At 71.1% G+C, this 52,125-nt stretch carries 49 protein-coding genes, 1 tRNA gene and 2 pseudogenes; 30 read left to right on the plus strand and 22 right to left on the minus strand.

Going from position 1 to position 52,125, the window contains the following annotated elements; genetic code table 11:
- On the plus strand, window positions 1-547 hold a 547-nt coding region (locus tag I0C86_RS23995; RefSeq protein WP_230394675.1), incomplete at its 5' end, for a DUF4352 domain-containing protein.
- Here the strand turns inward: I0C86_RS23995 and I0C86_RS24000 are convergent.
- Window positions 518-1,543 carry an NAD-dependent epimerase/dehydratase family protein gene (locus I0C86_RS24000; protein WP_196203548.1) on the minus strand — a complete coding sequence of 342 codons (1,026 nt, stop codon included), beginning with the start codon at window positions 1,541-1,543 and terminating at the stop codon, window positions 518-520. The two genes, I0C86_RS23995 and I0C86_RS24000, sit on opposite strands and share 30 nt — an antisense overlap.
- Before the next feature lie 185 nt (window positions 1,544-1,728).
- Here I0C86_RS24000 and I0C86_RS24005 point away from each other — a divergent pair, with 185 nt between their 5' ends.
- From I0C86_RS24005 to I0C86_RS24015, 3 genes are all read left to right on the plus strand, one after another.
- Window positions 1,729-2,082: an STAS domain-containing protein gene (locus I0C86_RS24005; RefSeq protein ID WP_196203549.1), complete on the plus strand. Its 354-nt coding sequence runs from the start codon at window positions 1,729-1,731 to the stop codon at window positions 2,080-2,082.
- An 81-nt stretch (window positions 2,083-2,163) separates the two neighbouring features.
- Window positions 2,164-2,625 carry a large conductance mechanosensitive channel protein MscL gene (mscL, locus tag I0C86_RS24010; protein WP_196203550.1) on the plus strand — a complete coding sequence of 154 codons (462 nt, stop codon included), beginning with the start codon at window positions 2,164-2,166 and terminating at the stop codon, window positions 2,623-2,625.
- A gap of 112 nt (window positions 2,626-2,737) precedes the next feature.
- A complete protein-coding gene (locus tag I0C86_RS24015; protein WP_196203551.1) occupies window positions 2,738-2,968 on the plus strand; it encodes a hypothetical protein in 231 nt (76 codons plus the stop codon).
- Between the two features lie 24 nt (window positions 2,969-2,992).
- Here I0C86_RS24015 and I0C86_RS24020 read toward each other — a convergent pair whose 3' ends face one another.
- Window positions 2,993-3,961: a helix-turn-helix transcriptional regulator gene (locus I0C86_RS24020; protein WP_196203552.1), complete on the minus strand. Its 969-nt coding sequence runs from the start codon at window positions 3,959-3,961 to the stop codon at window positions 2,993-2,995.
- Between the two features lie 450 nt (window positions 3,962-4,411).
- On the opposite strand from I0C86_RS24020, the gene I0C86_RS24025 reads away from it, so the two are divergent.
- Window positions 4,412-5,788 (plus strand): peptidoglycan DD-metalloendopeptidase family protein, encoded by a 1,377-nt coding sequence (locus I0C86_RS24025; RefSeq protein WP_407676344.1) that lies wholly within the window; start codon window positions 4,412-4,414, stop codon window positions 5,786-5,788.
- A gap of 107 nt (window positions 5,789-5,895) precedes the next feature.
- Here I0C86_RS24025 and I0C86_RS24030 read toward each other — a convergent pair whose 3' ends face one another.
- Window positions 5,896-6,828, minus strand: a complete 933-nt coding sequence (locus I0C86_RS24030; protein ID WP_196203553.1) for an SCO2521 family protein — start codon at window positions 6,826-6,828, stop codon at window positions 5,896-5,898.
- A gap of 206 nt (window positions 6,829-7,034) precedes the next feature.
- Between I0C86_RS24030 and I0C86_RS24035 the strand changes: the two genes are divergently transcribed.
- A complete protein-coding gene (locus I0C86_RS24035) occupies window positions 7,035-11,387 on the plus strand; it encodes a HEAT repeat domain-containing protein (protein WP_196203554.1) in 4,353 nt (1,450 codons plus the stop codon).
- A gap of 31 nt (window positions 11,388-11,418) precedes the next feature.
- On the opposite strand, the gene I0C86_RS24040 is transcribed toward I0C86_RS24035, so the two are convergent.
- From I0C86_RS24040 to I0C86_RS24055, 4 genes are all read right to left on the minus strand, one after another.
- Entirely contained in the window at window positions 11,419-12,381 is a 963-nt protein-coding gene (locus tag I0C86_RS24040) for an SCO2522 family protein (protein ID WP_196203555.1), read from the minus strand.
- Complete coding sequence (locus tag I0C86_RS24045; protein WP_196203556.1) at window positions 12,381-13,298, minus strand: SCO2523 family variant P-loop protein; 918 nt, start codon at window positions 13,296-13,298, stop codon at window positions 12,381-12,383. Before I0C86_RS24045 ends, I0C86_RS24040 begins: the two co-directional genes overlap by 1 nt.
- 1 nt (window position 13,299) lies before the next feature.
- Window positions 13,300-15,132 (minus strand): SCO2524 family protein, encoded by a 1,833-nt coding sequence (locus I0C86_RS24050; protein ID WP_196203557.1) that lies wholly within the window; start codon window positions 15,130-15,132, stop codon window positions 13,300-13,302.
- Window positions 15,133-15,423: 291 nt separating this feature from the next.
- On the minus strand, window positions 15,424-16,455 hold the full coding sequence (locus I0C86_RS24055) for a helix-turn-helix domain-containing protein (RefSeq protein ID WP_196203558.1): 1,032 nt from the start codon (window positions 16,453-16,455) through the stop codon (window positions 15,424-15,426).
- 64 nt (window positions 16,456-16,519) lie between these two features.
- On the opposite strand from I0C86_RS24055, the gene I0C86_RS24060 reads away from it, so the two are divergent.
- The 6 genes from I0C86_RS24060 to I0C86_RS24085 all read left to right on the plus strand — a co-directional run bounded on the left by I0C86_RS24060 (window position 16,520) and on the right by I0C86_RS24085 (window position 23,900).
- A complete protein-coding gene (locus I0C86_RS24060; RefSeq protein WP_196203559.1) occupies window positions 16,520-17,266 on the plus strand; it encodes a PP2C family protein-serine/threonine phosphatase in 747 nt (248 codons plus the stop codon).
- Window positions 17,267-17,326: 60 nt separating this feature from the next.
- Complete coding sequence (locus I0C86_RS24065) at window positions 17,327-18,688, plus strand: outer membrane protein assembly factor BamB family protein (protein WP_196203560.1); 1,362 nt, start codon at window positions 17,327-17,329, stop codon at window positions 18,686-18,688.
- A 141-nt stretch (window positions 18,689-18,829) separates the two neighbouring features.
- Entirely contained in the window at window positions 18,830-20,188 is a 1,359-nt protein-coding gene (locus I0C86_RS24070; RefSeq protein WP_196203561.1) for an outer membrane protein assembly factor BamB family protein, read from the plus strand.
- Between the two features lie 63 nt (window positions 20,189-20,251).
- Complete coding sequence (locus I0C86_RS24075) at window positions 20,252-20,788, plus strand: 2Fe-2S iron-sulfur cluster-binding protein (RefSeq protein WP_196203562.1); 537 nt, start codon at window positions 20,252-20,254, stop codon at window positions 20,786-20,788.
- Window positions 20,785-21,798 carry an FAD binding domain-containing protein gene (locus I0C86_RS24080; protein WP_196203563.1) on the plus strand — a complete coding sequence of 338 codons (1,014 nt, stop codon included), beginning with the start codon at window positions 20,785-20,787 and terminating at the stop codon, window positions 21,796-21,798. Before I0C86_RS24075 ends, I0C86_RS24080 begins: the two co-directional genes overlap by 4 nt.
- Entirely contained in the window at window positions 21,795-23,900 is a 2,106-nt protein-coding gene (locus I0C86_RS24085; protein WP_196203564.1) for a xanthine dehydrogenase family protein molybdopterin-binding subunit, read from the plus strand. Before I0C86_RS24080 ends, I0C86_RS24085 begins: the two co-directional genes overlap by 4 nt.
- 92 nt (window positions 23,901-23,992) lie before the next feature.
- Here I0C86_RS24085 and I0C86_RS24090 read toward each other — a convergent pair whose 3' ends face one another.
- Window positions 23,993-24,577 carry a TetR/AcrR family transcriptional regulator gene (locus tag I0C86_RS24090; protein WP_196203565.1) on the minus strand — a complete coding sequence of 195 codons (585 nt, stop codon included), beginning with the start codon at window positions 24,575-24,577 and terminating at the stop codon, window positions 23,993-23,995.
- 225 nt (window positions 24,578-24,802) lie between these two features.
- On the opposite strand from I0C86_RS24090, the gene I0C86_RS24095 reads away from it, so the two are divergent.
- Window positions 24,803-25,747, plus strand: a complete 945-nt coding sequence (locus I0C86_RS24095; protein WP_196203566.1) for an SDR family NAD(P)-dependent oxidoreductase — start codon at window positions 24,803-24,805, stop codon at window positions 25,745-25,747.
- 128 nt (window positions 25,748-25,875) lie between these two features.
- A complete protein-coding gene (locus I0C86_RS24100) occupies window positions 25,876-26,046 on the plus strand; it encodes a hypothetical protein (RefSeq protein ID WP_196203567.1) in 171 nt (56 codons plus the stop codon).
- A gap of 243 nt (window positions 26,047-26,289) precedes the next feature.
- Here I0C86_RS24100 and I0C86_RS24105 read toward each other — a convergent pair whose 3' ends face one another.
- The 5 genes from I0C86_RS24105 to I0C86_RS24125 form a co-directional block, all read right to left on the minus strand.
- Window positions 26,290-26,937 (minus strand): response regulator transcription factor, encoded by a 648-nt coding sequence (locus tag I0C86_RS24105; RefSeq protein WP_196203568.1) that lies wholly within the window; start codon window positions 26,935-26,937, stop codon window positions 26,290-26,292.
- Window positions 26,928-28,508, minus strand: a complete 1,581-nt coding sequence (locus I0C86_RS45130; RefSeq protein WP_196203569.1) for a sensor histidine kinase — start codon at window positions 28,506-28,508, stop codon at window positions 26,928-26,930. Before I0C86_RS45130 ends, I0C86_RS24105 begins: the two co-directional genes overlap by 10 nt.
- Before the next feature lie 59 nt (window positions 28,509-28,567).
- On the minus strand, window positions 28,568-30,661 hold the full coding sequence (locus tag I0C86_RS24115; protein WP_196203570.1) for a hypothetical protein: 2,094 nt from the start codon (window positions 30,659-30,661) through the stop codon (window positions 28,568-28,570).
- A gap of 73 nt (window positions 30,662-30,734) precedes the next feature.
- A complete protein-coding gene (gene katG / locus I0C86_RS24120) occupies window positions 30,735-32,966 on the minus strand; it encodes a catalase/peroxidase HPI (RefSeq protein ID WP_196203571.1) in 2,232 nt (743 codons plus the stop codon).
- 34 nt (window positions 32,967-33,000) lie between these two features.
- Window positions 33,001-33,405, minus strand: a complete 405-nt coding sequence (locus tag I0C86_RS24125; protein ID WP_196203590.1) for a Fur family transcriptional regulator — start codon at window positions 33,403-33,405, stop codon at window positions 33,001-33,003.
- A 243-nt stretch (window positions 33,406-33,648) separates the two neighbouring features.
- Here I0C86_RS24125 and I0C86_RS24130 point away from each other — a divergent pair, with 243 nt between their 5' ends.
- Entirely contained in the window at window positions 33,649-34,413 is a 765-nt protein-coding gene (locus I0C86_RS24130) for an SDR family NAD(P)-dependent oxidoreductase (protein ID WP_196203572.1), read from the plus strand.
- A 39-nt stretch (window positions 34,414-34,452) separates the two neighbouring features.
- On the opposite strand, the gene I0C86_RS24135 is transcribed toward I0C86_RS24130, so the two are convergent.
- A complete protein-coding gene (locus I0C86_RS24135) occupies window positions 34,453-35,847 on the minus strand; it encodes an extracellular catalytic domain type 1 short-chain-length polyhydroxyalkanoate depolymerase (RefSeq protein WP_407676342.1) in 1,395 nt (464 codons plus the stop codon).
- Window positions 35,848-36,129: 282 nt separating this feature from the next.
- Between I0C86_RS24135 and I0C86_RS24140 the strand changes: the two genes are divergently transcribed.
- Both I0C86_RS24140 and I0C86_RS24145 read left to right on the plus strand, forming a co-directional pair.
- Complete coding sequence (locus I0C86_RS24140; protein WP_196203574.1) at window positions 36,130-36,408, plus strand: type II toxin-antitoxin system Phd/YefM family antitoxin; 279 nt, start codon at window positions 36,130-36,132, stop codon at window positions 36,406-36,408.
- Window positions 36,405-36,815, plus strand: coding sequence for a type II toxin-antitoxin system VapC family toxin (locus I0C86_RS24145; RefSeq protein WP_196203575.1), 411 nt, complete (start codon window positions 36,405-36,407; stop codon window positions 36,813-36,815). Before I0C86_RS24140 ends, I0C86_RS24145 begins: the two co-directional genes overlap by 4 nt.
- Before the next feature lie 42 nt (window positions 36,816-36,857).
- Here the strand turns inward: I0C86_RS24145 and I0C86_RS24150 are convergent, their stop codons facing one another.
- Window positions 36,858-37,085 (minus strand): alpha/beta hydrolase, encoded by a 228-nt coding sequence (locus I0C86_RS24150; protein WP_323373817.1) that lies wholly within the window; start codon window positions 37,083-37,085, stop codon window positions 36,858-36,860.
- Window positions 37,086-37,464: 379 nt separating this feature from the next.
- Between I0C86_RS24150 and I0C86_RS45520 the strand changes: the two are divergent.
- Window positions 37,465-37,584, plus strand: a pseudogene (locus I0C86_RS45520) (hypothetical protein); the annotation flags it as partial.
- A 197-nt stretch (window positions 37,585-37,781) separates the two neighbouring features.
- Here the strand turns inward: I0C86_RS45520 and I0C86_RS24160 are convergent.
- From I0C86_RS24160 to I0C86_RS24170, 3 genes and pseudogenes are all read right to left on the minus strand, one after another.
- Window positions 37,782-37,854: transfer RNA gene (locus I0C86_RS24160), tRNA-Lys, on the minus strand.
- A 117-nt stretch (window positions 37,855-37,971) separates the two neighbouring features.
- Window positions 37,972-38,403, minus strand: coding sequence for a tyrosine-type recombinase/integrase (locus tag I0C86_RS24165; RefSeq protein WP_196203576.1), 432 nt, complete (start codon window positions 38,401-38,403; stop codon window positions 37,972-37,974).
- A gap of 854 nt (window positions 38,404-39,257) precedes the next feature.
- Window positions 39,258-39,491: pseudogene (locus I0C86_RS24170) on the minus strand (integrase core domain-containing protein); the annotation flags it as partial.
- Between I0C86_RS24170 and I0C86_RS44540 the strand changes: the two are divergent.
- Window positions 39,483-39,614, plus strand: a complete 132-nt coding sequence (locus I0C86_RS44540) for a hypothetical protein (protein WP_255527808.1) — start codon at window positions 39,483-39,485, stop codon at window positions 39,612-39,614. The pseudogene I0C86_RS24170 and the gene I0C86_RS44540 overlap by 9 nt on opposite strands.
- A 61-nt stretch (window positions 39,615-39,675) precedes the next feature.
- On the opposite strand, the gene I0C86_RS24180 is transcribed toward I0C86_RS44540, so the two are convergent.
- Window positions 39,676-40,311, minus strand: coding sequence for a TetR/AcrR family transcriptional regulator (locus I0C86_RS24180; protein ID WP_323373818.1), 636 nt, complete (start codon window positions 40,309-40,311; stop codon window positions 39,676-39,678).
- Window positions 40,312-40,399: 88 nt separating this feature from the next.
- On the opposite strand from I0C86_RS24180, the gene I0C86_RS24185 reads away from it, so the two are divergent.
- The 3 genes from I0C86_RS24185 to I0C86_RS24195 are packed head-to-tail and all read left to right on the plus strand — an operon-like array spanning window position 40,400 to window position 41,894.
- Entirely contained in the window at window positions 40,400-40,669 is a 270-nt protein-coding gene (locus I0C86_RS24185) for a hypothetical protein (protein WP_196203577.1), read from the plus strand.
- Complete coding sequence (locus I0C86_RS24190; protein ID WP_196203578.1) at window positions 40,669-41,544, plus strand: methyltransferase domain-containing protein; 876 nt, start codon at window positions 40,669-40,671, stop codon at window positions 41,542-41,544. The genes I0C86_RS24185 and I0C86_RS24190 overlap by 1 nt, the downstream gene beginning before the upstream one ends.
- Window positions 41,541-41,894, plus strand: a complete 354-nt coding sequence (locus I0C86_RS24195; protein ID WP_196203579.1) for a hypothetical protein — start codon at window positions 41,541-41,543, stop codon at window positions 41,892-41,894. Before I0C86_RS24190 ends, I0C86_RS24195 begins: the two co-directional genes overlap by 4 nt.
- A 381-nt stretch (window positions 41,895-42,275) precedes the next feature.
- On the opposite strand, the gene I0C86_RS24200 is transcribed toward I0C86_RS24195, so the two are convergent.
- Window positions 42,276-43,211, minus strand: coding sequence for a LysR family transcriptional regulator (locus I0C86_RS24200; RefSeq protein ID WP_196203580.1), 936 nt, complete (start codon window positions 43,209-43,211; stop codon window positions 42,276-42,278).
- A 93-nt stretch (window positions 43,212-43,304) separates the two neighbouring features.
- Here I0C86_RS24200 and I0C86_RS24205 point away from each other — a divergent pair, with 93 nt between their 5' ends.
- From I0C86_RS24205 to I0C86_RS24215, 3 genes are read left to right on the plus strand one after another with little or no spacing between them, the layout of a single operon-like run.
- Window positions 43,305-44,285 (plus strand): DMT family transporter, encoded by a 981-nt coding sequence (locus I0C86_RS24205; RefSeq protein ID WP_196203581.1) that lies wholly within the window; start codon window positions 43,305-43,307, stop codon window positions 44,283-44,285.
- A complete protein-coding gene (locus tag I0C86_RS24210; RefSeq protein ID WP_196203582.1) occupies window positions 44,282-45,085 on the plus strand; it encodes a M17 family peptidase N-terminal domain-containing protein in 804 nt (267 codons plus the stop codon). Before I0C86_RS24205 ends, I0C86_RS24210 begins: the two co-directional genes overlap by 4 nt.
- A 20-nt stretch (window positions 45,086-45,105) precedes the next feature.
- Window positions 45,106-45,348 carry a hypothetical protein gene (locus I0C86_RS24215; RefSeq protein ID WP_196203583.1) on the plus strand — a complete coding sequence of 81 codons (243 nt, stop codon included), beginning with the start codon at window positions 45,106-45,108 and terminating at the stop codon, window positions 45,346-45,348.
- A gap of 505 nt (window positions 45,349-45,853) precedes the next feature.
- On the opposite strand, the gene I0C86_RS24220 is transcribed toward I0C86_RS24215, so the two are convergent.
- Window positions 45,854-46,726, minus strand: coding sequence for a SigB/SigF/SigG family RNA polymerase sigma factor (locus I0C86_RS24220; RefSeq protein ID WP_196203584.1), 873 nt, complete (start codon window positions 46,724-46,726; stop codon window positions 45,854-45,856).
- Between the two features lie 212 nt (window positions 46,727-46,938).
- Here I0C86_RS24220 and I0C86_RS24225 point away from each other — a divergent pair, with 212 nt between their 5' ends.
- A complete protein-coding gene (locus tag I0C86_RS24225; protein ID WP_407676343.1) occupies window positions 46,939-47,580 on the plus strand; it encodes a nucleotidyltransferase family protein in 642 nt (213 codons plus the stop codon).
- Window positions 47,581-47,674: 94 nt separating this feature from the next.
- Here I0C86_RS24225 and I0C86_RS24230 read toward each other — a convergent pair whose 3' ends face one another.
- Window positions 47,675-49,228, minus strand: a complete 1,554-nt coding sequence (locus I0C86_RS24230) for a PucR family transcriptional regulator (protein WP_196203585.1) — start codon at window positions 49,226-49,228, stop codon at window positions 47,675-47,677.
- Between the two features lie 147 nt (window positions 49,229-49,375).
- Here I0C86_RS24230 and uraD point away from each other — a divergent pair, with 147 nt between their 5' ends.
- From uraD to I0C86_RS24250, 4 genes are read left to right on the plus strand one after another with little or no spacing between them, the layout of a single operon-like run.
- Window positions 49,376-49,936, plus strand: coding sequence for a 2-oxo-4-hydroxy-4-carboxy-5-ureidoimidazoline decarboxylase (gene uraD, locus I0C86_RS24235; protein ID WP_323373819.1), 561 nt, complete (start codon window positions 49,376-49,378; stop codon window positions 49,934-49,936).
- Window positions 49,937-49,967: 31 nt separating this feature from the next.
- The gene (gene uraH, locus I0C86_RS24240; protein ID WP_323373820.1) at window positions 49,968-50,345 is read left to right on the plus strand and encodes a hydroxyisourate hydrolase; all 378 of its coding nucleotides are present in this window, start codon (window positions 49,968-49,970) and stop codon (window positions 50,343-50,345) included.
- A gap of 21 nt (window positions 50,346-50,366) precedes the next feature.
- Window positions 50,367-51,251 carry a factor-independent urate hydroxylase gene (gene pucL, locus I0C86_RS24245; RefSeq protein ID WP_196203587.1) on the plus strand — a complete coding sequence of 295 codons (885 nt, stop codon included), beginning with the start codon at window positions 50,367-50,369 and terminating at the stop codon, window positions 51,249-51,251.
- Window positions 51,251-52,123 (plus strand): FAD binding domain-containing protein, encoded by an 873-nt coding sequence (locus tag I0C86_RS24250; RefSeq protein ID WP_196203588.1) that lies wholly within the window; start codon window positions 51,251-51,253, stop codon window positions 52,121-52,123. The genes pucL and I0C86_RS24250 overlap by 1 nt, the downstream gene beginning before the upstream one ends.
- The last annotated feature ends 2 nt before the right edge of the window (window positions 52,124-52,125 follow it).

Consider the following 52,125-nt stretch of genomic DNA (forward strand, 5'->3'; position numbering starts at 1 on the left):
GAACCCCACCCGCCCGAGCGACCGACGATGGTGGTTCGTGCTCGGCATCGTCGCGGCACTGCTCTCCTGCTGCTGCGTGGCCGCCCTCGTGATCGCCCTCGCCTGGGGACCCGACTTCTACACCGGGCTGCGGGAGCGGGAGCGGCGGATCGTCGGGCTCAACCAGCCGATTCGGGACGGCGATCTCGAATTTCGGGTACGGCAACTGCGCTGCGGCCTGACCGAGGTGGGCGACCCGCTGGTCAGCCAGTTCGCGCTGGGACAGTTCTGCGTGGTCGACCTGGCGGTGCGGAACCTGGGCGCACAGCCGGTGGTCTTCCACGACAACCTGCAGATCGCGTACGGGCCGGCAGGCCAGCGGTTCGGGGTGGACAGCACGGCGGGACTGGTGGCCAATGCCGAACAGCACGCCTTCCTCAGCGAGATCAACCCCGGCAATCAGGTGACCGGTGCGATCGTCTACGACATCCCGCCGGACTCCCGGATCGTCCGGCTGCGGCTGCACGGCTCCGCGACCTCACCGGGGGTACAGGTCCGGACCGGATGAGCCATGCCAGGTCGCCAGCAGTTCGGCCTCCTCCGCCGCCGTGAGGCCGATCGACCTGCCGCCCGGGGCGGATCCGGCGTCGACCGCGGTCAACCAGGCGGCGGTGTCCCGGGCGGTCGCCGCCAGAGGCCGGGGTCGCAGTCCCGCCGCCAGGGAGGGCGTCACGTCCCGGCTCATGAAGCCGGCGTACTCCGGCACCGGCAGCCACAGCGGCAGGGAGCGGGGGCCGGACCAGGGCGCCACCTCGTACTTCGCGAGAAACTCCTGCGGTACGTAGGTCAGCGGGGCGCCCTCGCCCACCACGGCGGCCAGGAACTCCCGCCGGCTGATCGGCGCGGCGATCCCGTCGTACGTGCCGGCCAGGCCCCGCTCTACGGCCTCGACGATCCAGGCGGCGAGGTCGCGCACGTCGATGAACTGCACGGCGTCGTCCGGAGTCCCGGGGGCGAGAATCTCGCCTCCCCGGGCGGCCCGCCGGACCCAGTACTCGAAGCGCCCGCTCGGATCCTCCGGCCCCACGATCAGGCCGGCTCGACAGACGAACGCCCGACCGGCGCCGACCGCCTCCGTCACCAGCCGTTCACCGCTCACCTTGCAGGACCCGTACGACTCCGCGTCCCTGGACGGGTCCTCCGCGTCCCGGGGGGCGGGTGGCAGTACGGGGGCGGTGTCGGCCCGTTGCCCGACGGTGGCGTTGTCGGCGTACACCGAACCGGTCGAGACGAAGGTGAAGTGTCCCACCCGGCCGGCCAGCGAGGCGAGCGCGTGCCGGAGGTGGGCGGGCTGGCGGGCGACGTCCACGACCGCGTCGAACTTTCCGTCAAGGGCATCGAGGCCCGCCGGGTCGTCGCGGTCCACCCGGACGAAGCGCACGCCGTCGACGGGGTTTCCGGACGACCCACGGGCGGCGCAGGTAACGTCGTGTCGGGCCGCGAGGGCCTGCTGGGCAACGGCGCGACCGAGAAAGACCGTGCCGCCGAGAACGAGGATGCGCATCCGCCGATCGTGCCCCGCCGGTACCCGCCCGGAAAGCTTGTTCGCGTACGGCTGATCACGGTCGGTCGGGTGCCGGATGCCGGGCGACCTCGGCCGACGGCCGGCGCGGCGACTTCCGGAGGCCCGTCGGTGCGTACCGACCCGGTTGTGGAGTACGGTTCGACCGATATCCCAGGAGGTCGAGAATGTCCCTGACGGTGCAGACCGAAGAGCGTGCCGACGTCGTCGTCGTGTCGGTCGCGGGCGAGCTGGACATGGCAACCGCGCCGCAGTTGCAGGACCAGATCACGGACCTGCTGGAGAAGGGGCGCATCCGGCTGGTCTTCGACCTGTCGGAGTTGTCGTTCTGCGACTCGACCGGGCTCTCCGTGTTCGTCCGGGCCCGGAACAGCGCCGACGAGGCCGGCGGCGTGGTACGACTGGCCGCCCCGCGCCGGGGTGTGCTGCGGATCCTCGAGGTCAGCGGCCTGGTGGAGGTGCTGCAGACCCACGCCACGGTCGACGAGGCCGTGGCCGGCGGGACCGCCACGACGGGCTGAGCGACCGCCGGCGCTTTTCCTCCCGGGCCGGCCGGGGCATAGGTTGACCGTCGACAAACAGGCAACCTATCGGAGGCGCGAATGCTCAAGGGCTTCAAAGACTTCATCATGCGGGGCAACGTCGTCGACCTCGCCGTCGGTGTGGTCATCGGCGCGGCCTTCACCGGGCTGGTCACGGCGTTCACCACGTCGTTCCTGAAGCCGGTGATCAGCCTGCTCGGCGGCGGCAAGGGCGAGTTCGCGGGCACCTGGAATCTCCCCAACGGTGACAAGATCGACTGGGCCGGCTTCGTCAACGCCACCATCACCTTCTTCATGACCGCCGCCGTGCTCTACTTCCTGGTGGTCTTTCCGATGAACAAGCTCGCGGAGCGGCGCCGGCGGGGCGAGGAGCCTCCGCCTGCCGCGCCGAGCGAGGAGATCCAGCTGCTCACCGAGATCCGCGACGCGCTGGTCGCCGCCGGCCGGGCGCCGGGACAGCACCCCGAAACGCCGGACGACCGGTACGGCCAGCAGTACCCGCCGGCCCAGCGTCACCCCTGAACCAGCCCGACCAACCCGGCACCCGGTCGGAGTCCGCCCTACACCAAGGGTCCGACAGGTAGGTTCACCCGCCCGACGACCCTATCGAACACACGTTCGATAGGGTCCGGGTATGGAACAGCGAAAGCACTGGTGGAACGGCAAGTGGGGGCGCCTGGCGCGGCGCGATGTCTACCTGCGGGCCGACGCCGACCAGTGGCACGTGGAGCAGCGCGCGGGCGGGGCCGAGGGGATCTCCCGGTTCTTCGAGTTCGACAGCGAGGACGAGGCGTACGACCGGATCCGGACGCTGCTGGTCGGCCCGGACACCTGGCGGGAACTCTCGGCCCGTCCCCCCGGGTGACAGGAAGGGCCACGGGATCCGGTCCTAGGCCACCCAACCCCTGCGGGTCGCCTCCACTCCGGCCTGAAACCGGCTCACCGCTCTCAACCGCTCGGTCAGCACGGTCATCATCCGCTGCACGCTACGGGTCGACACCGCCAGCTTGCGGGCCGCGGACTCGTCGGTATGCCCGGCCGCCAGCAGCTTGAGCAGGTGCCGCTCCTGATCGGTCAGGCCGTCCCCGTCGCGGGCCGGTGCCTCGCCGAAGGGCCGGCCCGAGTCCCAGACCTGCTCGAAGAGCGCGACGAGGCCGGTGACCACGCCCGGGATGTAGATCTCCAGGGCTCCGGCTCGCGAATCGGCGGGGTCGATAGGCACCAGAGCGGTTCGGCGGTCGACGATCACCAGCCGCATCGGCAGGATCGGCACCGATCGGCAGTGACCGCCGAGTTTGGCCATCCACCGCACGTACGCCACGGTGGCCGGGTCGTTCCGGAAGCTGTCCTGGTAGACGCCCCGGATCAGCACGCCACGCCTCAGCGCGGTCTGGTTGAGCGGCTTCGCCGCTTCGATGGTGTCGGGTGCCTCCGCACCCCCGCCGCTGAACGAGCAGCACTCCCACTCGGTTTCCCAGACGAGTTCCGCGAGCCGGTCACGGACGGCCTCGATCCCCTCCAGGCGGGTGACGACGTCCGCCGAGCCGTGTCCGGAGAACTCGGCGGCGATGCTGATGATCGCCGACCTGGTCGCCTCGATCTGGCGCTGTCGGGCTGCGACCTCCGCCTCGGCGCGGGCCAGCAGCAACATCAGGCCGGCCTGCGGACGCACCGCCCGCAGGCCTGCGTCGGAGGCGCGGACCAACGACAGGTCGATGAGCCGGTCCAGTGACTGGCAGACCGCCTTCTCGTCGACCTCCAGGTAGGCGGCGAGTTCCCCCACTTCCGCGCGAGGGTGGTGAAGCATCGCCCGGTACACATTTTCATCGCATTGTGACAAACCCAGGTTGGCCAGCAACGCAACCCCTCTCCCCCGTGGATCTAGGGCAATTCTGCAACAGCCGGCGATCGATCCGCTGCCCTCGACGTGAGCATCCGGATGCGGGCGGTGGCGCCATCACGCCAGGCGGAATCGCGCCAGGTCAGAGGCCGTGACTTCGACTCACAAGATCGAAATTCTTGATACCGGGCGAGGCAGCACCGCCCGAGCGCCATCCACAGATCCATCAGGGAAGAAGTTGTTCACCTATCGGAGGGCTCATCTGGCGTCGATGTTCATGCCGTGTTCATCAACGTCGCTGCGTTGGTGACAGCACGGACGGCCGCCAACCCATCAATTCCACCATTCCCTCCGCGCCGGAACCAAGCCGCTGGCACCTTTGCGAAAGGATGACCGTTGCCTCTCTCGACATCACTGAAGGCGATACGGACAGCACTGTCCCGCAGCCGATCGGTTCTCGCCACCACGCTGGCCGCGCTCACCATGATGACCTCGGCGACCCTGGTCACGGTCGATGCGTACGAGGCGGAGGCGGCCGGCCCCCGCCCGCTGTTCCAGCTCCCGTTCCCGTGCGGTGAATCGTGGCTCCTGCAGACCTACCGGGGACACGACGACTACGACATCGACATGACCCCGACGTCCGGCAACTCGTGGGGCCGACCGATCCTCGCCGCCTACCAGGGCACGGTCGTCTCCTCCGGTATCGACGGAACCCTCGGCGGGCGGACCCCGGCGAACCCGAACGGTCCGATGGGCACCGGCGGCGGCTACTTCGTGAAGATCGACCATGGCAACGGCTGGCGAAGCCTCTACCTGCACATGCTCGAAGCGCCCATGGTGCGGGTCGGCGATACCGTGAGCCGGGGGCGGCAACTCGGCAAGGTCGGCAGTACGGGCAGCTCGTCTGGTCCGCACCTGCACTTCGAGCAGCAGCGGGACGGCGCCAAGGTCGAGTCGTGGTTCAACGGCATACCGTCGGGCATCACCACCGACGGCTATCCCGACGGCGAACCACTGTCGCCCGCGGTTACGCGTGTCAGCAACAACTGCGGCGGCCCCCAGAGCCGGACCATGGGTGACTACAACGGCGATGGGCACAGTGACCTGGCGCTGTACCGGCGGGACCCGGTTAACGGATCCACCTGGTGGGTCCGGAGCGGCGCCGCCGACGCGCAGATCCTCGCCGACCACCACTACGGCGGATCAACCGACATCCCCGCCCCCGGCGACTACAACGGCGACGGCATCACCGACCTCGCCCTGTTCCGCCGCGACTGCACCAACGGATCCACCTGGTGGATCAAGAACGGTGCCGCCGGCAACCAGATCCTCGCCGACTTCCGCTACGGCGGCTGCAACGACATCCCCGCCCCGGGCGACTACAACGGCGACGGCGTCACCGACCTCGCCCTCTACCGCCGGGACTGCACCAACGGATCAGCCTGGAACATCTACAGCCCCCACACCAACACCCACCTGCGCTCCGGACTCAAATACGGCGGCTGCAACGACATCCCCGCCCCCGGCGACTACAACGCCGACGGCGCCACCGACCTCGCCCTCTACCGCCCCGACTGCACCAACGGATCAGCCTGGAACATCTACAGCCCCCACACCAACACCCACCTGCGCTCCGGACTCAAATACGGCGGCTGCAACGACATCCCCGCCCCCGGCGACTACAACGCCGACGGCGCCACCGACCTCATCCTCTACCGCCGCGACTGCACCAACGGCTCCAACTGGAACATCTACAGCCCCCACACCAACACCCAACTCCGCTCCGGACTCAAATACGGCGGCTGCAACGACATCCCCGCAGCCAGCAACCCCGCCACCACCTGACAACCCACCAGCGCGAGTGACGCCGCCCCCCGCCGGGGTAGGCGTCACTCGCCGTCGTGGTGATACCACGGCGTCGGTCACCGACCATTCGATCGGCGTGGAGCGGCTCACCGGGAGGGCGCCTCCAGCAGGGCGATGGTGCTGAGCGTGACCTGGTCACGGATCCGGGTCACCGAGGTCTGCCACTGCCGGCTGAACCCGGGCCGATGTTCGAGATCGCGCCAGACCGGCAGCACCGACTCGTCGAGCCGGGCGGCCGGCATCCACAGGTGCAGCAGGCAGTCGATCGCCGGCCGGAGCCGGTCGATCTTCTGCGCCCGGGTGCCCGGCCCGGTCAGGCTGGCCTCCATCAGCGCCAGCAGCGTGGTGAGCAGCCAGTCGTGCAGGGCGAGGTCCTCACAGAGTTCGACCAGCGCGGGTACGTCGCGCTGCGGCGCCGTCAGTTCCAGGGTCCGCAGCGTGTCGGACTCGACCCGGAACGTGCCCCGGGCCTCCGCCGACTCCTCGTCCGACGGGACGACCGACCAGCGCAGTCGGGTCCGCTTGGTCCGGAACGGCGGTTGCCGGTCCAGCCGCGCCGAACTCTGCACGGCGTCCATCAGCCGGGCACTTATCGCGCCGAGGTTGAGTGTCTGCGGCTGGTAGGTGGGGCCGAGGAAACCCCGGGACACGTCCCGGACGTCGACCTTGCCGATCGTCTCGACCCAGCCGGGCCGGGACAGGTAGTGCGACCAGACCAGTCGGCGATTGCTGACGGCCCGGTCGAGTTGGGTGTACGTGGAGCCCTGGAGCACGTGTCCGCCGGTCATCGCGGCGTGCGAGACGACGGTGCCCACGCCCCGGGAGCCCCGGCCGGAGCCGGTCGGCAGCCGGCAGTCGACACCGGTGAGCTGGTCCGGCGACACGACGTACGCGATCGGCCGCTCGGACCGGCGGACCCGCTGGCCGACCTGGAGATCCAGCAGCTGGGTGGTGTGCTCCAGGGAGAGCGACCCGGAGTTCTGCAGGAGTCCGGTATGGACCTCACCCAAGGTCAACATGGCGGTCCTCCACAACCTCGCGCGTCGCCCTGACCGAACCGCGGCGGGGGGACGCCGATCGGCCCATCGCATTTCATCATGGTCTGATCCCGCAAGCGCCGCGCCGGGCGGATGTCGGACGCCGGACTGATCGGCTGGAGTTGTCGCCTTGGGTCCTGTTGATACGGTGACGTCACGCGCCGCTTCCGCCGCCCCAAGGAGCCGCCGTGACCAAGGTCTACGTCTCGGCCACTTTCCGGGATCTGCAGGAGTGCCGCGCAGCCGTTCAGCTTGCGCTGCGCCGGCTGCGGGTCGAGGACATGGCCATGGAGTCGTACGTGGCCGAGGACCGCCGACCTCTGGAACGCTGCCTCGCGGACGTCGCGGAGTGTGACGTCTACGTCGGGATCTTCGCCTGGCGCTACGGCTTCGTCCCTGACGGGTACGACCGGTCGATCACCGAGCTGGAATACCGGGAGGCACTCTCCGGCGGCAAGCCCTGTCTGATCTTCCTGCTGGACGAGGAGGCACCCTGGCCGCGTAGCTTCGTCGACCGTGGCCAGGCGGCGGAGAAGATCGAGGCGCTCCGGGCCGAACTCGGCGACCGGCACATGTGCAGCACGTTTCGCGATCCTGCGGACCTGGCCGCGATGGTCACCGCGGCGGTGGCGAACCGGCTGACCGAGGCCGGCTGGCCCGCGACCGGGATGCAGGCGTTGAGCCGGGACGTCCTCAAGCAGTACTGCCTCCGGCTGCGCCAGCACTACGGGGTGCTGGACCTGGACGCACTCACGCCGGAGCAGACCGAGGACTACCTGCGGATCCAGTTGATGTCGGTCTTCGTCGAGCAGTGGGTACGCGAGGACCCGCCACCGGCCGAGCTGCCCCGGGAATGGCTGCGCCGGATGCAGTCCGAGGGGCACATCGGCACCGAGGACGTACCGGAGGAGGTGGACCCGCAGGAGCTGGTGCACCTACACGAGTCGTACCGGGCGAAGCCGTTGCAGCGGCTGTTCGACGTACTCGGGGCACCGGACCAGCGGGCCATCGTGCTGCTCGGCGATCCCGGCTCCGGCAAGTCCACCGCCGCCCGGTACGTGGCACTGAGTCTCACCGGCGGCCCGACCGACGACCGGCTGGCGGTGCTCACCGACCACCTGCCGCTGCTGATCGAGCTGCGCTCCTTCATCACCCTGGCCGCCGAGGGCAAGTGCGAGAGCTTCGTCGACTACCTGGACCACCGGGCCAACACCGACGGGCTCGGCATCGAGCGGTCCGCGCTGCAACGGCACCTCGGGACGGGCGGCCGGGCCGTGATGATCCTGGACGGGTTGGACGAGGTCTTCGACCGGCACCGGCGGGAGGAGGTGGCCCGGCAGATCGCCGGATTCGCGACCACCCATCCGCAGGTACGGATGATCGTCACCTCCCGGATCATCGGTTACTCGCGGCGCATCCTGACCGGTGTCGGATTCACCCACTTCACCCTCCAGGACCTGGACGAGGACCAGACGTCGGAGTTCCTGTCGAGCTGGTACCGGCTGGCGATCCGGGACCGGGCGGAGGCCGCGCACGCTCAGCGGGCCCGGCTGCTGGACGCGATGCGGCACTCACACGCGATCCGGGAACTGGCCGGCAACCCGCTGCTGCTGACGATCCTGGCGATCATCGGCAAGCACCAGGCCCTGCCCCGGGAGCGGTGGCGGCTGTACGACCACGCGGCGACCGTCCTGGTGCAGCAGTGGGACGTCGACCGGCACCTGCGGGAGCAGTCCCAGGTCGCCGGCTTCCTCGACACCGAGGACAAGAAGGAGTTGCTCCGCCGGCTGGCGTACCGGATGCAGTCGGTCGAGCGGGGCCTGACCGTGAACTACATCGACCGGGTGGAGCTGAGCGAGGTCTTCGAGCAGTACCTGGTCGAGCGGTACCGCCGGGACGCCGCGTCCGCCCGGACCATCGCACTGGCGATGATCGACCAGTTCCGGGAGCGCAACTTCATCCTCAGCCGGTACGGCCCGCACGTCTACGGCTTCGTGCACCGCACCTTCCTGGAGTTCTTCTGCGCCGACGCGATCCTGGCGAAGTTCCAGCACGACCAGGTCCTCTCGGTCGGCGAACTCAAGGAGCTGTTCCGCCGGCACTGGGCCGACCTGTCCTGGCGGGAGGTGCTCCGGCTGCTCGCCGGTGCCCTGCACCAGAACCACACCGCGCAGCTCATCCACCTGCTCACCGCCGAGGTCAACCAGCCCTGGCCGCCGGCCGACTTCGCCCCGCCGCCGTGGAACCTGGCCCTCGCCGTGCAGTGCCTCGCCGAGGTCCGCAACCTGCACGCCGCGGTCGCCCGACCCGCCGAGGCGCTGCTGCGGCAACTCATCCTGCTGCTCGAACACTGCGTCTCGATCGACGACCGGGAGACCGCCCGGCTCATCGAGGAGGAGATCCTTCCCGCCGCGAAGGCGATCGGCCCGAACTGGCCCGGCCGCACGGTCTACCTCTCCTGGTACCGCCGCCGGGGCGTCCGGGTCGTCTGGAGTCCCGTCTCGACCCACGCCGCCCGGCTCGCCGCGATGCTCTCCACCCCGGCCGAGCGGATCGACGACCTCTTCGACGAGGTCCTCGGTGCGATGGACGACAGCCCCGCCTCGTACGCCTCGGTGGCGGGGCTGGCCGAGGTCGCCCAGCTCGCCACCTCGACCGTCGACAGCCCCGCCCACCAGGCCGCCGCCGCCCGCGCCCGGACCCGCCTGATCAAACGGGCCCGGGACGACAACCACGCCGGGGTACGTCTCGCCGCCGTGCAGGCGCTCGGCGAACGCTTCGGCACCGACCCCGAGGCCCGGGACCTGCTCATCGAGCGCGTCCGCGCCGACGGCTACGCCGGGGTACGCCTCGCCGCCGTCCAGGCCCTCGGCGAACGCTTCCGCGACGAACCCCACGTCCGCGAACTGCTCCGGGAACGCGCCCGCGCCGACGAGCACGCCAGCGTGCGCCGGACCGCCATCCAGACCCTCGGGGACCGCTACGGTGGCGACGAGGAACTCCGGGACGTCCTGATCGAGTGCCTGCGTACCGACCACGACGCCGAGGTCACCCGGACCGCCGCACACGTCCTGGTCGAACGCTTCGCCGCCACCCGGCAGGTCCGGGACCTGCTGATCGAACGCGCCCGCGACGACACCGATCCGGTCACCCGACGTACCTCGGTCCGGGTCCTCGGCGACCGGCTCACCGCCGACACCAGGGTCCGGGCCCTGCTCATCGACCGGGTCCGCGCCGACCGGGACCCCGGGGTGCTCCGGGCCGCCGCCCAGGCACTGATCGACCGGTACGGCGCGGACAGCACCATCCGGGACCTGCTGGTCAGCCGGACCAGCGGCGACACCGACGAGATCGCCCGGCGCACCGCACTCCGGATCCTCATCGACACCTTCGACCGGGATGCCGCCCTCACCGACCTGCTCGTCACCGCCGCCCTCCAGGACCGGGACGCCGACGTACGGCTGCTCGCCACGGAAGCCCTCACCGAACAGGTCGGCGCCGACCCCGCCGTCGGCACCGCGCTGGGTGAACTCGCCCTCGGCGACACCGACGCCCGGGTCCGCCTGATCGCCGCGAAGGCCCTGATCGAACAGGTCGGGATGGACGCGGCGGTCTCCGACGTGCTCGCCGGGCTCGCCCGGGACGATCCACACGCCGCCGTACGACTCGCCGCGGTCAACGCGCTCGCCGACACGGTGCGGCGTGACCCCACGATCCGGGAGGTCATCACCGAACGGGCCAGCACCGACGACGACGCCGAGATCCGGCTCGCCGCCCTGAAGGCCCTGACCCGGGATCCGCAGTTCACCGACGACGTACACCGGGTCCTGCTGGACCGGGCGCTCCACGACCCCGACGCCGCGGTCTTCGCCCTCGCCGCGACCGCCGTGATCGGCCGGAACGGGTCCCGGGACGACGTCCACGACCTGCTCGCCGGCCGGGTACGCGGTGACATCAACGCCCGGGTCCGGCTGGCCGCCGCCCGGCTGCTGATCCAGCGTTTCGGCATCGACGCCGACGTCCGGGAGGCACTGCTGGAGCGGATCCGGCTCGATCCGGACGCCGAACTGGTGCACGAGGCGGCCGTCGAACTCGCCGCCCGGCTCGGCACCGACGTCGAGCAGTGCGAGGTGCTGATGGCCCGGGCCACCGGCGAGGACCCGCAGATCCGCGCCGTGGCGGTACGCATCCTCGGCGAGTACTTCGGCACCGACCGGACCGTACGGGAGCTGCTGATCGACCGGGCCGGCAATGACCCCGACGTACAGGTCCGCCGGGAGGTGCTCCGGGTTCTCGGTGAACGCCTCGCCGAGCATCCGGAGATCCGTGCCCTGTTCATCGAACGGCTTCGCGACCAGGACTGGTCGGTACGCGCCGCCACCGTGCTGGCCCTGGGTACGCACTTCGGCGACGACGGTCAGACCCGCGCGCTGCTGGCCGAGCTCGCCCGTACCGATCCGGATCCCGGGTTCCGGCGCCGTGCCGGTCAGGCCCTCACCTGGTTGCCGGGGGCCGATCCCGACCATCTGCCGGACGTGTGAGGGGCGGGGAGTGCGCCGCCGGCCGGACCGGTCAGTCGCTGACGAACACGTACTCGGACCGCTCGACGAGGTCCTTGGGCAGGTCGATGTGCTCGTTCCGGCTGCGGGTCTGGATCTGGTCCAGTACGGCGGGGCTGATCGAGACCTGGCTGAGGATCGTCCGGACCGCGTGTTCGATGGGCAGGAAGCGGGAGCCGAGCACCGAGAAGGTGCGGTACGCGCTGAACGGCGCGGCGTGCGGGTTGAGTTTCACCACCGCCGGCATCTCGTCCCAGTTGTCCGGCCAGTCGTCGAGCTGGTAGGGGTTGGTCACCCCTTCGCCCTCGTGCCGGAGCAGGCCCATCCGCATGAGTTGCCAGACCGCCGCCAGGAACGGGCAGGACCAGCGCCGCCGCCCGTCCTCCTCGTAGTCCCACAACTCGACGTCCATGAAGATCGAGTGCCGGTTCGCCGCGTTCTGCATCGGCGGCTGCCACTCCTGGCTGGCGCTCATCGCCTGTCCGGGCCGGGAGACCGGCGAGCGCCGGCCGTTGGACAGCCAGCCGGTCTCCGAGGTCGGCGGCCGGTCTCCGGCGGTCCCCGGATCCGGGTCGGAGACGAGCTGGGTGAGCACCAGTTCCGCGAGCGGGATGTCGTCGGCCTGGGCGCAACCGGCCTCGCGGGCGAAGTAGTCGATCACCAGGCCGGTGCCCTGAGCCGCCTCCCGTACCTGCTCCATCACCACCCGGGGGGTGCTGAACCGGGTGAAGTAGTCGTCGATCAGGAAGCAGGTGCTGATCCGGGGGCGGGCGGTCGGCATCCGGTCGACGCAGGCCTGCCGGGCCGCCGCGGCCCACGGTGCGACCCGGGCGAAGTGCCGGCGGAGCTGTTCGACGCCGCCGGCGAACTCCTCGATGTAGAGGTGTCCCAGCTCGACGGAGAGATGCGCGAGCGGGACCGACTCGACGCTGCGTCTGGCCGCCGTCTCCTCGAATGTCACGTCCGGTCTTCTCATCACAGCATCTCCCAGGCCGCGTCGTCGACGATGAGCTTTGCCAGTGCCGAGAAGGCCTCCACGGTCTCCAGGTTGGCGATCCTGCGCGCGTACACGTCGTTGTCCGAGATGAGCTGCTCACGCCATTGCAGTACCGGGTCGAGCGGCACCGATCCGAGCAGCATGGTCCGACCCACCCGGTTGTTGCTGGCCAGTTCGAGCAGGTCCTGGTTGCACTCCCGGAGCCAGGCGAGCTGCGCCGGCTGCAACCCCTCCAGTTCCGGCGAGTCGGGGTCGACGACGGCGGTACGGACGAACCGGAGCCGGTTCATCATGTCGTCGCGGTCGTGCCCGGCCCGGGCGCCGGCGTCGAGGATGCCCCGGGTGCCGTACACCAGGCCCGAGGCGGCGAGCACGTGCTGCCGGGTCCACCGGTGGAACACCAGCCACCGGGACCGGACCGACCGGAGTTCCGGCATCGCGGTGGCGGCCAGCACCATCTGGGTGGCGTACGAGCGGCCGGCGCTCAGGTCGATGAGGCTGAGGTCGAACTCCTCCTCCAGCCGGAGGAAGAGCCGGGCGCAGCGTTCGACGAGTTCCCGGGAGGTCGGGAACTCACCGCCGCCGATGCTGCCGGGCAGGAGTACCAGACGTCCCGCCCCGGGTGGCCGGTTGCGCAGGCTCGGCCGGTCCGACTCGGTCCACACCTCGATCCGTTGCGGTTCGGCCAGCGCGCCGTCCAGGTACTCGTGCAGGCCGCCTCGGCGGGTGCCGTGCACCACCGAGTCGATGTTGAAGATGGCCCCGGCGGTCGGCGAGCCGAAGTCGAAGTCGAGATAGCACACGTCGGTGCCCTGCAACGCGCTCCGGTAGAGCATGTTGCTGCTGGTCACCGAGCGGCCGGTGCCACCCTTGTCGGACGCCGCGAAGATCAACATCTCAGCCTGCCTCCGAGACGTCCCGGCGGGCCGCGTTCAGTTCGTCGAGGCTCCGCAGCACCGAACTGGTGAGCGCGGCGGCGGTGCCGGGCCGTTCGTGCACGATCTCCCGGGCCCGCCGCAGGTTGACCCGGACGATCTGAAGGGTCTGCTGCATCCTCGGTCCCGCTTCCGCCGTACCGCTCAACAGTTCCATATCGTAGAGGTGCTCGGCCTCGTTGAGCAGGTCCAGCGCGTGCAGGGTGAGCCGGTCGCTGCGCAGCGGTGGTCGGCGCAGGATCTTCACGGTGGTGACCAGGGACTGCACCACCCGCTCGGTGTAGTACCAGGAGGGGGCGTCGTAGTAGTCCTCGAACTGCCCGAACGCCCGCGCCGGCTGGTCCCAGAGGCTGCGCGCGTTGCCGCGCTCCATCCGGCGCAGCACCAGGTGGTCCCAGACCCGGTCGGCCAGGTCCAGCATCCGGGCCCGCTGGTCGGCGTCGCTGAACAGACCGCCGATGTACGAGGTGCGTTGCAGCAGCAGCGCGGAGAACTCGCTCACCGTCCAGCGCAGCACCGGGCCACCCAGTTGATCACTGTTCTGCAACGTCACCTGTACGCCGGGCGCGTGCAGCGCGAGCGCGGGATCCTGGTCGAACGGCCGGCGGGTGATCCGGGCCCGGTTGGCCAGTTCCTCGAGGACCGAGCCGACCCGGCTGAGCTCGGCGTCCGCACCGCGCTCCAGCACCAGGCCCTTGACCGCCAGCGAGGTCACCAGCAGCGTGTAGTAGTCGGAGGCCTCCCGGTCGGTGGTGCGCCACGGAATGTCCTCCAGCGGCCAGCGGTGGCCGTCGCCGAAGGTGGCGACGGTGGCCCAGTAGCCGCGGGTCAGGTCCCACCGCAGTTGCAGGGCTCGGGCCAGTCGCTGCTGCTCGTCGTTGAGCAGACCCAGGATCCGGGTCCGTTCGGTGAAGAGCTCCTCGATCGCGTCGATCGCGATCACCGTGAAGTAGAGGTACGGCTCCTCCGGCGCGACCCCGGCCGGCTGGCGGCCGATCGGCTCGGTCGTCTCGACGTCCGGCGCGTCCCGGACGATGCCCCAGGACCAGCCGCACTCGAAGAGCCGGTTGGCGCTGTCCAGGTCGGCGACCTGGCCGGAACCGATCAGGACCTCGCGGAAGCTGGCGATCGTCTCCCGCAGTCTCCGGCGGAGCTGCGCCACGATCTGTCGCTGCGGCAGGTCGGACTGGTTGAGGGTGCGGCACAGCGCCTGCCCCTCGTCCGAGTCGACGTCGAAGACGTTGACCGCGAAACTGCGCAGCAGGCCGACCATGGCCGCGGTCAGCCGGATGTTCGCCATCGACTCGAGTTCGGCGATCTCCCGGAGGATCTCCTCGCGGCGCACCGCACCCCGGAAGACCCGGGCGAAACCGATGGCGGCCAGCGAGAGGGTGATCGACATGGCGAACGAGTCGACGATGTCCAGTTCGAGCTGCTGTTCGGTCGGCTCGGCGCCGCCGGTCTGGAAATACGTCCGACCGGAGAAGACCGGCGTCCCGGTCTTGTCGGTGTACCGCTGGTAATACTCGGTCAGCACCTGGATCAGTACCAGGGGAATCTGGGTCGCGTTGCCGAGCGGACGCAACACTTTGATCATTTCATCGGCGGTCTCGTCCGGACGGTCCAGCCCGAAGTCCGCCTGGGTGGCCGGAAGCAGGAGGCAGAGCAACTGCTCGGCGTCGCTGATCGAGTTCGGACCGTCCCGCCCGCCCCACTGCCACTTTCCGTCCTGCCAACTAGACCGGACGGTGGCGGCCCAGATCTCCAAGAGCTCCTGACGGGGCTGAATCCTCATCTGTCGTGCACCACCATCCGCGAATTCACCGGTTAGGTCGAACGGCACTCATGTTATGGGCCACCGGAGCTGCCTGCTTCCACGGATCATCCCGATGACAGGTACGTGATCGGACAGTTGGCGCGGCCGGACTCCGCAAACGGTCGCGAATCAGAGGAATACGCTGGTCAACGCCGGAGTGTTCGACCTTTCCACAGTGGTGCGACGTTTCATCGCGACCACCCCCTTCGCATCCCGGGCCTGTCTGTCAATGATGGCCTACGCGTCAAGCGGTGCGGAAACGCCGATCGGTCACCCGTGCCGGGCCGGGCCGGTCAACTGCTGCCGTACCGCCCACAGGGCCGCCTCGGTACGCGACGCGGAGCCGGTCTTGCGCAGCAGGTTCGACACGTGCACCGTGACGGTCCGGACCGAGATCCCGAGGGACCGGGCCACCTGCTTGTTCGACATCCCCGCGGCCAGGCAGGACAGCACCTCGATCTCCCGGCCGGTCAGCTCGGCGGTGGGCGCCGCCGACGGCTGGGCCGGAACCGGCAGCCGCAGAGGCTCGGGCGGCGGCTTCCGGGTCAGCCCGTCCGGCCCGCCGCCACCCTCCACGGCCAGCAGCTCGACCAACCGGTACGGGTTGCCGCCGGTCCGCCGCCACACCGCCTCGACGACACCCGGCGAGACGGGACGTTCCGGATAGACCTGCGCGAGGACCGCGGCCACGTCCGTCCGGGGCAGCGGGCCGAGGTGCTGGCGGATCGCGCCCGGCGCCCCGGAGAGCCGGGCCAGGGTGGCCGCGACGAGTTGGGGCGACACCGCCGTGTCGGGCGGCCGGCTGGCCACCAGGAGCAGGGCCGGCAGGCCGGGCGCCCCGGCCAGCTCGCCGACGAGGTTCAGGCTGGCCGGATCGAGCGCATGCAGATCCTCCACCACCAGCACCGCCGGGCCCGCACCCACCAGCGCCCGTACGGTGCGTACCGCCAGGCGTAACAGTGCGTCGGGGGCGTACCGCTCGCGGGGGGCGTTCGGATGCTGGGCCAGCCAGGCCAGCGCGTCGGGCGGCAGCGGCAGGTCCCGGGTGTCCCGGCCGCTCAACGCCGCCGCGAGCCAGTCGTACGGTGCCGGGCTGTGCACCCGGGCGGTCCCGGTGAGGATCATGGCCGGGCGAGGTGTCAGGCCGTCGAGCGCCGCGGCGATCAGCAGGCTCTTGCCGACCCCGGCGGCACCGGTCACCACCACTCCACCCGCCCGGGGACGCCCACCGGTCACCATGGCCCAGGCGGCGGCGAACTCGGCCAGCTCACCGGCGCGCCCGACCATGGACACCGGCATCATGCTCCTCACCCTACGCAGTACTGCGTAGAGACGTCGCCGTGGATCTCGGTGCAAGCTCGAAGGTATGAGCTTGATCCTGCGCAGCCTGGCCGTCAGCGACCCTGGTCTCGTCCGGCCGAACAACGAGGACGTGGCGTTCGCCGGTGACCGGTTGATCGCCGTCGCCGACGGAATGGGCGGCGCACCGGCCGGCGAGGTGGCCAGCGACATCGTGATCAGCACCTTGGCACCGGTGGAGGGATCCGAGCCGGACCGGGATCCCCTGGCCACCCTGCTGGACGCGATCGGGACGGCCAACCACCGGATCCGCGCGGTGGCCGACGCCGATCCGGCCAACGAGGGCATGGGCACCACGGTCACGGCGGTGCTCCTCGCCGACCAGCGACTCGTCGTGGCACACGTCGGCGACTCCCGCGGCTATCTCCTGCGCGGTGCGCAACTGCGGCAACTGACCCGGGACGACACCTTCGTCCAGGCCCTCGTCGACCAGGGCGGGCTGACGCCGGAGGAGGCCCGGCGGCATCCGCAGCGGTCGCTGGTCACCCGGGCGGTGCAGGGCGGCCCACTTCGACCGGCGACCATCACGCTGACCGCCGAGCCGGGCGACCGGCTGCTCGTCTGTAGCGACGGGCTCTCCGACGTGGTCACCGACGACGCCATCGCGCAGGCGCTGGGGACGTACCCGGACCGCGCACAGTGCGCGGAACAGCTGGTCAAGCTCGCCCACCAGGCCGGCGCCCCGGACAACGTCACCCTGGTGGTGGCCGACGTCGTCCCGGTCGCGGCCGACGAGTGCGTCGATGGCGGATAATGGTCGACATCACGCGGGTCGGGCCGGCGCCGGGCGGGACCCGGCGGGGCGGGAGGTCGGATGGACCGCACGGTGGCCGTGATCGACCTCGGTTCCGACCGGTACGACCCGATGACCGAATCCGACCCGCCCCCGGAGTCCAGGAGGCGCCAACTACGGGCGCTGGCCCTGGTGCTGGTCGGAGCGCTGGTGCTCAGCGCCGGTGGTGGCACCCGGCCGCCCTCGCCGCGCCTGGAGCCAGGGCTGACCGTCTCGCTCCGGGTCGGAACGCGCTTCCACCTGACCGAGGACCGGCTCTTCGTGACCGATCCCACCCCGGGTACGACCCGTCGGGTCGCGGCGTACGAGGTGAAGGGCGGGCGGCAGCTCTGGACCAGCTCGTACCAGACCGTGCAACGGCAGCTCGGGCTGACCCTGGCCGGTGAACTCCTGCTGATCAAGGACGGCGACCGGCGCGACGGCCCGATCGGCACCACCGCGCTGGACGCCGGCACCGGGCGATGGCGGTGGTCGGTGCCGTTCCCGCTGGAGGTACTGCCCGGCGAGCGGACGGCGCTGGTCATCGAGGACCTCTTTCCGCCCGGATCGCTGATCGACGCGGAGAACCCGCCGCCGGGCACGACGGTCATGCACATGTCGTCCACCGGCGGGGTCTACAACAGACCGTCGATCGGCTCGATCGCCCGGGCGGTCGACCTGGCCAGTGGCCGGGAACTCTGGGCCACCCCACCGCTGGTCAAGGTCGTCGCGATCCCGGCCGCCGGCGGTCGGCCCGCGGCGGTCCTCGCGTGGCCGCCGGGCGGCGGGATGGAGGTGTGGGACCTGCGCAGCGGAGCGGTCCTGCAACGCTTCGACTGGACCGGCGGCGTACCGCGCAACGGGGCCCGGATCGGCGGCGTGGTGATGGTGTGGCACTCCACCGGCGTGACCGCGTACTCGGCCGACCTTCTCCAGCCCCGGTGGAGCCGCCCGCTGGCGGAGGGAACGGACCCGCACCTCGACGTCTGCGGCCCGCTGCTGTGCCTGCGTGACACCACCGGCGTCCAGGTGCTGGATCCGGCCACCGGAGCGGTCGCGTGGCGGACGACCGAGCGGGTGTACCTGTCCTCGAGCGGCATCCACCTGGTCGAGACCGACGACCATCCCCGCCTGCACCGGCTGGTGGAGCCGGACACCGGCCATACCCTGGTCGATCTGTCGCCCTGGACCGAGACGGCCCGGCTCGACGGCGGGTCGCCGCTGCTGCTGCTCCGCCGCGACAGCGCCGCCGTCCGGACCTGGCTCGACATCATCGACCCGGGCGACACGGCCGTCCGGCCACTGGAGTCGGTGCCGTACGCGCTCTCCTCCTGCCAGGTGGTTCCCGGGGTGATCGCCTGCCGGACACAGCTGGGCGAGACGCGGACCTGGCGATACCGGTAAACGCCGCCACGCCCCGGTGCGCGACCGCGCCGGGCCGGGCCGATGGCTGATAATGGCCGGCATCACGAACCCGAACCGGTACCGACCGGGCGGGCGGATCGTCGTCCGGGTTGGCGAGTTCGATCACGGCTGGAGGTCGAGATGGAGGGCGCGGTGGCGGTGATCGACCTCGGCACCGACCGCTACCACCCACCGGTCGAGCCCGACCCCACCCATCCGCGCACGGCACGCCGGCTCCGGGTGACCGCGCTGGCGCTGGCCGGGGCCTTGGCGCTCAGTACCGGTGGGGCCGGGCCGGCGGCACCGCCGCGACTGGAGGAGATCTACCAGAACCGGCTGGGCGCGGGGCAGTACTTCCAGTTGACCGAGGACCGGCTCTTCGTGGCCGGATCGACGCCCGACTACACGGGGATCCGGGTCGTGGCGTACGACCTGGACCGGGGGCGGCAAATCTGGCGCACCGAGTACCCGACGGGGGCCCGGCTGGCGGCGGTGACCCTGGCCGGCGGGTTCCTGCTGGTCGTGGACGGCGACTGGCGGACCGGCCCGGCCCGGACCACCGCGCTGGACGCCCGGACCGGCCGGTCGCGCTGGTCGATGCCGACGCGGGTGGACGTGCTGCCCGGCGAGCGGACGGCGTTGATCACCGAACGGACGTTTCCGCCGGGATCCCGGATCGAGCCGTTCGACCTGGGCTCCGACTCGGACGTGGTGTACTTCTCGGCCGACGGCCGGCACAACGCGCCGCCGATCGGGGTGACCGGCCGGGCGATCGACCTGGACACCGGCCGGGAGTTGTGGAGCTTCCCGCTGCGGGCCGCCGCGATGCCGGTACCGGCCGCCGGAGCCCGGCCCGCCGTCGTACTGGCGGCGGAGCGGGGCGGCGGTATCGAGGTGCGTGACCTGCGTACCGGAGCGGTCCGGCAGCGGCTCGACTGGGCCGCCGCCGTTCCGCAGCATGCGGAGGTCGCGGGCGACTTTCTGGTGCTCCGGCACGGCTCCGAGGTGACCGCCTACTCGGCCGATCTTCTCCAGCGACGGTGGACCCGTCCGGTACCCGTCACCGACCTGGGCGTTCACGCGTGCGGCCCGATGCTGTGCATGGAGAACGGCGCCGCCGTCGAGGTGGTGGATCCGGCCACCGGGGTCACCGCGTGGCGGACGAGCGATCGGGTGTGGCTCCAGCCGCACGGGTCGTACCTGATCGAGAGCGACGACCAGCTCGGGGTCCGCCGGGCCGTCGATCCGGGTACCGGCCGTACCGTCGTGGACCTGGCCGGCTGGACCGAGGAGCGGAAGTCCGAGGACGACTCGCCGCTGCTCCTGCTCCGCAGCAACGACACCGCGATCCGGACCTGGCTCGGCATCATCGACCCGGGCGGAACGGCCGTACGCCGGTTGGATCCGGTGCCGTACGCGCTGCCGTCCTGTCAGGTCGCTTCCGGGGTGATCGCCTGTCAGACGCAGTTGGGCCAGGTACGGGTCTGGCGTTACCGCTGAGCGGTCGGCCAGACGGAAGTAATCTCGACATATGCCACAAAGCACGCCCAGGACGTACGCCGGATGACCGGGTCGCCGCACCGGTCGCCGGTCAGCCTCTCGGTCAACGGCAGGCCGTACGAACTCGACCTCGACAACCGGACCACGCTGCTCGACGCGCTCCGCGAGCATCTGGCGCTGACCGGGGCCAAGAAGGGCTGCGACCACGGCCAGTGCGGATCCTGCACGGTCCTGCTGGACGGCCGCCGGGTGAAGAGTTGCCTCATCTTCGCCGTCGCGGCGGCCGGCGGCAGCCTGGTCAGCATCGAGGGCCTGGCCGACGGCACCGACCTGCACCCCTTACAGAGCTGCTTCGTCCAGCACGACGCCTTCCAGTGCGGCTACTGCACCCCCGGTCAGCTCTGCTCGGCCGCCGGCATGCTGGACGAGGTACGCCAGGGCTGGCCGAGCCTGGCCACCGAGGACCTGGTCGCCGGCCCGGACGGGCTCACCGACTCCGAGATCCGGGAACGGATGAGCGGAAACCTCTGCCGCTGCGCGGCGTACCCGAACATCGTCTCCGCGATCCGCGAGGCCTCGGCGACCGGGAGCCGGCGATGAGAACCTTCCGGTACGAGCGCGGCACCGACCCCGGTCAGGCGGTGACCCTGGTCGCCGGCGAGCCGGACGCCGCGTACCTCGGCGGCGGCACGAACCTGGTCGACCTGATGAAGCTGGGGGTGGCCCGGCCACGGCTCCTGGTCGACGTCACCCGGCTGCCGCTGGACTCGGTCGAACCGCTGCCCGGTGGCGGTCTGCGGATCGGGGCCACCGTCCGCAACAGCGACCTGGCCGCGCACCCGACGGTCCGGCGGGACTACCCGGTGCTGGCCCGGGCGCTGCTGGCCGGCGCCAGTGGACAGTTGCGGAACATGGCGACCGTCGGGGGCAACCTGTTGCAGCGCACCCGCTGCTACTACTTCCAGGACGTCAGCCGGCCCTGCAACAAACGCGAGCCCGGAGCCGGATGCTCGGCCCTGGACGGCCAGAACCGGGACCTCGCCATCCTCGGCTGGTCGCCGCAGTGCGTCGCGACCCATCCCTCCGACATGGCGGTCGCGCTGGTCGCCCTCGACGCGGTGGTGGAGGTGCTGGAACCGGCCGGCGCCCGGGAGATCCCGCTGACCGAGTTCCACCGGCTGCCGGGCGAGCGGCCGGATCAGGAGACCACGATGGAACCGGGCGGGCTGGTCACCGCGGTCCGGATCCCGGCGCTGCCCTACGCGCGCCGGTCGACGTACCGGAAGGCGCGGGACCGGGCCTCGTTCGCCTTCGCCGCCGGCTCGGTGGCGGCCGCGATCGACCTGGACGGTCCGCTGGTCCGCGAGGTCCGACTCGGGTACGGCGCGGTCGCGCACCGCCCCTGGCGGGCCCGGCTGGCCGAGGAGGCGCTGCGCGGCCAACCCGCCACCGAGGAGAACTTCCGGCTCGCCGCCGACGAGGAACTGGCCGCCGCCCGCGCCCTGGCACACAACGCCTTCAAGATCCCACTGATCCGGAACCTGACCGTCCGTACCCTCGTCGAGCTGACCGAGGGTTCCGTCGAGCCAGCAGCGGAGCGGGGCCGGTGAGCGCGCCGACGGCGGCCGTCGGCCGGGCCCAGCCCCGGCTGGAGGGTCGGGAGAAGGTGACCGGCACCGCCCGGTACGCGGTCGAGCATCCGGCCGACGGCCTGGCGTACGCCTGGGCGGTGCAGGCCAGCGTGGCCAAGGCCCGGATCGTCCGGGTCGACGACGCCGTGGCGCTGGCCGAGCCGGGGGTACTGGCCGTGCTGACCTACGCCAACGCGCCCCGGCTGGCGCCGGTCGAGAGCCGGGAACTCCTGCTGCTCCAGCAGCCCCGGGTGCACTACCGGGGTGAGATCGTCGCGCTGGTGGTGGCCGAGTCGCTGGAGGCCGCCCGCGAGGGGGCCCTGCTGGTCCGGGTCGACTACGACACCGAACCGCACAGCAGCGTGCTGACCGAGCGGCATCCGAGCCTCTACAAGCCGGACAAGGTCAATCCGAACTTTCCCACCGACACCTGTGTCGGCGACTTCGACGCCGGGTACGAGGCCGCCGAGGTACGGCTCGACCAGACGTACCGGACGCCGGCGTACCACAACAATCCGATGGAGCCGCACGCCTCGACCGCGCACTGGTGGCAGGGCCGACTGCTGGTGCACGACTCCAGCCAGGGCAGCGGCGACGTCCGGGACACCCTCGGCCGGCTCTTCGAGGTACCCGCCGAGTCGGTCCGGGTCACCGCTGAACACGTCGGCGGCGGCTTCGGCAGCAAGGGCAGTCCGCGTTGCACCCCCGTGCTGGCCGCGATGGCCGCCCGGCACGTCGACCGGCCGGTACGGCTGGCGCTGACCCGGCAACAGATCTTCGGGCCGATCGGTTACCGCACCCCGGTCATCCAGCGGGTCCGGCTCGGTGCCGACGCCGACGGCCGGTTGGCGGCGATCTGCCACGACGCGTTCAGCCAGACCTCGACCACCACCGAGTTCGCCGAGCAGACCGCCGTACTCACCCGGGCCCTCTACGCTGCCCCGCACCGCCGGACGACCCACCGGCTGGCCCGGCTCGACGTACCGACACCGTCCTGGATGCGCGCTCCGGGCGAGTGTCCGGGGTCGTTCGCGCTGGAGTCGGCGATGGACGAGCTGGCGGTGGCGTGCGGGATCGACCCGATCGAGCTGCGGATCCGGAACGACACCGACCGGCATCCGGAGGACGATCTGCCGTTCAGCAGCCGGAACCTCGTCGCCTGCCTCCGGGACGGTGCCCGCCGGTTCGGCTGGGCGGACCGGGATCCCGCGCCCGGGGTCCGGCGACAGGGGCGGTGGCTGTTCGGCACCGGGGTGGCCGGCGCGGCCTACCCGGCCCGGTCGCCGGTCGGATCCGCGCGGGCGGAGGCCCGCCCGGACGGCACGTACCAGGTCGGCATCAACGCCACCGACATCGGCACCGGGGCCCGTACCGCGCTGTGGCAGGTCGCCACCGAGGCGCTCGGGGTGCCCGGGGACCGGGTCCGGATCAGCATCGGGGACAGCGACCTCCCCCCGGCGTACGTCGCCGGCGGCTCGACCGGCACCGCCGGCTGGAGCTGGGCGGTGGACAAGGCCTGCCGGAGCCTGCGCCGACAGCTCCAGGAGCAGTACGCGGGATCGGTGCCGCCCGGCGGGCTGAGCGTCTTCACCGACACCGCCGCCGAGGTGGCGGCCCTGGAGAAGGTCGCCCGGTACGCCTTCGGCGCGCACTTCGCGCAGGTGCGGGTGGATGTCGACTCCGGGGAGGTCCGGGTCGGCCGGATGCTCGGGGTGTTCGCCACCGGCCGGGTGGTGAACCCGAGCACCGCCCGGTCCCAGTTGATCGGCGGAATGACGATGGGCCTGTCGATGGCGCTGCACGAGGAGGGGCTGCTGGATCACCGCTTCGGCGACTGGGTGAACCGCGACCTCGCGACGTACCACGTCAGCGCCTGTGCGGACGTGGAGCGGATCGAGGCTTACTGGGTGGCGGAGGACGACGACCGGGTCAACCCGCTCGGTATCAAGGGATTGGGCGAGATCGGCATCGTCGGCTCGGCGGCGGCGGTCGCCAACGCGGTGCACCACGCCACCGGGATCCGCTTCCGCACCCTGCCGATCCAGCTCGACAAGCTGCTCCAGCACCTGCCCGCTGGCTGAACCGGACCGGCCGGCACGCCGGCGGCCGGACCGGCACCGCTCAGGACGCGGCCGGACCGGCACCGCTCAGGACGCGGCCGGACCGGCACCGCTCAGGGCGCGGCCGGGGCGCGGTAGCGCAGCCCGTCCATCAGCAGGTCGAGGAGCCTACCGGCCTGGGCCCGTCGCCCCAGTTCGCCGAGGGCGAGGGCGATCCCGCCGATGCTGGCGAGTACGTCGCCCGGCTCGACGTCCGACCGGATGGTTCCGGCGGCGGCACCGGCCGCCAGAAGTGAGCTGATCGCGGCGGTCATCCGGTCGAGGGTGTGCGCGTACGGGTTGCCGCCGGAGGCGATGAGCGCGCGCAGTGCGTCCGCCATTCCGCGCTTGGTGGTCATGTAGTCGATGAAGCGATCCATCCAGCTCCGGATCGCCTCGTCCGGCGGCATGCTCTGGAGCAGTTCGGCCGCCGCGTCGCAGAGTCGGTCGAGTTCGTTGCGGTAGACCGCCTCGACCAGCGCCTCCCGGGTGGGGAAGTGCCGGTAGAGCGTGCCGATGCCGACGCCGGCGTCCTTCGCGATCGCGTCGAGGGTCGCCTCCGGCCCCTCCCGGGAGAAGGCCCGGAGGGCGGCGTCGAGCAGCCGGTCGCGGTTGCGCTGCGCATCGGCCCGCAGTGGGCGCTCGCCGGTGGCCGCCACGGCTCCTCCTCGTCCTGGGCTCTTCCGGCCCGATCGGTGTCGACGAACCCTCGGGAACGGGGCACGACGGCCGGGTCGGAGTGACCCGGCTCACTTCCCGGGTCAGGGGTATCGCTGGCAACCGGAGGACCCTCCGATTACAGTCGGCTGTAGTGGAGGCGCCTCCGCTTCGAATCATACCGGTCAACGACCCCGGTCGGCACCGCCGACCCGAAGGGGAAGATCATGCCTGCCAACATCCGCATCAGCACGCCGTTCTCCGCCGAATCCACCACCGCAGAGGTCGCGGCGGGCGTCGACCTCCCCGGCCGCCGGGTCATCGTGACCGGCGGCGCGTCCGGGATCGGTATCGAGACGGCCCGCGCACTCGCCGGCAGCGGCGCCGAGGTGACCCTCGCGGTCCGTGACCCGGCCGCCGGGGAACGGACCGCCGAGGACATCGCGGGAACCACCGGCAACCAGCGGATCCTCGTCGCCCCGCTGGACCTCGCCGACCAGGCGTCCATCGCGTCGTTCGTCGCCTCCTGGACCGGCCCGCTGCACATCCTCGTCAACAACGCCGGCGTGATGGCGTCGCCCGAACTGCGTACGCCGCAGGGCTGGGAACTCCAGTTCGCCACGAACCACCTCGGTCACTTCGCGCTCACCACCGGACTGCACCGGGCGCTCGCCTCGGCCGGCGGAGCCCGGGTCGTCTCGGTCAGCTCCAGCGCACATCTGCGCTCGCCGGTCGTCTTCGACGACATCCACTTCCGGGAGCGCCCCTACGAGCCCTGGTCCGCGTACGCCCAGTCCAAGACCGCCAACGTGTTGCTCGCGGTCGAGGCGACGAGGCGCTGGGCCGACGACGGCATCACCGCGAACGCGCTGATGCCGGGCGGCATCCGTACCAATCTCCAGCGACACATCACCGAGGAGGACCTGGAGCGGATGCGCGCCCAGGCCGGGGTGGCCACGTTCGTCTGGAAGACGCCCGAGCAGGGTGCCGCCACCTCCGTACTGGTCGCGACCTCGCCCCTGCTCGACGGCGTCGGCGGCCGGTACTTCGAGAACTGCGCCGAGGCCGAACCGCACCGGCCGGGCACCCTGACCGGTGTCGCGGCGCACGCCCTCGACCCGGAGGCCGCCGCCCGGCTCTGGGAGGTGTCGGTCCAGACCCTGGCCGGCTGACCCGGGTCACCGGCGTCCGCGTCGCGGTACGCCCCCCGGCGGCGATCCTGCCGAGCAGCGCCGCCATCGCGATGCTCGGCAGGATCAAGAAGAGATGGTCGACCCGGAACTGGTCCCGGACCAGGTAGGTGAAGAGCGACACCGTGAGCACCCCGGCCGCCCACGCGAACGCGAAGATCATCGCTGGAACGGCCACCCGGCGCGGCAACAGCAGCGACACCAGGGCGAAGAGCGTGAGCAGCAGGTCGGGGACCAGGAACGGATTTCCGGAGCGGATCGCGTCCGAGGTCCAGAAGTAGTAGACCATCACCAGCGTCAACGCGGCGGCGACGCCACGGGCGACCAGCACACCGTCCCAACTCCTGCCGACCGGACCAGCCATCGTCGTCTCCTTCTCCGCCGCGTACGACCCCGTCGGCGCCGCTGCCACCGACGTCAAGGAGTCTGGCGGGTACCGGTGGGGAGCCGGAAGCGTGCCAGTACCCAGGACGGACGGGGCTGGCCGTACCCGCCGGGTGTGGCTACCCGCACCGCGGCCCGAATCAGTTGTTGAGGTACCGCAGCACGGCCAGCACCCGTCGGTGGTCGTCGGGCCGGGCCGGGAGCGCCAGCTTGGCAAAGATGCTCGTACAGTGCTTCTCCACCGTCCGCTCGGCGATGTCGAGCCGGCCGGCGATGGCCTGGTTCGTCCTCCCCTCCGCCATCAGGGCGAGGACGGCCCGCTCCCGGTCGCTGAGCCTGCCCAGCGGATCGTCGTCGCGGTTCCGCCGACCGACCAACTGGTCGACGACGATCGGATCGAACGCCGAACCACCGCCGCCGACCTGACGGACCGCCGCGGCGAACTCCGCCAGGTCCGAGACCCGGTCCTTGAGCAGGTAACCGACGCCCCGGGCACCCCCGCCGAGCAGTTCCACCGTGTAACTGACCCGGACGTACTGCGACAGCACGAGCACCCCGGTCTCCGGATGGCGTCGGCGGATCTCCCGCGCCGCCCGGAGTCCCTCGTCGGTACGGGTCGGCGGCAGCCGGATGTCGACCACGGCCACGTCGGGACGGTGCCGGGCCACCTCGGCGAGCAGCGTTACGGCGTCCGCGACGCTCGCCACCACCAGGAACCCGGCCTCGGTGAGCAGCCGGACGAGACCCTCCCGCAGCAGGGTGTTGTCCTCGGCGAGAACTAGCCGCACGGCAGTACCGCCCGGACCCGCGTTCCGTTCCCGGGCCGGCTCTCCACCCTGAGCGACCCCCCGCAGGCCGCCGCCCGCGCGGCCAGACCACGAAGTCCGGAACCGCCGGCCGGATCGGCGCCTCCCCGGCCGTCGTCCCGGACGTCGACCACGAGCTGCCCTTCGGAAACCCCGATCCGCAGGTCGGCCCGGCCCGCCGCCGCATGCTTGGTGATGTTCGCCAGGGCCTCGGCGACCACGTAGTAGGCCGTCGTCTCCACCTCCGGCGGCAGCCCGGCCGGAACGTCGACCCGGAGTCGCAGGGGTACCGGCGACAGTGCCGTCAGCTCCCGGACCGCGCCGGCCAGGCCCCGCTCGGTGAGCACCGGTGGATGCAGCCCCTGGGTGAGGGCACGAAGCTCGCCGAGGATCCCCAGCGTGGCGTTCTTGGCCTCGGCGATCAGCGGAACGGCCCGGCCCGGGTCGGCGGGCAGTACGGCCTCCGCCAGGCCGAGCGTCATCGGAATCGACAACAACCGCTGCTGTACGCCGTCGTGCAGGTCGCGTTCCAGCCGCCGACGTTCCGCCTCGCCCGCCCGCAGCAGCGCGAGCCGGGAGTCGGCGAGCTGCCTGAGCCGGGCCCGCAGGTCGGCCGTCAGGCGGGCGTTCTCCAGGGCCAGCCCCGCCGCCGCACAGGTAGCCTCGATCAACTCTGGCTCCTCCGCCAACGCCCGGTCGTGTACGAGTATCGCGATCGGCTCCCCGGCGCGGTCGATCCGGGTCGACAACCGGTCCGGTTCCTCGGCCAGGGACGGCGACACCGTACGTCCGTCGAGGTCCACGTACCGGTCCGACTCCGGTACCCAGTAGCCGACCCGCAGGGTCGGGTCGTGCAACGTCCGGGCCAGCGCCACCTCGATGGATTCCGACCGGGACGCACCGTGCAGCCGGACGACCAGGTCCGCCACCCCGCTCCGGTCCACGCGGCGGCGCAGCATGCCCGCCAGGTATCCCAACGGGATCGCGGCGAGCGTCAGGTGCAGCACCAGGGTGAGCGCCGAGACGTCCCACCCGACGATCCGGGCCGGCTTCACCGCCACGAACATCGTCACCGCCACCACGCCGATCCCGAACACCGGGTTGAGGTAGCGGCGCCCGGTCACGCTGCTGCGTCGCCAGCGGACGAGTTGCAGGCCGACGATCGCCGAACCGGTGAGCAGCACCCCGACGATCGCGATCACACCGGCCCGGTTCGACCCGTCGGCCCCGGCCGGCCCGGCCCGCAGCGCGGTCGAGATCCCGACCACCGCGACACTCAGGTAGGCCAGTCCTCCCACCAGTCGCGGCGCCGACGCCCCGAGTCGCCCGGTCGGATAGGCCACCACCAGGTGCGCCAGCACGGCCGCCCAGGCTCCGCCGCGTACGACGTCGAGCCCGTCGGGCATCGAGATCGGGAGCGGCAGCTTGGCGAGCCACCACAGCACGCCGACGGTGACCAGCAGTGGCCCCACCCGGTTACGGGGTCGCGCCCGCCAGCCGACCAGGCCCGCCGCGACGAAGCTCAGGCCCACGCCGACCGCGACAGCGAGCACGGCACCAGTCGAGCACGAGCCACGGCCCGCTGGGAACCCCGGCCCGGTGCCGCGTCGGCTCAGCTCAGTGCGGAGACCGCCGCCCGGAGCCGGTGCCGCAGGCGGTCGTCCGACCACACTGGATCGCGAAACCCCGCGGTGATCACCCGCTCGTCGCGCTCCGCGAGGTCGGTAAGCCTCGGCACGGCACCGGTCGCGCCCATCTCCGCCAGGAGTTCGACGGCACCGCCGTCCGTGACCGGATCGGCGACGACGGTCAGGAGCGGACCGGCAAGGTCCTCGACCGCCGCGCCGGACCGCCACAGTGCCCTGGCGGCGCCGACCCGCCCGAGCCGCTCGCCCCGCCGGAGGAGCTTCCACAGCTCCGGTGCGAGTTCGGCACCCGCGTCGATCTCCGCGACGCAGGAGGCGGCGGCGCCCGCCGGGGCCGCTCCGGCGCCGAGCACCGCACGCAGCGTCGGCAGCACGAGACCGAGGTCGCCGGTGGCCCGCCACGCCAGCCGGGCGGCGGCGACCTGGTCGTACCGATGGTCGGGCACCGGCTTCGTCGTACCGGTCAGCCACGGTTGCAGGACGGGCAGCAGCGGCGCGGCGGCTGGTCCGGCGTCGGCGACCAGGCGCAGCTCCCAGGCGTCGTACCGGTGCTGCCGCGCCAGTCGGATCGAGGCCGCCGCGACCAGCGGGCCGGCGTCCCCGGTGAGTCGCAGGATCGCGTGGCCCGACCTGACGTCGCCGGCCTCGGCCCGTCGTTCCAGCAGCGGTACGGTCGGCAGCGCGGCCGGTCCGATGTCCGCGAGTGCGCCGGGGACGACCCCCTCGGCCAGTGGAAGGGCGGCCGTGATCTCGGCCACCGCGCTGGCGGCGGCCGGGCCCCAGGCCCCCAGTAACCCCACGAGGGCGCAGGCGACATTCTCGGGCGTCGGGGCGGCGAAGTAGGAGGACGGGTCGGCGTCGTCCGGCCGGATGGGGCCGGATTCGCCGAGGACGGCCAACCGGTGGCGTACGGCCGCGAGGACGGCGGGGTCGAACGAGATCGGGTACGCGTCGAGCAGCGCGAGCGCCCACGGGTCCCGGCCGGACTCCCAGGTTGCCAGCAGTGCGGCCCGGTGGCCCGGATCGTCGAGTCGGACCAGCACGCCCAGCGCGGTGTCCGCCCCGCCCCGGTCGGGATCTGCGGCGACGGCGCCCGACAGGGCGATCGCCGCCAGTTCGGTGGCCACCGTCGCGGCGGCCTCACCGGCCAGCACGGTAGCGTCGACGGCCGCGTTCCGGACCAACGGGTCGGCGTCGGCGAGCAGTTGCCGCAGCATCGGCAGCAGTTGCACCGGGGCGGAGCGGGACCGACCGAACCGGCTGCCCGACGCCGCCGCGATCCTGACCCGGGCCCCGGAGGCGCCCGCGGTCGCCACGCCGCCGGCCAGCGTCGTCGCCGTGTCGCCGTCGACCGCCGCGAAGATCTCGCCGAGCACGCCGTCGTGCCGTCGCCACGGGTTGTTCCAGTTCTCCGGCTGGCTGAACGCCTCGGCGACCGGGCCGAGCACTTCCGGCGCCAGCGACAGCCCGGCCCGGATGGTGGCCAGGGCAGCGGCTGCCCGGACCGCGAAGGGCTCGGAACGTGCGGCCGAGCGCAGCAGACCGGCAGACCCGTCCGGGTCGCGCAGGGCGAGCCCGGGAAGCAGGACGGCGCGGACGTCCGGCTCGGTCTCGGCGGTCCACCGCTCCCGCAGGGCGTCGAGTGTGTGCGGGCCGCAGTTGGCCACCGCGTAGGCGGCGCACGCGCGGATCCGAGGATCCGGATCGGCGAGCAGCGGCATCAGAGGTCCACTGTGTACGGCCACGGCGGCCTGGACGGCGGGCTGGTCCTCCCCGTTGGCCCGGTACCGGTCGCACAGGTCACCGAGCATCCGCAGCAGGTGTTCCCGCATGTCGACGCCGGGCGTCGACGCCAGTTCGATCAGGAACGGCACCGCCACCACGGTCACCGGATAGACGGTGCCCTGATGCCAGATGCTTGACGCGAAGTCGTACCGGCCCTCGCGGGCCACCTCCGGGTCGGGCGAGGCCATCGCCCGGAGGATGTCGGGCGCCTCCGTGCACGGGCCGTAGGCCCCGTCGTGGTACGCCCAGTCGATGTCGTCGAGCCCGTCCAGCACCGGCCCACGGTACAGAGACTGGGCCCGCCCGGTCGTCCGGGCCGGCCGTGGTGGGCCGGCCCGGACGTCGGGATCATGCGATGTCGAACCGGTCGAGGTTCATGACCTTGACCCACGCCGCGACGAAGTCGCGCACGAACTCCTCCCGCGCGTCGTCGCTCGCGTAGACCTCGGCGAGCGCGCGCAGCTCCGAGTTCGACCCGAAGAGCAGGTCGACGCGGCTTCCGGTCCACTTGACCTCGCCCGTCGCGGGGTCACGAGCCTCGAAGGCGCTCGCGTCCTCGGACGTCGGCTTCCACGTCGTACCCAGGTCGAGCAGGTTGACGAAGAAGTCGTTGGTCAGCGAGCCGGGGTTCGTGGTGAAGACGCCCAGCGGCGACTGCTGGTGGTTCGCACCCAGGACGCGGAGACCGCCGACGAGGACCGTCATCTCCGGCGCGCTCAGGGTCAGCAGGTTCGCCTTGTCGACCAGCAGGAACTCGGCCGGCAGGCGGTGGCCCTTGCCGAGGTAGTTGCGGAACCCGTCCGCCGTCGGCTCGAGCGGGGCGAAGGACTCCACGTCGGTCTGCTCGGCCGACGCGTCCGTACGGCCCGGCGTGAAGGGCACCTCGACGGCCTGGCCGGCGTTCCGGGCGGCCAGTTCGATCGCCGCGGACCCACCGAGCACGATCAGGTCGGCGAGCGAGACCTTCTTCCCGCCGGTCTGGGCGGCGTTGAACGCCTCCTGGATCCCCTCCAGGGTGTGCAGCACCCTCGCCAGCTCGTCGGGGTTGTTGACCTCCCAGCCGCTCTGCGGTTCGAGGCGGATCCGCGCCCCGTTGGCGCCGCCGCGCTTGTCGCCGCCCCGGAACGTCGATGCCGACGCCCACGCGGTGGAGACGAGCTGGGACACCGACAGCCCCGAGGCCAGGATCTGCGCCTTGAGGGTGGCGACGTCCTCCGCGTCGACCAGCTCGTGCGTCACCGCCGGAATCGGGTCCTGCCACAGCAGCGTCTCGGTCGGGACCTCCGGGCCGAGGTAGCGGACGACCGGCCCCATGTCGCGGTGGGTCAGCTTGAACCACGCCCGCGCGAAGGCGTCCGCGAACTCGTCCGGGTTCGCCAGGAAGCGCCGCGAGATCTGCTCGTAGACCGGGTCGGCCCGGAGCGCGAGGTCCGTCGTCAGCATCGTCGGGGCGTGGCTCTTCGACGGGTCGTGCGCGTCGGGGACGGTGCCGTCGCCCGCGCCGTCCTTCGGCTTCCACTGGTTCGCACCGGCCGGGCTCTTCGACAGCTCCCACTCGTACCCGAAGAGGATCTCGAAGAAGCTGTTGTCCCACGTGGTCGGGGTGTTGGTCCACACGCCCTCGAGGCCGCTGGTGATCGTGTCCCCGCCCTTGCCGGTGCCGAAGCTGTTCCGCCAGCCCAGGCCCTGCTCCTCGAGCGGGGCGCCCTCGGGCTCGGCGCCGACGTGGTCCGCGGGGCCCGCGCCGTGGGTCTTGCCGAAGGTGTGACCGCCGGCGATCAGCGCGACCGTCTCCTCGTCGTTCATCGCCATCCGGGCGAAGGTCTCCCGGATGTCCCGGGCCGAGGCGAGCGGGTCCGGGTTGCCGTTCGGGCCCTCCGGGTTGACGTAGATGAGGCCCATCTGGACCGCGGCGAGCGGGTTCTCCAGTTCCCGGTCGCCGGTGTAGCGGTCGTCACCGAGCCAGGTGGTCTCGGGGCCCCAGTAGACGTCCTGGTCGGCTTCCCACACGTCCTCGCGGCCACCGGCGAAGCCGAAGGTCTTGAAGCCCATCGTCTCCAGGGCGACGTTGCCGGTGAGGATCATGAGGTCGGCCCAGGAGAGGCTCTTGCCGTACTTCTTCTTGACCGGCCACAGCAGGCGGCGGGCCTTGTCCAGGTTCCCGTTGTCCGGCCAGCTGTTGAGCGGCGCGAAGCGCTGCTGCCCGGCGCCGGCACCGCCACGGCCGTCGCTGATCCGGTAGGTGCCCGCGCTGTGCCACGCCATCCGCACCATCAACGGGCCGTAGTTGCCGTAGTCGGCGGGCCACCAGTCCTGCGAGGTCGTCAGGACCTCGGCGATGTCCCGCTTCACCGCGGCGAGGTCGAGAGTCTTGAACGCCTCGGCGTAGTTGAACTCGGCACCGAGCGGGTTGGCCACGGCAGGGTTCTTGGCGAGGATCTTCAGGTTGAGCTGGTTCGGCCACCAGCCGCGGTTGCCGCCGCCCTCGGTCGGGTGGGGGGCGCGTCCGTGTGCGACCGGGCAGCGGGACTCGCTCCCCGCGTCGGCGTCATGGACGACGGCATCGTGATTCTCGGACATCCGGTTCCTTCCGTGATTCTGCGGAGCAGTGCGCTCAGGAACTGCCTGTGGTGGAGCAGTCGGGGCAGATGCCCCAGTAGACGACCTCGGCCTCGTCGATCGAGAAGCCGCTGTCGTTGGACGCGGTCAGGCAGGGCGCGTCGCCGACGGCGCAGTCGACGTCGGCGATGCGGCCGCACGACCGGCACACGACGTGGTGGTGGTTGTCCCGGACCCGCGACTCGTAGCGGGCCACCGAGCCGGAGGGCTGAATGCGCCGGACCAGGCCCGCGGCCGTCAGCGCATGCAGTGAGTCGTACACGGCCTGGTGGGACACCTCGGGAAGATCGCGGCGTACGGCACCGATGATCGAGTCGGTGTCGGCGTGCGGATGCGTGTGCACCGCTTGCAACACCGCCACCCGAGGACGGGTCACCCGCAACGCGGCGCCGCGCAGCATCTGCGGGAAGTCCAGGGTCGTGGCCACGCGCCGAAGTCTGGCCAGTTTTCTGGAATCGGTCAAGAATATGGGCCGGACATCACCCCGACCGACTCCCTACGACGAGCAAAGCGTCCCCCCGACCAGCGGAGCGCCGCCTGCGGTACCGCAGTTCGCGCTGGTCCACCGCGAGCTTCTCCGAACCGAGGGCATCGCCGTCGGGCGACCCATAGTCTGCGGACGAGCAGGAGCAGGAGGAGTTCCATGGGAACGCTGGACGGGAAGGTGGTGCTGATCACCGGCACGGGCGGGGGAATGGGCCGGGTAGGGTCGCTCATCTTCGCACGGGAGGGCGCCAGGATCGTCGGGTGCGACATCCAGACCGGTGGCAACGACGAAACAGTCGATCTCGTACGTCGTGCCGGCGGTGAGATGACGGGGATCGCGCCGATCGATCTCACCGACCCGGAACAGGCACAGCGGGTCGTCGAGGAGGCCGCGGCCGCGTACGGCGGACTCGACGTCGTCTACAACAACGCCGCCTCGCTACGTTTCGGCGCCATGCCCGACTTCTCGGTCGACGACTGGCGGGCGACAATTGCCGGCGAACTCGACATCCCGTTCTTCGTGTCGAAGTTCGCGTGGCCGCACCTGGTCAGGCGCGGCGGCGGCGTCATCATCAACGTCGCGTCCATGGCCGGCATGATCGCCGGGGAGGTCCCTCCGATGATCGGGCACTGTGCGGCGAACGCCGGCATCATCGGCATGACCCGACAACTCGCGCTCGAGGGCGCGCCCGTCGGGATCCGCGCGGTGGCGATCAGTCCGGGGCCCGTCCTGAGCCCGGCAAGTGAACGCGACCTCGGCGACGACCAGGCGGCCCGGGACGCGATAACCCGCAAGACGCTGCTCAAGCGCTTCGGTCGACCTGAGGAGGTCGTCGAACTGGCGGCCTTCCTCGCCTCCGACCGGGCGTCGTACCTGACCGGTGGCAACTATCCGGCCGAGGGTGGCGCGACCGCCTGGTGACTGGACCGGGCGGCCGCCCACCTCGTACCGGGGCGGCGCTCAGCCGCGCATGGTCCACCGCTGGTTGGGCTGGCCGTTGCAGGACCAGAGAATGATTTTCGTGCCGTTACCCGTGCCCGCCGCGTTCGCGTCCAGGCACAATCCGGACTGCACGCCGCTGATGCTGCCGTTGGCGTTGACGTTCCACTGCTGGTTCGTGCCGGCGTGGCAGTCCCAGATGATCACAGCGGTGCCGTTGCTGGTGCCCGCGCCGTTGGCGTCCAGGCACTTGTTGCCGTACACCATGAGCTGCCGGCCCGACGTGTGGGTCCACCGCTGCCCGGTGCTGCCGTTGCAGTCCCACAACTGCGTCTGGACCCCGTTGGTGGTGCTCGCATTCGGCACCTGGAGGCAGCGGCCCGACTGGTCCCCCACGATCGCGACGCCGCTCGTCGGCGGGTTCGACGTCGGGGTGGGGGTCGGCGTCGAGGTCGGCGGCGAGGTCGGCGGCGGCGTGCCGGGAGTGCCGTCGAGGCCGAGGAAGGAGATGGCGTACGCGATCTGACCGGCCTGCGGCAGCTCGTGACCCACCCCGCTGATGCTGATGCCCTCGACGGCGGCCTGAGTGCCGCTGTCGCCGTACCGGGTGCGGGTCCAGTTCGACTGCGGACGATCGGTGAACACCGGGGTCTGGCTGAGCCCGTTGAGGTTGGTCCACTGCTTGATCTCTTCACCGAAGTTCACGTACGACAGCGTGGTGTCGGTGGCCCCGTGCCAGAACTGCATCCGGGGATACCGGCCGGAGTAGCCGGGGTACATCGCCCGGGCCGCGTCGCCCCACTGCTGGGCGGTCCTGGTGAGTTGTCCCCCGGCACACTGGCTGTTCCAGGTGTTGGTGCTGCTGCCGGTGGCGAAACAGGTGGCGGGCACGCCGCTGAACGACGACCCCGCGGCGAACACGTCCGGATACTGGGCCGCCATGACGTTGGTCATCATCGCGCCGGAGGAGAACCCGCTGACGTACACCCGGCCCGGGTCGACGTTGTGGCGTTGCTTGGCGTAGTTGACCATCGAGATGATGCCGTCCGAGTCGCTTCCGCCTCCCCGCCGCAGCCCCTGGGGCGAGTACACGTCGAAACACTTGCTGCTGCGCGTCACCTCGGGCAGCACGATCACGTACCCGTACCGGTTCGCGGCCGTGACGTAGTCGCGACCGTTGCCGTTGAAGATCGCCGGTGCCGATCCGCCGCAGTAGTGGATCAACACCAGAAGTGCCGGCCTCGGTCCGACGTTGTCGGGCACGTAGATGTACATGTTGAGGCCGCTCGGGTTGTTGCCGAAGCCGGTCACCTGGGTCAGCGAGGCCGCCGCGGCCGGCTGCGCCACCATCAGCATCGCCATCGCGAGCAGCGGCATGGCGGCGACAACCGCCCCCAGCCTGAGTAGACGCTTCACCGGCATGGTCCTTTCGATGCACGGACGGGTGCTCGGGGCTCCGCCGAGGGTGGTGTCGGGCTGGCCGGGCCGGTGCGTTCCGCGACCGGTCGCCGTCACCTGGGCCGGAACGGTTGGTCAGGTAACACGACAGACATCATACCTTTGACATCGAGTTCTACCTATACCGTGCCTCGCGCCACCCTCGCCGTCAAGTCAGGGCCAGAGCCGTGAGGTGACCGCGCGCGGTCACACCCGCCAAGCAGACGACGAGGTAGAACATTGTGTTCTACACTCGTCCCCATGGAGCGCATCGGTGTCCGAGAGCTGAACCAGAACACGAGCCAGGTGTTGGCCCGGGTGAGCGGTGGCGAGACCATCGAGATCACGGATCGTGGGCACCCGATCGCCCGGCTCGTTCCGGTGGGTGACGACCGGTCGACGCTGGCCAAGCTGGTGGCTGTGGGGCGGGCCGTTGCCCCGGCCGGCGGCGGGCCCGTTCCGCTTCCGCCGAAGCTCGGTGACGAGAATGTCGACGTGGCCGCCACGGTCGCCGCGATGCGCGACGAGGAGCGCTGGTGATCTATCTCGATTCCGCTGCCGTCGTCAAACTCGTGCGGCAGGAGGCATGCAGTGTCGACCTTGTCTCCTGGCTCAACACCCACGACGATGTGCCGCTGGTTTCGTCCGCCCTTGTCGAGGTGGAAGTACCTCGAGCGTTGCGCCGGTCAGCCCCGCAAGCCTTGATCGGTGTGCCGGCGGCCGTCGGGCGGCTCTTCCGACTGGAGATCGACAACACGATCCGCGCGACCGCAGCCGCGTTCGCCGAGCCGACGCCGCGCAGCCTCGACGCCATCCACCTCGCCACCGCCCAGGTTCTGACCAACGAGTCCGGGACGGCACTCATCGCCTTCGTCAGCTACGACCGGCGACTGCTCGAATGTGCCAAGGCCGTGGGGTTGCCAGTAGCGAGTCCAGGCCAGAACTGACCGGCAACTCCCACGGGAAGACCGAAAGGCCCTGCCACCACGTCATCCAGCGAGGCGGCCCCGGAGGAAATCGGCGATCTCGACCCGCGCGGCCTTGGCCTGCGGCACCACGCCCGGCATGCTGAGGAACGCGTACGTCGCTCCGGGATGTTCGGTGAGCCGCGCGGGCGTCCCGGCCTGGCGCAGCCGTTCGGCGTACGCACGTCCGTGGTCGGCCACCGGGTCGAGTGTCGGCACCACGACGAGTGCCTGGGGCAGCCCGTTTGACACGCTTGCACGCCGAACCACTCGGCGGGTGAGTTTCGCGGGGTGGAGCCGAGGAGGACTTTCCCACGGCTCGGCTCGGCTCGGGTCGGGGCGGGGCGACATCCTCTCCGAGGACGAGTTGCCAGCGTGCCCGTACTGCCGGGCCAAGTACAAGGGGCTGATGTTCGGCCCCGGTGAAGAAGACGTCCAGCGGTGAAGACCGGCTCGTCGAGCTGGACGGCACCACCGTCGGCGTACTGCTCGTCGCGCAACTCGCACAGAAGACCGAGCGAGACGACCGGGGTGACGCGTACGCCGATCACGGCCTGGTCTTTGCGCGGGAGGAGCCGATCACGGCCTGGTCTTTGCGCGGGAGGACGGGAACCCGCTGGCGCTGGACGGCATCACGAAGCGGTTCAAGGCGCTGTGCCGGTCGGCCGGCGTCCGCCCGGTCCGGCTGCACGACCTTCGGCACGGTGCTGCGTCGCTGCGGATGAAGGCCGGCGTTGACATGGGCGTGATCTCGAAGGTGCTCGGCCACTCGTCGATCGCGATCACGAACGACACCTACGGGCATCTGCGCGCGGGGGTCGGGAAGGACGCCGCGGAGAAGGCCTCGAAGCTGGTCCCGAGAAACCGGCATGACCAGTCGGTGACCAGTACAGCGAAAACCGCTGCCGGGGAGGAGTCCTCGACAGCGGTTGATGCCGGTCAAGCCGGTGGGCCGCCTGGGACTCGAACCCAGAACCCGCGGATTAAAAGTCCGCTGCTCTGCCAATTGAGCTAGCAGCCCGTGTCCAGCAAGGCTACCGGATCGCTCACCGTACGTCCCGGGGGTATCTGTCGCGGCGGCGGCCTCGTCGCGGCCACGGTACGGCTCCGGCCGGGCCGATGGTCGGGATGCTGGCTGTCAGGGAATCCGTAGGTAATCCCGCATCCTCCTGCGCCGGGACCTGGTCTTTTGTCCGTTGAGCGGGATCGGTGGCCGGTGGGACTGCTCTGGGACTGTCCGACCCGGTGGGGTCCGTGTCGGTCCGCGGACCGGCCGGTCGGTTGCGGGGGGGGTGAGGGCGGCGGTGCGTTCGGCGATCATCCGGTCGATCTCGTCGAGGCTGGCGGGGTAGATGTCGGCGGTCACGGTGACACTGGCGTGGCCGAGCTTCTTGCGCATGTCGAGCAGGTCAGCACCGGCGGCTTTCATGTAGGTCGCGGCGGAGTGCCGGCCGTCGTGCAGCCGGATCGGCGACAGACCCGCCGCGGCGTAGTCGCGCTGGAAGCGGTCGGTGACGCTGCTGGGATGCCAGGCCCGCCCGTCTGGCTGGCGGAAGATCGGCCAGGCCATCGGATAGGCACTCTTCTCGGCACGAGCGTACGCCTGACAAGCTGAACGATGGCGTACGGAGAGTGACGGGACGCCGGTGTTCGGCGCGCCCGCTCGGCGGCAAATGAGGTGCGCCACGAGGCCTTGTTGTATCCCCGGTACAGCCGGGAGGAACTCGGAGGGAGGTTCTTGGGTCCGATGGCTTACCTGGATCCGAAAGGTGAAGGGGACAAGAGCATGCCAGGAAAGCAGCGGTCGCGCCCAGGCGTACGGGTGCGAGGTGCTGGGGACCCGCGGAATATGGTGAGAGCTGGATTGCCCGAAGCCCAATCTCCAGCAGATGCAAGCCGCCATCCACCGGAAAGACGTCTGAACCGGTGCCGCGCCCTGCGTCAGCATCGCTCATCGGCTGACGCAACCTCCGGGGCGCGGGTGATGGCCAGTGAGGGCATTCAAGGAGATGAGTGGGCCGCCTAAGTTCCGCTTGACGCGTACAACGAGGACGAACGTGGGATCGCCTACGGGACGCGAGTCCTATGGCGACGGAGGCCCCGTAGTAGTCGCAGGAGTCGCGACCTGCCAAGGAGTCCGGGAGAGCCGGAAGCAGGGCGAAGGGGCCAGGTGACCGGGCATCGCAAGCCGGGAGGCAGGCGAAATGCCGAGCGCCGAGACGGAACGTGATGCCCTGCGTGGGCTGGGTGGGTGCACCCGCTGACACGTGATGGTCGCTGGAGAGCCCGTTGCTGGGAAACTGGCACGGCGGGTTCGGGCCGGGGGCCGCTGGAAAAGGACCTATCAGGGTACCTCGCCAGCGGCCTACCGGTACTGCGCCCGCGCCTACCGTCCTCATGCACTCGATCTCGCCTCTGACTGTTCTAGCTGTACTGACCCGAGAGGTTGGGGACGCGGCTGGCGGGTGGTAGGCCGCCGAGTGCGGTGTGTCCGCGGTGGTGATTGTAGGTGTGCAGCCAGGCGGGCAGGGCTTCACGGCGTTCGGTTTCGGTGCGGTAGGGGCGTGCCTAGGCCCATTCATCGAGCATGGTGCGGTTGTAGCGTTCGACTTTTCCGTTGGTCTGGGGTCGGTAGGGCCGGGTGCGTTTGTGGCTGATTCCGGCGGTGGTGAGGGTGTCGCGCCATACGCCTGCCTCTACTTCGCGGCGTTGCGGCCGAGTGAGGCGCTGGGCCTGCGGGAGCGGGACTGTCATCTTCCGGCACCGGTTGGGGTCTACTGACGGTGGGGAAGTCACGGCAGGCGGCGGGAAGCGCTACACCGGGTCGCGGACGGAAAGGTGATCAGTCCGGCGCGCCGAGCACGGCGGCGACGCTGTCCACGAACCACCGCTCGAACCGCTCGACCGGCCACCCGCGCTCGCGAACCAGCCAGTCGTAGTTGCGGACGTCCTGCGCGAGCCACAGCACGTCGGCGGCCCGCTCCTGACTCACCAGGACCTCACCGGTGGCCGCGAGATCGACGGCGAACATCCCCATGCCGCGGCGCCGGTCCGCGAGGTTCTTGCGCCAGATCGCCGCGGCGTCGGCGTCGGCGGTCGCAGCGCCGGCCAGCGCCAGCATCACGTGCACCTGCCGGGCGTGAGTCTCGGCGAGGTGCCGGGCATACCGGGTGAGCTTCGCCCGCAGGCCGGTCAGCGCGCGGATGTCGGTGACGAACGACCGGTCCGCCATCGCCACCCGCTCGTCGTCGCCGACCAGGGTGACATCGACGAGATCGGAGAGCAGCTGGCGCTTGTTGCCGAACACCGCGTACACGGTCTGCACTGCGACGCCGGCCTCAGCGGCGACGGCGGTGAGCGGCGTCGCGGCGTAGCCCGGGTCCACGAACAGTTTGGCGGCCGCGTCGAGGATCGCTCGTCGGGTCTGCCGGGCCTGTTCCTGACGGCGGGGTGAGACGTAACGCCGGTTGACAGTCACGTGCGTAGCGTAGTCCACTATTCGATAGAGTCTAACTCTGCCGACTAAACATCAGGGGACAGCCATGCCGTACGGCGTCGTGCAAGACATGCCCGGAGTCAGTGAGCAGGAATACCGGCAGGTGGAGAAGCACCTCGGTCCGGACCGGCCGCCGGGACTGCTGGCCCACGTGGCCGGCCCGTCCGACGAGGGGTGGCGGATCATCAACATCTGGGCCGACGAGGCCTCGTTCCGCAGGTTCCAGTCGGAACGCCTGGTCCGGGCCGCCGGGCTGGCCGCCCAGGAGGAGGGCTTCGATCCGGCGAAGGCCGCCGCCTTCCGGTCGGCGAGCGTCGACGGCGCCGAGATGCCGTTCTGATGACCGACACCGCCACGCTGCGCGCCCGCAACGCCGACTTCTGGGCCCGGACGGCACCGGGATGGGTCAATCAGGCCGACCGGCACGACGAGATCGGCCGGCCGCTGGGCGCCGTGGCACTCGACTGGCTGCTACCCCAGCCCGGTGAACGGGTGCTGGACGTCGGCTGCGGGTGTGGCGGCACGACCGCCGAGATCGCGCGGGCCGTCGCTCCGCTGGGCAGCGCGATCGGTCTTGACCTCGCCGAGGCGATGGTCGCGACCGCGCGGGAACGGTTCACCGCACCTGGCTGCGCGGGACCGCGGTTTGTCGCCGGTGACATCGAGACGCTAGATGCCGTACCCGGGTCGCCGTTCGACGCCGTCTACTCCCGGATGACGTTGATGCTGCTCGCCGATCCGGTCGCCGGCCTGACCACAGTCCGGCGGTCGATGCGTACCGGCGGCCGGCTAGCAGCGACGGTGTTCCGCGACGGCCGGGTGAACCCGTGGCTGCCGTCGGCGATGCTCGGTGCGGCGACACACCTGGGACCGTTGCCGCCGCTGCCTATCGGCGACGAGCCGGGACCCTTCGCGTTTGCCGATCCGGCCCGGGTGACCCGCCTGCTCACCGCCGCCGGCCTCACCGACATCGGCATCCACCCGTACGACGTCACACTCGACGCCCCGGACGATCCAGAAGCGGTCGCCGAATGGCTCATCGAGATCGGCCCCGCCTGCGCGACCTACCGGGACGCCGAGCCAACCACCCAGGGCCACGCCCGGGCCGGGGCGGCACGCCTGCTCGAACGGTTCCGCACTGCCGGTACCGGTTACCGGCTGCCGACCGGACTCTGGTTGATCACCGCCCACTCAGACAGGACCAGCACATCATGACCTTTCACCGGCGCCTCGCAGCGTTCCTCACACTGATCATCAGCACCGCCGTGGTGACGGGCTGTTCCTCAACCGACACCGACCCACCGTCGGCCGCACCGGCGGCGGGCGGCTCCTATTCGGCGAAGGACGTCTGCGCCTACCTGAAGGGCGAGATCCCGGCGCTGAAGGAGGTCGGCAGCCCGGTCGGGCGGCATGCCAACCTGGCCGGCAAGCTGGCCACCTTCTTCGAGTCCCACGGCAAGCCCGAGAACGGCGCCGCACTGGACGCGGCGACCAAGGCGGAATGCCCGGCCGTGCGTACCGAGGTGCTCACCTTAATCGACGTAGACAGCTTCAGCTCGTTCTAATACTCCAGCCGTACCTGGTTGATTCGGTGTCTTCGCTGGTAGTGGGCTTGTTTGGCGCGAATTTGGTGTCGGCGCCGCCATCGTGACCATCGATGGACGTGGTCGAACGGTCGGGTGGTGGTGATCAGGTGCCAGGATGACAGCGAGAGCATCAGTCGCCCTGCGAGACGGAGCGGACGGCCCGGCCGCTCCGGCCGACGGAGCCCACAGTCACCGCCGCAAACGCCGGTCCACCGCCTACGGACCGCTCAGTCGCTCCCCCTGACAGGGCTTTCGACGCTGGGCTTCGACCCGACCCGTTTCCAGACCGAGCCGCCAGCCTGCTACCGGGCCTCCTGGCAGCTACCCGGACCGGACTTCCGCCGGCAGGCGACGACGAGCTTACGACTCCAGATGAGCTACACACTCACCTCCAGGTCCGCTGGGCGCACGAAAGACGGAGGTTAGGGCGTCGATCAGCGCACGCACCGCGGGCTGTGTCAGTGAGATCTCCCGAGCGGCCGCATAGATCGTGCGGATCGGCTCCGGATGGCGGACCTGCCGGACGACGATCCCCGGGTGGCGTGTGCCCAGCGCCAGGCGGGGGATGAGGCTGACTCCGAGGCCTGCGGCGACGAATCCCTGAGCCGTCGCGTAGTCCTCCGACTTGGCCACGACGTCAGGGGTGAAGCCCGCTGCGGCGCAGGCGTCGACTATTGGCTCCAGGCAGGGGCCGGGCGGTTCGCTGCCGACCCAAGGTTCGCTGGCGAGGTCGGCCAGGTTCACCACCTGCTGCGTGGCGAGCGGATGCCCGGTGGGCAACACAACCTGGTACGAGTCGTCGAGCAGGCGTACCAGTCGAATCCCCGGGCGGCTCTCGCCGGTCGGCCTGCGAACGACGATGGCCAGGTCGCCGTTGCCCTGCTCGACGTCCGGCAGGGATTCCTGCGGGTCGGTCAGCTTGGGGTCGACCGTCACGCCGGGATGCTCGCGCCGGAGCCGGGCGATGGCGGGCGCCAGCAGGGTCGGGCCGACCGAGGCGAAATAGTGGATCGTCAGGCGGCCCGTACGCCCGGCGCGCAGGTCGGCCAGCGCGGTCTCGGCCTCGGCGACGTGCTGGCTGATGATCGCCGCGTGTCCGATGAGCAGCTGGCCCGCCGCTGTGGGCTGTACGCCCCGGCCGACGCGTTCGAGCAGCTCAACCCCGGTTTCCTTTTCCAGCGCCGCCACCTGCTGGCTGACGGCGGAGGGGGTGTAGCCGAGGTGTGCCGCCGCCGCGGTCACCGACCCGCTGGCAGCCACCGCCCGCAGTACCTGCATCCGCCTCACATCGATCATGTAGACGAACTTAACAGATATGCAGAATCTTTTGCTTGTCCTTCAGGATCACCCAGGGCACCGTTTCAGACGAGAACCGACCGAGGAGATCAAGTGAACGGTGTCGCAGGCAAGGGCTGGACGTGGGCAGGCGTCTGGGTGCTCGCCCTGCTGTGGGGATCGACGTTCCTCTGGATCGAGCTGGCCCTGACCGCGCTGACACCGGTCCAGGTCACCCTCAGCCGATGCGTGCTCGGAGCCGCCACCCTGCTGATCGCCTGCCTCGCTACCGGCCGGCGGCTGCCCCGTCACCGGGCGACCTGGGGTCACATCACCGTGGCCGCGTTCTTCTGCAACGCCCTGCCGTTCGCGCTGTTCAGCGTCGGCCAGCAGACGATCGACTCGGGGATCGCAGGCGTCCTGAACGCGACCACACCGCTGTGGACTCTGCTGGTCGGCCTCGCCCTCGGCTCCGAGCGCGGACTGCGCCCGACCCGGCTGGCCGGGCTCCTGCTCGGATTCGCCGGCGTCGTACTGATCTTCGCTCCCTGGCAGGTGACCGGGCCGGTCGGCTGGGGCGCGCTCGCGATCGTTGCCGCCGCGGCGAGCTATGCCGTCGGCTTCGCATATATGGGCCGTCACCTGGTTGGCAAGGCCATCCCCACCATCTCCCTGTCCGCCGCGCAGCTGATCGCTGCGACCGGCATGACCGCGCTGGCCCTGCCGGCGGGCGGCCTCACACCGATCGACATCGACCCGCCAACGGCGATCGCCGTACTGATCCTCGGGATCGTCGCCACCGGGATCACGTTCCACCTCACCTACCGGATCATCGCCACCGAGGGCGCCACCAACGCTGCGACGGTCGGCTATCTGCTGCCGGTGGTCTCAGTGGCGCTGGGGGCCGTTGTGCTCGACGAGGGTTTCAGCCTCCGGATCGCTGCTGGGATGGTGGTCGTGCTCGTCGGGATCGGCCTGACCCGCCGGCACAAGCGGCCGCTGTCGGCATCGGCGCCGGCGGTAACCCCGGCCGCGCTGGCCACGCCGAGAACCCTGACCAGCCTTCCGGGAAGAGAACAGGACATACGAAAGTGACCGCACTGACGGTAAGCGCGACCCCCGCTGCATCGCTGCCCGCGGACTGCATCGTGATCGGTGTCGCGAAATGTCCCAAGGGGCCGATGCTGGCGCCCGGCGCGGCGGCGGTGACCGAGGCGTTCGACGGCACGCTGGCAGAACTCCTCGGCACCCTCGGCGTGACCGGTGCCGAGGGCGAGGCGTTCAAGCTCCCCGCGCCCGCCGGCATCGAGGCCAGACTGGTCCTCGCGGTCGGCCTCGGCGACGCCGCCGACAACAACACCGGGTGCGACACCGAGGCGCTGCGCCGGGCCGCCGGGGTGGCCACTCGGGTTCTGGCCGGCGTCGGGACGGTCGCACTGGCGCTGCCGGCCGGGACCGTCGAGGCCGTGGAGGCGGTGGCAGTGGCGGTGGGTGGCTTACTCGGCGCGTACGCCTTCACCGCCTACCGCACCACCGACCACGCCGCGGCCCCGGTCCGCGAGCTGGCGATCCTCGTGAACCGCGACGGCCGGACGGACGCCGAGGCCGCCGTGCGACGCGCCGGCGTGCTCGGCCAGGAGCTGAACTGGGCCCGTGACTTGGTCAACACGCCGGCCAACGACCTGCACCCTGAGAGCTTCGCCGCCGCCGTGGTTACGGCCGGCCGGGAGCATGGGTTGGCGGTCGAGGTGCTCGACGAGGAGGCGCTCGCGGCGGGCGCCTTCGGTGGCATCCTCGGCGTCGGGCAGGGCTCGGCGCGACCGCCGCGGCTGGTGCGGATCGCTCACACCCACCCCGAGGCAAAGGTGAGTCTGACCCCGCGCGAACCAGCCTAGTCGCCCGGCAAACCGGCCGATTGCTCACATTGCTCGGTCATGCCGAGGCGGAGGCGCGATCGCTGAATATGCCCAGTGTGTTCGCTATCCCCGAACTCGCCGAACATGCTCTCGCAGTGCTGCTTCGACCAACGTGGGAGCAGATCTGTCAGGCGTATGACCATCATCAGGGCTGGGACGACATCCACCTGAAGGACTCGGCGATTGCCGACATCGGCCAGCAAGCACTTCTTGGTCTGCGGCGGAGCCTTCGTATCCTCTAAAGAAGGCGGAATCTCGACACGATGTGGATACGCGTGAGTTGCTGATCATCACCGCTGGAGGCGCCGACCCCGCCCGCTCAAGCACTGCCACGCGCTCGGCACAACGGGACGGCCGGCGCGGTCGTGGGTGCTCCGCAGGCGCTCGGATACCAGCGACCCCGGGCGGATTCCACGTCTAGAATCTGGATTTCGGCTCAGAGCGACCTTCGGACAAGACAGCCACAAAGCGCAACAACCATTCTGACCTGCTGATACTCGGCGACGCTTTCCTGGATTCATGGGCGAGAATCCGGACTAATGGCTTTACGTTCGGCGGTGGCCGCCCCCCGGTGGATATATCCGCCGTCGTGTCTCGTTCCGCCGCCTCGCACCGCCGACCCGCCGATCTCCGGCTGATGAGACGGGAGGGCCCGGCATGCCATGGCACGCCGGGCCCTCCCGTACGCCGCCTCGTCGGTACGACTTCCCGACGTGGCCGCTGAGCACGTCTCGTCGAGCTGTCTGCTCAGTACGTCTCGCCGAGCTGGCCGCGGAGTTTGGTCAGGGCGCGGGTGAGCAGGCGGCTGATGTGCATCTGGGAGACGCCGATCTGCTCGGCGATCTGGGACTGGGTGAGGTTGCCGTAGAAGCGCAGGGTGAGGATCTTCTGTTCGCGTTCGTCGAGGGTGGCCAGGGCCGGGCCGAGGGCGACGCGGAGTTCGGCGAGTTCGTATTCGCCGTCCTCGCCGCCGAGCATGTCGCCGAGTTCGGTGGCGCGTTCGCCGTCGCCGGTCGGGGTGGACAGGGAGACGGCGTTGTAGGCGCGGGCGCCTTCGAGGCCTTCGAGGACCTCTTCCTCGGTGAGGTTGAGGTGGGTGGCGATGTCGGCGACGGTCGGGGAGCGGCCGAGGGTCTGCAGGAGGTTGCTGTTGGCTTCGCTGATGGCGAGGCGGAGTTCCTGGAGTCGGCGGGGTACCCGGATGTCCCAGGTGCGGTCGCGGAAGTGTCGCTTGAGTTCGCCGATGATGGTCGGGATGGCGTAGCCGGCGAAGTCGACGCCGCGGGTGGGGTCGAACTTGTCGATGGCCTTGATGAGTCCGACGGCGGCGGTCTGGACGAGGTCGTCGGTGGGTTCGCCGCGTCCGCTGTAGCGGTGGGCGAGGTGGTTGGCCAGGGGGATCCAGGCTTCGATGGCCTTGGCGCGCAGGGCGGGGCGGGAGGGGTGCTGCGCGGGCAGCGCGGCCATCGCCAGGAGCAGGTCGGTGGCGCTGTCGGCCAGTGCGCCGGGCTTCACGGAGAACCGGGTGCCGGTCTCGACGGCGGCGGGGGCCGGAGCCTCGGACGCGGCCGGAGCCTCGGACTCGGTGGTGGCGGCCCGGGTGGTGGTCGGTGCGGTCATGGTGGTCCTCCCTGCACGTGGTGGAAGTCGTGGTGGGGACGGTGTATGTCGAATTTCGTGGTGGTGTTTCGTGGTGATTGGTTATCCGTTCAGGCATCACCTTAGCCCGATCGTCTCGGCAAAAGCTAGCCGAACGGTTGATGTATAAAGGGCATAAAGCTCAGATAACGGGCAAATACTCGAGGAATTTGTGACTTGGCTAGGCTGCGAGCGTGAACTTCGGCGCCGTACCGGAGGATCCGACCGCGCGGGATCCGACCGCGCGGGATCCGACCGGACCGTCCCGGGTTGCCGGGCTGGTGCTCGCCGCCGGTGCCGGCCGCCGCTACGGGGGTCCCAAGGCGCTGGTTCGGCTGGGCGGGCGGTTGCTGGTCGAGCGGGCCGTGCAACTCGCCCGGGACGGCGGTTGTGCACCGGTGGTCGCGGTGCTCGGCGCCGCCGCTCCGATCGTCCGGTCCCGGGCCGAACTCGGGGACGCCCTGACGGTCGAGAACCCGGACTGGCCGAGCGGGATGGGCTCCTCGCTCCGGTCCGGCCTCGCGGCACTGGGCGACACCGACGCCGTCGCCGCGGTCGTCCTCCTGGTCGACATGCCCGGCATCACCGCCGAGGCGGTCCGCCGACTGGTCGCCCTCGCCGAGCCGGACCGGCTCGCCATGGCCGGTTACGGGAACCGGCGAGGGCATCCCGTACTGCTCGGCCGGGCCCACTGGACGGGAGTGTCCGAGTCGGCCGTCGGGGACGTCGGCGCCCGGCCGTACCTGCGTCGGCACGCGGCACGGCTGCGGGTCGTACCCTGCGACGACGTCGCCGACGACGCCGACCTGGACACCCCGCCCGCCACCGTTTCCTGACCGGCACCGGCACCGGCACCGGCACCGGCACCGGCATCTGCATCGGCACCGGCATCTGCATCGGCCACCGGCCACCGGCATCGGCCGCCCGGCGTCAGTGCGGCAGGCGCATCGCGAGATAGAAGTCGACCCGGTCGGGAAACCGGGAGAGGTCCCGCCCGGTGAGTTGCTCGACCCGTCCGATCCGGTAGCGCAGGGTGTTGACGTGCAGGTGGAGCCGGGCGGCGGCCCGGCTCCACGAACCGGCACAGTTCAGGAACTCGTCGAGGGTGCCCACCAGGTCGGCGTCGTGCGCGCGGTCGTAGGCCAGTACCGGGCCGAGCACCCGGTCCCGGAACGCCCGCCTGGCCTCCGCGGGGACCCCGGAGAGCAGCAGCAGGTGCGAGCCGAGGTCGCCGGCCGAGACCACGGTCGCGGGCCCGGCGCCGGCCAGCGCGGTAACCAGGGCGTGTCCGGCCTGCTCGACCGCGCCCGGCAGCGCCCCCACGTCGGCGGCCGGGCCGCTGATCCCGACGGCGAGCCGTCCGGCACCGAGTCCCGGCGTCAGCCCGGCGACCGCCGCCCGGATCGCGTCGGTCACCTCGGCGAGCCGGGTCGGTGCCACACCCAGCACCCCGAGCACGGCATCGGGCAGTGCGTCGCCGGTGACCATCGCGGACACGCCCGCCGACCGGACCACCTCCTCCGCCACCGCCACCGCCAGCTCCGGCGGTGTCGTCAGCCCGGTGAGCCGGACGGCCACCACCAGCAGGGTCGACTGTGGCGCCAGCCCACCGGAGAGCAGTGCGGCCCGCAGGTCGACGGAAGACGCGCCGGCGGCCAGCGCCCGCCCGAGCTGATCGGCGAGACGCCGTTCCACCCGACCGGCCTCGTCCGCGTGTGCCCGCTCCAGAGCGACCAGACTGACCAGCTCGGCCGCCACGTCGGAACCGGCCGTGTCCGGGGCGGCGGGGTCGACCGCGTACGCCAGCATCCAGGCGGCGAGCCGGTGCTCGGGGCGACCGGGCACACCGACCAGCCAGGCCCGCCGGCCGGCCAGGTCGACCACGGCCGGAAGCCGGCCGGCGGCCAGGAACGACGTCGCCAGTGCCCGGCGGGACTCCGGCGCGATCGGCCCGGTGCCGGCCACGATCCGTCCGGTCGAGGTGAGCACCCAGCACTCGGCGCCCAGGTCGGCGGCGACCGGCTTCAGCAGGTCGACCAGCCGGGCGCCGCCGGCCATCGCCGTGACCAGGCCGCGGTACCTGCCGAGCACCGTGGCGAGCCCGGTGGCACGCTGGGCCCACATGGTCGGGTTGACCTGGTCGATGATGTCCCGGAAGGACACCTCGACCGGAACCTCGAACAGCGGTACGCCGTGCCGGCGGCACGCCGCGACCAGGTCCTCGGGCACCGACCCGTACGCGGCGTCGCCGGCACCGATCGCGGCGACCCCGGCGGCGGCGCACGCGGCCACGAACCGGTCCGCGTCACCGGCCCCGCGCCGCCACATCAACCCGGTCAGCACGATCTCGCCACCGGACAGGTAGCGGCGCGGATCCGGCAGGTCGGTGACGTACACCCGGCTGACCGGACGGTCGAGGTCGTCCGCGCCGCTGAGCACGGTCAACCGCAACCGTGGTCGGTCCAGGGCCTCCCGGAGCAGCATCGCCGCACCCTTCCCGCCCGGCCAGGGCCCGTTTGGAGAAATCTACGAAAACGATACGGCGAGGGCTGACGGTTTCGGCGTTCCCACCGGTTCACTCCGGGTGGCGACGACTGCTGTACTTCTGGTCAACACCGGAGGTGAGCCGAGGTGACCGTGGTCAGCGACTCGCTGGGCAGCTTCAACCGTCGGCCCGCCGCGCAGGTCGAGCGGGAACTGCTCGCCTGCTGTGCCGTACCGAGGTGGGCCCGGGCGGTGGCGGCCGGGCGGCCGTACCCGGAGGTGGAGGCCGTGGTCGCGGTCGCCGACACCGCGCTGCGCCGGTTGCTCTGGTCCGACGTCGCGGCCGCGTTGGCGGCGCACCCGAGGATCGGGGAGCGGCCGGCGGGCACCGACCGGGAAGCGGCGTGGTCACGCCGGGAACAGTCCGGAGTGGATGGCGCGGACGACACCGTACGGACCGCGTTGGCCCGGGCCAACCGGGAGTACGAGGAACGGTTCGGGCACCTTTTCCTGGTCTTCGCCAGTGGACGCACCGATGTGGAACTGCTCGCCGCCGCCCGGGACCGACTCGGCAACGACACCGCCACCGAACGCCGGGTGGTGCACGAGGAACTGCGCCGGATCGCCCTGCTGCGCCTGAGGAGGCTGCTGATGACCGAGCGGAGCGGAGCGGATGGAGAGACGCGGCGGGGCGGGGAGCGGTCATGAGCGGGGGAGCGGTCATGAGCGGGGAGCGGTCGTGAGCGCGGGAAGCCCACCCGACGGGTTCGTCCGGATCTCCACCCACGTGCTGGACACCGTCCGGGGCGAGCCGGCCCGGAACATCGAGGTGCGGCTCGACCGGCGGGACAGCGGCGGCTGGGCACCGGTCGCACACGGCCGGACCGACCACGACGGCCGGCTGACCGACTGGACGCCGCTGCTCGACCGGGTGCCGCTGCGCGGCTGGCAGGCCGGCGGCTACCGCCTGGTGTTCCTGGTCGAACGCTACTACCCGCCGGGAGCGGCGTTCTTCCCGGAGATCGTCGTCTCCTTCCAGATCACCGACCCGGACCGGCACCACCACGTGCCGCTGCTGCTCAGCCCGTACGGCTACACCACCTACCGGGGTAGCTGAGCCATGGAGGGAGGTCGACCGGTGCGGGTCACGCTCGGCGCCAACCAGTACGGCAAGGCCGAGGTCCGGGTGGTCCGGGTACGTCGCGACGGGCCCCGGCACGAGCTGCGGGACCTCAACGTCAGCATCGCCCTCTCCGGTGACCTGGCCGAGGTCCACCTCTCCGGCGACAACGGCTCCGTGCTGCCGACCGACTCGCAGAAGAACACCGTGTACGCCTTCGCCCGCCGGTACGGCATCGACCAGATCGAGGACTTCGGACTGCTGCTCGCCCGGCACTTCGTCGACAGCCAGCCCGCCCTCGGCCGGGCCCGGGTGCGGCTGACCGAGTACGGCTGGCAGCGGCTCGGGCCGCACTCCTTCCAGCGCGACGGCGCGGAGAGTCGTACCGCCACGGTGACCGTGACGGCGGATCGGACCACCGTCGAGTCCGGGCTGACCGGACTGGTGCTGCTGAACAGCACCGACTCGGAGTTCAACGGCTTCGTCCGCGACCCGTACACCACGCTGCCGGAGACCGACGACCGGATCCTGGCCACCGCGGTCGAGGCGAACTGGCGGCACCGGGACGGGGAACCCGCCGACCGGACGGCGACCCGGGAATGGGCGGGGTCGTACGCCGGGGTCCGGGCCGCCCTGGTCGGCGCGTTCGTCGACACGTACAGCAGGTCGCTGCAACAGACCCTGTACGCGATGGGGCACCGGGTACTCGCCGAGCGGCCGGAGATCGCCGAGATCCACCTGAGCCTGCCCAACCGGCACCACCTGCCGGTCGACCTGGCGCCGTTCGGGCTGACCAACCCGGGCGAGGTCTTCGTGGCCACCGACCGGCCGTACGGGTTGATCGAGGGCACGGTGACCCGGGAGGCCGACGGCGTCGCCGGTCCGGTGGACGGCGGGCCCTGATGGACTTCCTGCAACCGACCACCTGGGCGGAGGCGCTCGCCCTGCGGGCGGAGCATCCGGACGCGCTGCCGGTGGCCGGTGGCACCGACGTGATGGTGGAGTTGAACTTCGCCCGGCGCCGCCCGCCGGCCCTGCTGGACCTGAGCCGGGTGGCTGAGCTGGCGAAGTGGGACGCCGACCCCGGCGGGCTGCGGCTCGGCGCCGGGGTGCCGTACCGGCGGATCGTCACCGAGTTGTCCGGCCGGGCGCCGGGGCTGGCGATGGCCGCCCGGACGATCGGCTCCCCGCAGATCCGCAACCGGGGCACCATCGGCGGCAACCTCGGCTCCGCGTCCCCGGCCGGAGACGCGTTGCCGCCGCTGCTGGCCGCCGGGGCGACGGTCGAACTGGCGTCGGTGCGGGGCGTCCGCCGGGTTCCGGTCGCCGGCTTCTGCACCGGGCCGAAACGCAGTGTGCTGGCCCCGGACGAGCTGATCGCGGCGATCCTGCTGGGGCCGACGACCGGACCGGAGCAGTTCGCCAAGGTCGGCACCCGGAACGCGATGGTGATCGCCGTCTGCTCGTTCGCGCTCGTGCTGCGGATGGCGACCCGGGAGGTCGGCACCGGGATCGGCTCGGCGGCACCGACCCCGGTCCGGGCACCGGAAGCGGAGGACCTGCTCCGCGCCGAGCTGCCCTGGGACGGCTGGGGAGATCTGCCGGGCCCGCTGGTCCGCCGGTTCGGCGAGTTGGTCGCGGCGGCGGCCAGCCCGATCGACGACGTACGCGGCACCGCCGCCTACCGGCGGCACGCGCTGGGCGTACTGGCCCGGCGGTCGCTGGTGCGGGCCTGGGACGAGCACCGGTCGGACTTTCCGGGGGTGGGGATATGAGG

It is taken from the genome of Plantactinospora alkalitolerans, assembly GCF_015690345.1.
In the GTDB taxonomy this organism is placed as follows: Bacteria; Actinomycetota; Actinomycetes; order Mycobacteriales; family Micromonosporaceae; genus Plantactinospora; species Plantactinospora alkalitolerans.

What these genes read in the sequence shown, in the direction of transcription:
- I0C86_RS24065 (WP_196203560.1), top strand. Translation starts at nt 17,327, where the DNA reads ATGGACCGCACGGTGGCCGTGATCGACCTCGGTTCCGACCGGTACGAC.
- I0C86_RS24070 (WP_196203561.1), top strand. Translation starts at nt 18,830, where the DNA reads ATGGAGGGCGCGGTGGCGGTGATCGACCTCGGCACCGACCGCTACCAC.
- I0C86_RS24030 (WP_196203553.1), bottom strand. Translation starts at nt 6,828, where the DNA reads ATGTTGACCTTGGGTGAGGTCCATACCGGACTCCTGCAGAACTCCGGG.
- I0C86_RS24000 (WP_196203548.1), bottom strand. Translation starts at nt 1,543, where the DNA reads ATGCGCATCCTCGTTCTCGGCGGCACGGTCTTTCTCGGTCGCGCCGTT.
- I0C86_RS24075 (WP_196203562.1), top strand. Translation starts at nt 20,252, where the DNA reads ATGACCGGGTCGCCGCACCGGTCGCCGGTCAGCCTCTCGGTCAACGGC.
- katG (WP_196203571.1), bottom strand. Translation starts at nt 32,966, where the DNA reads ATGTCCGAGAATCACGATGCCGTCGTCCATGACGCCGACGCGGGGAGC.
- I0C86_RS24130 (WP_196203572.1), top strand. Translation starts at nt 33,649, where the DNA reads ATGGGAACGCTGGACGGGAAGGTGGTGCTGATCACCGGCACGGGCGGG.
- I0C86_RS24125 (WP_196203590.1), bottom strand. Translation starts at nt 33,405, where the DNA reads ATGCTGCGCGGCGCCGCGTTGCGGGTGACCCGTCCTCGGGTGGCGGTG.
- I0C86_RS24200 (WP_196203580.1), bottom strand. Translation starts at nt 43,211, where the DNA reads ATGATCGATGTGAGGCGGATGCAGGTACTGCGGGCGGTGGCTGCCAGC.
- I0C86_RS24250 (WP_196203588.1), top strand. Translation starts at nt 51,251, where the DNA reads ATGGACTTCCTGCAACCGACCACCTGGGCGGAGGCGCTCGCCCTGCGG.
- I0C86_RS24195 (WP_196203579.1), top strand. Translation starts at nt 41,541, where the DNA reads ATGACCTTTCACCGGCGCCTCGCAGCGTTCCTCACACTGATCATCAGC.
- I0C86_RS24080 (WP_196203563.1), top strand. Translation starts at nt 20,785, where the DNA reads ATGAGAACCTTCCGGTACGAGCGCGGCACCGACCCCGGTCAGGCGGTG.
- I0C86_RS24185 (WP_196203577.1), top strand. Translation starts at nt 40,400, where the DNA reads ATGCCCGGAGTCAGTGAGCAGGAATACCGGCAGGTGGAGAAGCACCTC.
- I0C86_RS24045 (WP_196203556.1), bottom strand. Translation starts at nt 13,298, where the DNA reads ATGTTGATCTTCGCGGCGTCCGACAAGGGTGGCACCGGCCGCTCGGTG.
- I0C86_RS24230 (WP_196203585.1), bottom strand. Translation starts at nt 49,228, where the DNA reads ATGCTGCTCCGGGAGGCCCTGGACCGACCACGGTTGCGGTTGACCGTG.
- I0C86_RS24015 (WP_196203551.1), top strand. Translation starts at nt 2,738, where the DNA reads ATGGAACAGCGAAAGCACTGGTGGAACGGCAAGTGGGGGCGCCTGGCG.
- I0C86_RS24005 (WP_196203549.1), top strand. Translation starts at nt 1,729, where the DNA reads ATGTCCCTGACGGTGCAGACCGAAGAGCGTGCCGACGTCGTCGTCGTG.
- mscL (WP_196203550.1), top strand. Translation starts at nt 2,164, where the DNA reads ATGCTCAAGGGCTTCAAAGACTTCATCATGCGGGGCAACGTCGTCGAC.
- I0C86_RS24190 (WP_196203578.1), top strand. Translation starts at nt 40,669, where the DNA reads ATGACCGACACCGCCACGCTGCGCGCCCGCAACGCCGACTTCTGGGCC.
- I0C86_RS24040 (WP_196203555.1), bottom strand. Translation starts at nt 12,381, where the DNA reads ATGAGAAGACCGGACGTGACATTCGAGGAGACGGCGGCCAGACGCAGC.
- I0C86_RS24050 (WP_196203557.1), bottom strand. Translation starts at nt 15,132, where the DNA reads ATGAGGATTCAGCCCCGTCAGGAGCTCTTGGAGATCTGGGCCGCCACC.
- I0C86_RS24055 (WP_196203558.1), bottom strand. Translation starts at nt 16,455, where the DNA reads ATGATGCCGGTGTCCATGGTCGGGCGCGCCGGTGAGCTGGCCGAGTTC.
- I0C86_RS24140 (WP_196203574.1), top strand. Translation starts at nt 36,130, where the DNA reads ATGGAGCGCATCGGTGTCCGAGAGCTGAACCAGAACACGAGCCAGGTG.
- I0C86_RS24220 (WP_196203584.1), bottom strand. Translation starts at nt 46,726, where the DNA reads ATGACCGCACCGACCACCACCCGGGCCGCCACCACCGAGTCCGAGGCT.
- I0C86_RS24060 (WP_196203559.1), top strand. Translation starts at nt 16,520, where the DNA reads ATGAGCTTGATCCTGCGCAGCCTGGCCGTCAGCGACCCTGGTCTCGTC.
- I0C86_RS24165 (WP_196203576.1), bottom strand. Translation starts at nt 38,403, where the DNA reads ATGGCCTGGCCGATCTTCCGCCAGCCAGACGGGCGGGCCTGGCATCCC.
- I0C86_RS24095 (WP_196203566.1), top strand. Translation starts at nt 24,803, where the DNA reads ATGCCTGCCAACATCCGCATCAGCACGCCGTTCTCCGCCGAATCCACC.